A 51,016-nucleotide genomic window follows, 5' to 3' on the forward strand; every position below is an offset into this window, starting at 1 on the left:
CGACTGCTGCGACCCACCGGCGAACCGCACTTGTTGCTGGTCGACGAAGTCGGCGAGGTCGACGGTCGGTTATATCTGCAAATGCCGTTCGTCGACGGCACCGACCTGCAGACCCTGTTAAGTCGCGACGGACCGCTCAGCCCGCCGCGCGCCGTAAAGATTGTCAGCCAGATCGCTGCAGCGCTCGACGCCGTGCACGCGTCAGGGGCGTACTGCCGGGACATCGTCCCGGCCAGAATTCTCGTCACCGCAGACGACTTCGCTTATCTGCTGTACCAGCCGACCCTCCAGGACGACGTCCTCGATGGGCCCCAGCCCGACATCGACCCGCACCGCTACGGCTATTTCGCTCCAGAGCGCTTGGCGACCGCAATCGAGGGAGTTGCGAGTGACTGCTATTCGCTGACCTGTGTCCTGTATGCGTGTCTGACCGGCGGGCCGCCCTTTGCGGGCAGTATCGCCGAACAGATCAATGGGCACCTCACCGTCCACCCGCCCCAGCCCAGTTATGTGAACGTCCTGGTGCCGGCCCCGTTCGATGGCGTCATCGGGCGTGGGATGGCGAAAGACCCGCAACTGCGCTTTCCCAGCGCGGGGGCGTTGGCAGGGGCGGCCGCTGCGGCGTTGGCCTGGCCCCCAACCCCACCGGCGCGGAGCCGCCGACGGCGTCTACCCGGCTTTCGGCGAAGGAGGCCAAGCCGCTGACGCATTGGAAGCTCGAGCTAAATCCGGAAACTGCGGCAACCACCGGCCGAAATGCCGTGCGCGCCTCGCTGTGCAACAGTGTTGGCCGTGCCTTCCTATCTGCTGCGCATCCAGCTGGTCGACCGCCCAGGGAGCCTGGGCTCGTTGGCTGTGGCGCTCGGCTCGGTGGGCGGCGACATCCTGTCGCTTGACGTGGTGGAGCGCAGCTCTGGATACGCGATCGACGATCTGGTGGTCGAGTTGCCGCTGGGCGCGATGCCGGACACGTTGCTCACCGCTGCCGAATCGCTCCCCGGTGTCCGGGTGGATAGCGTCCGTCCGCATACCGGTCTGCTCGAAGCCCACCGCGAACTGGAACTTCTTGACCACATCGCCGCGGGCCGGGACAACCAGTCCAAGCTGCGGGTGCTGGTAAACGAGGCGCCGAAGGTGCTGCGGGTGGCCTGGTGCACCGTGTTGCGCGCCACCGAGGCCGGAGTGCAGCGCCTGGCGGGCAGCCCGGGTGCGCCGGAGACCCGCGCGGATTCGGCGCCGTGGCTGCCGATCGAGCGTGCCGCGGCGCTCGACAGTGGCGCCGACTGGGTGCCGCAGGCCTGGCGCGACATGGACACCACGATGGTCGCGGCGCCCTTGGGCGACCCGCACACCGCGGTGGTGCTGGGCCGGCCGGGCCCGGAGTTCCGGCCCTCGGAGGTGGCCCGGCTGGGCTATCTGGCCGGCATCGTGGCGACTATGCTGCGCTAGACCCGACGCCGCGATCGCCACTAACGCAATTGCGCAGTGACCGCCGGGTCGTCGTCCTCCCAGAGCAGCAGCTGACGCACCGCCGGACGCGGCCCATAGGGCCGAAGCATGGAGCTGGCCGGACGGGGCCGCACCCGCTGCGGCCACCAGAACCAGCGCCCCAGCAGCGCCGCGATGGACGGCGTCATGAAGGAACGCACGATCAGCGTGTCGAACAACAGCCCGAGACCGATGGTGGTCCCGATCTGACCGAGCACTTGGAAACCGCTGAACACGAAGGCGCACATGGTAACTGCGAAAACCAGCCCGGCCGAGGTGACCACCGAACCGGTCCCGGCCATGGCACGGATGATGCCGGTCTTGAGGCCGGCGCCGATCTCCTCTTTGAAGCGAGAGATCAGCAGCAGGTTGTAGTCGGATCCCACGGCCAGCAGCAGGATCACGGCCAGCGCCAGCACCACCCAATACAGCTGGATGCCAAAGATGTACTGCCACACCAGCACCGACAATCCGAATGACGCCCCCAGCGACAGGGCTACCGTGCCCACGATCACCAGGGCGGCAACCAAACTTCGCGTGATGAGCATCATGATCAGCAAGATCAGGGAAATCGCGGCGATCCCCGCGATCATGAGGTCCCAGGTGGCGCCGTCCTGGATGTCCTTGTACGTGGCCGCGGTGCCGCCGAGGTACACCTTTGCTTCGGCCATCGGGGTGCCCTTGACGGCCTCGTGCGCCGCTTTCCTGATCGGTTCGATGTGTGAGATGCCCTCGGGGGTCGCGGGGTCACCTTCATGCGTGACGATCATGCGAGCGGCTTTACCGTCGGGCGAGAGGAACAGCTTCAGACCGCGTTTGAAATCGGGGTTGTTGAACACTTCGGGCGGCAAGTAGAAGGTGTCGTCGTTCTTCGCGACGTCAAACGCTCGGCCCAGCGCAGTCGCGTTTTCGATCGCGGACGCTGTCTGGGCGTAGATGCCCGACAGCGTCGCGTAGTTCGCCATCACCAAGTCGCGATTGGTCTGCTGGCTATCGATCTGCGGCGGTATCAACGCCACCAGCTTCGGCTGCAGAGCGTCGAGCTGGTCCAAGGTGGACGTGAGGTCTTCGAATTTCTGGCTGAGCTGGTCGATGCCGTCGAGCGCGTCGAAGACTGACCTCAACGCCCAGCAGGCAGGGACGTCGAAACAATGCTTCTCCCAGTAGAAGTAGCTTCGGATCGGCCTGAAGAAGTCGTCGAAGTTCGCGATCTTGTTGCGCAGGTCGTTGATCGTGGTGATGGTGTCGCGAAAGTTTTGGGCCTCACTGTGAGTGGTGGTGGCCAGCTGCTGCTGCAGGGTGTACTGCTGCTTCAAAAGGTCGATCGTTTTACCCAGCTCACCGGACTGCTTCAGCAAGTCGTTTGCGCGATCCCGTTGGTACGTCAGGTTTTCGGTCTGATTGGCGCTTTGCGCGCTGATCTGAAACGCAAGCGAGCTGTGCACCAACGGAGTTCCCAGCGGCCTGGTGATCGCCTGAACCTGCGCGATGCCGGGCGTGTGAAAAACCGCCTTGGCCACCCTGTCCAGGATCAGCATGTCGGCCGGGTTGCGCATGTCGTGATCCGTCTCGATCATCAACAACTCGGGCTCCAGCCGAGCTCGGGAAAAGTGCCGCTCGGCGGCGGTAAAACCGACATTGGCCGGCGCATTTGCGGGCATGTACGGGCGCGTGTCGTAACTCGTCTTGTATCCGGCAAGGGAGAGCAGGCCTATCAAGGCAAGCGCGCATGCCACGGACAGAATGGGGGCCGGCCAGCGGACGATGCCGGTGCCGATCCGCCGCCAGCCGCGGGTCCTCATCGCGCGCTTGGGTTCGAATAAGCCCATGGCAGCACCTAGGGTCAGCACGGCCGGAGCCAGGGTCAGCGCGGCGGCGAGCGCGACGAGAATGCCCAAGGCGGCGGGAATGCCAAGGCTTTGGAAATACGGGAGCCGGGTAAATCTCAGACAGGCCACAGCGCCGGCAACGGTCAGGCCCGAGCCCAGCACGATGTGGGCTGTTCCGCGAAACATGTTGTAGAAGGCGGCTTCTCGATCCTCTCCGGCGCTGCGTGCCTCTTGGTAGCGGCCGACGATGAATATTGCGTAGTCCGTTCCCGCGGCGACCACCAGCAACGTGAGCAGGTTGGTCGAGTATGTCGACAGTCCGATGATCCCTGCGTTTCCGAGGAAAGCGACGATCCCGCGGGCGGCCGCCATTTCGATTAGGACCGTCAGCAACACCAGGAACATGGTGACGAACGACCGGTAAACGAATAGCAGCATCAACGCGATCACCCCGATGGTTATCGACGTGACCTTCGCGGTCCCCTTGCTGCCCACTTCGAACTGGTCCGCGATCAGCGGTGCCACGCCGGTGACGTAGGCCTTGACCCCCTCCGGCCGTCGGGTGCTGTCGACGATCCTGCGGACGGCGTCGACGGACTCGTTGGCCAAGGCCGACCCCTGGTTGCCCTTCAGATTGACCTGTACGTACGCGGCCTCACCGTCGGTGCTTTGCGATCCGGCCGCGGTCAGGGTGTCGCCCCAGAAGTCCTGAACGTGCTCGACGTGCTTGCCGTCCGCCTGAAGCTTGCGGATCAGCTTGTCGTAATACTCGTGGGCGTCCGCGCCCAGCGGCTTGTCACCTTCCAGGACGACCATTGCCGAGCTGTCGGTGTCGAACTCGTGGAACGCCTGGCCGATGCGTTTGGTCGCCTTCAGCGCCGGCGCATCCGGTGAGCTCAGCGCCACGTTATGGACCCTGCCGACCTCTTCCAGTTGCGGCACCAAGGCATTCGAGATCGCGGCCAGTGCCACCCACAGCACGAGGATGGGCACCGAAAGCCGGCGGATGGTATGGGGGATGCGAGGTGGTTCAGGTGGCTGTTCGCTCATCCGGACTTGTCCAGGCAGAAGGTGTAGGCGCTTGGTGTGTTGATGGTGCGTTGGTCTTTGACTTCACCGTTGACGGTGATGCGGCAGCCGATGGTGTTGCCGTTGCCTTGTGCCACAACGTTGCCGAGGACCGCCGGCTCGGTTGTGGTGATCGTGAAGGACCAGGGCAAGGGCACGTCCTTGACTTGCTGCGGCTGCGCGTTGACGTCCAGGTAGTTGATGGTTGCCACGGCACCCGGCGCACCGAAGACTTCCAGAACCACATGTTTCGGGTTGAACGGAACGATCTCGTTGGCATTGCCGCTGTTGGCCGACACGTTGCTGTTCGAGCCGAAGATTCCTTGCAAGCGGTAGATGGCAAATGCTGCCAGCGCGACGACGACAACCCCGACTAGCAGCATCCACCCTCGCTTGACCAGGGGCGCAACTGAAATATTTTTCACCCGTTGACCTTTCGATGATCGGGCGATACGGTCACGCTGCTGCGACGCTTCGACCGTGACCGATGGCTATGACAGTACGGTACTGGACCGTACTGCACAAGAGACGCGACCGTACACTTCGCAGCCGGGTCGGTTGCTGGCCGCATTACCCGGTGGACCGGGTGAGGCCAGGGATGATGAACTCGTCGACGAGCGCTTGCACCGTGCGCCGGGTGGGCGGATTGTCCGGGACGATGGACCGGAAGATCAGATAGCCGGGCAACAGGTCCCACAGGTCGTCGGTGATGGCGGTCTTGGCGATTTCACCCCGCTCCACGGCTTTTCGAAGTACCTGCTGCATCAAGGCTTTGCGCTGATCGATGAAATTGTGCTGCATCGCTTCATTGAGTGCGGGGTGGCGCGACACCTCGACAAGTACCGCGCGGATAGTAGTGGCGTGCTGCGTGGCTTGCTGACAGACGATCTCGCCAACCTTCAGCAAGTCGCCCCGCAGTGTGCCGGTATCCGGGGGAACTGCGACCTGACGGACTCCCTCGGTGAACGCGGCCAACACCAGTTCGGCTTTCGAGGGCCAGCGGCGATACACCGTCGCTTTACTGGCGCGGGCGGTGGTGGCCACGGCGTCCACCGTCAGCCCGTCACACCCATGTTCTTGCAGCAGCTGCAAAGTCACCGCAAGCAATTCGGCCTCGCGGGGCGACCAGGGTGATACGTCGGCGGACGCGTCCGCAGTCTGTGTCATAGCGCCCACCATAGAACCGCTGCGGCCATCCGGCGAGATGCCTACTGACTGCCCAGTAGTTCTCCGAGCACCTGTTGGTTGCGCTGTAGCCAGTCCGCCTCTTCGCCCGGAGCGGGCATGATCAGCCCGGCTTCCATGATCGAGGTGGGGTCAATCTCGTTCAGCCCGATCAGCAGCTCCCGGGCGTTTTGGCCGGTGATCAAAACCCACGCCTGCGACAGTTCGGTGAGCAGTCGCGCCCGCGTCTCGCGATCGCGGCCGGCGCGAATCGTGCCGTTGATCGCCGAACACCTGTTGGGCTTGCCGGCGGTGAAGTAGGCGGCGGGGTCGTACTCGACGAACACAACGTGGACGAATCCTCGCGGTGCCCCCGTCACGGTGGAATGAACGTCGGTGATGGCTTCGGCCAGGGCGGAGCGGTGATCGGAGCTGAGCGATCCCGACGGAACGAGGCATTGATAGAAGGGCATCAACAACTATGACACTGAGGATGCCCCGGTGTCTGCCTCGGCGTCGGGAGGCCCGTCTGCCAACAGCTTTCGGAATCCGTCCTCGTCGAGGATGGGCACCTTCAGTTCCACCGCCTTGTCGTACTTGGACCCCGGTGAGTCGCCGGCGACGACGTACGAGGTCTTCTTCGACACCGAGCCGGCGGCCTTGCCCCCGCGCGCCACGATCGCCTCCTTGGCGTCGTCGCGGGAATAGCCCGGCAGTGAGCCGGTGACCACGATGGTCAGCCCGGCCAAGGTGCGCGGGACGCTGTCGTCGCGCTCGTCGGCCATGCGCACTCCGGCAGCTCGCCACTTGTCGACGATCTCGCGATGCCAGTCCACGGTGAACCACTCGGTGACGGCGGCGGCGATGGTTGGTCCCACTCCTTCGACCGCGGCGAGCTGTTCGGTGGACGCATTCCGAATGGCGTCGATATCGCCGAACTCGGTGGCCAACGCGCGGGCAGCCGTCGGCCCGACATGGCGGATCGACAACGCCACCAGCACCCGCCACAGCGGTGCGGCCTTGGCTTTGTCCAGGTTGGCCAGCAGCCGCTTGCCGTTGGCGGACAAATCGCCGGCCTTGGTCCGAAACAGCTCGGTGCGCAGCAAGTGTTCCTCGGTGAGCGCGAACAGGTCACCCTCGCTGCTGATCACCTGTGCCTGCAACAACGCCACCGCCGCCTCGTAGCCCAGCACCTCGATGTCCAGACCGCTTCGGCTGGCGACGTGAAAGACCCGTTCTCGCAGTTGCGCCGGACACCGCGCGGCATTGGGGCAGCGGATGTCCGCGTCGCCCTCCTTCTCCGGCGCCAACGTGGTACCGCACTCGGGACATGTTGTGGGCATGACGAATTCGCGTTCGGATCCGTCCCGCAGGTCGACCACCGGTCCCAGCACCTCGGGGATCACGTCGCCGGCTTTGCGGATCACCACGGCGTCGCCGATCAGCACACCTTTGCGTTTGACCTCCGAGGCATTGTGCAGCGTGGCCTGACTGACCGTCGACCCCGCGACTTTCACCGGCGTCATGAAGGCGAACGGCGTGACCCGTCCGGTGCGTCCGACGTTGACCCGGATGTCGAGCAGCTCGGTCTGCGCTTCCTCGGGCGGGTACTTGTAGGCGATGGCCCAGCGCGGCGCCCGCGACGTGGAACCCAGTCTGCGCTGCAGCGCCACCTCGTCGATTTTGACGACCACGCCGTCGATTTCGTGGTCCACCTCGTGGCGATGCTCGCCCCAGTAGTCGATGCGCTCTTGCACGCCGGACATGTCGTCCACCAGGGTCGTGTGCTCGGAAACCGGTAGCCCCCAAGCCTTTAGCGCCAGATAACCGTCGTGTTGGGTGACCGGGCGGAAGCCTTCGGTGTGCCCCAGCCCATGACAGATCATCCGCAGCTTGCGACGGGCCGTGACCGCCGGATCTTTCTGCCGCAGCGAACCCGCCGCGCTGTTGCGTGGATTGGCGAACGGTGCCTTGCCCGCCTCGACCAGGCTGGCGTTGAGCGCCTGAAAGTCGTCCACCCTGAAGAACACCTCGCCGCGTACCTCGAGAACCTCAGGCACCGGGTAATCGTCTCTGGCCGTGAGTCGTTCGGGAATGTCGTCGATAGTGCGGGCGTTCAGCGTGACGTCTTCGCCGGTGCGGCCGTCGCCCCTGGTCGCCGCTCGGGTCAGGCGTCCGTCCCGGTAGACCAGCGACAGCGCGACACCGTCGATCTTGAGCTCGCACAGGAAATGGGCGTCGTCACCAACCTCGGCGTGGATGCGGCCGGCCCAGGCGCCGAGCTCGTCGCTGCTGAAGGCGTTGTCGAGGCTGAGCATCCGTTCGAGATGGTCGGCCGGCTGGAAGTCGGTGGCGAAGCCGGCGCCGCCGACCAGCTGCGTGGGTGAGCTGGGCGTGCGCAGCTCGGGATGTTCGTCTTCCAGCGCCTCCAGCCTGCGCAGCAGTTTGTCGAACTCCGCGTCGGTGATGATCGGCGCGTCACGCACGTAGTAGCGGAACTGGTGTTCGCGTACCTCCTCGGCCAGGTCCTGCCACTGCCGCAACACCTCCGGGCGCAACGCGTCGGGATCAGCGTGTGGGGAGCTCACCCTGGCAGGCTAGCCGAGGGGGCCGACAATCTCGTGCGAGGATGCAGCGGCAATCGCAGGGGTCACATCTAACACTCTGGCCTCTCATAGAAACCGTGTGCCGGTTTGTCCGTGAAGTGACGGCCTTTTAGTGTGAGCTGACGGCTTCGACTGTGCACTCATGGCTTTCGGAGTGGGCTAGGGGCGGGAATCGGCGATTTGGGCCGCCCAGGCTGCACGATGAAAGCCCAGGCTGCACACTCAAAGCCAGGGATTCACACCCGAAGCCCGGAACAACGAATTCGCCGCCGGCACCTTGGCCGAAGACTTGCTACCAGGGCGTCCGGGGGGTGCCCCTAGCGCGCCAAGCCGATTTGTCGCACGGAGATGGACAACTCGCCACATGCCTCCCCGCAGGGGCCAATGTGACGCATGTGACGGACGTTGGGAATCCTCAATCCTCTTCGACAAAGGCGCGCAGCCGGTCCACCGCGGCGTCCCACCGGCGGGACAACTGGGTGAGGTAGTCGCTGGCCTGGGCCAGCGGCTCAGTCTGCACGGTCCAGACGCGCTCGCGACCGCGCCGACTGCTGGTAACCAATCCCACCGACTCCAGCAGCTGCAAGTGCTTGCTGGCCGCCTGCCTAGTCACTGGAATCACCTGGGTGACTTGGGAAGTCGAGCTCGGGCCATCATCGCAGAGCCGCACGATGATGCGCAGTCGATTCGGGTCGCCGAGTGCGTCGAACAGCGGTGCGCCCACCACAGCAGACGGACTCACTGGACGAGATACCTGCGCACCAGATCGGTCTGGATTGACCAGCCTTCCGAATTGGCCTCGAAGGAGGCGTCGCGCCGTGCCGCCGGGATGGCGTCGAAGCCGGATTCGACGATGGTGAGCCGCACGCCGTCGGAGGTCTCCGCCAGGGTGAATTCGACCAGCGTGGTCGGCTCCTGGTCGTAGTCGACGTCGGGGTCGATCGCAAACAGATGCCAGCGGTAGGCGAACCGCCGCTGCGGCTCAATTGCGACGATCTGCCAGATGCTTTTCACCTCCGCGTGCGCCTCCTGACGTTCGGCAACGCCGGCATCGACGGTGGTCGGGGCGATCGCCGCGGTGACGGTGCCGCCGGCGATGAAGGGCCCATCGAAGCGAACACCGAACCATCGCCCGAATTCCTCGGCATCGCTGATCGCGCGCCATACCCGGTCCAGCGGCGCCCGCAACAAAACTTGCTTCTCAATGCGCAGTCGCTCGTCGCGACCCGCTGCGCCCGGCTCCGCCGCACTGGATGATCGCGACGCAGTACTCATATGCAACCTCCTGGTTGCTTTTCAGTTCACCACGTCCAGAGTTAAAACGCAACCTTTTAGTTGCGTATCAAATCGCCTCCGGGTCCTGGGCGAAAGCTTCGGCAGCCTTACGGGCCAGCCCGATCGCGATACGCGCCCACTGCGGCGTGGCGTTAGCGAGACCACACGCCGGGGTCACCCCGATGCGGTCGCGCAGTGCCGAGCGACTAAAGCCAAGCCGATCGGTCACCGCCACCACCGCACCGGCCACCTCTTCGGCCGACGGCCGCCGCTCCGGGGCGCTTCCGGCCACCACGCCGAGCATGACAGTGCGCCCCGATTCGACGAACGCCGCGATGCCGTCCAGATCCGCGGCCCGCAGCGTGCCGGCATCTACCGAGACCGCACTAACACCACTGCGCTGCAACATGTTCCACGGCAAATCTGGCGCACAGCTGTGCAGCAGCACGTCGCTTCCGGCACTCGCGGCGCAGGTCTCCAGCAGTGCATCGGCCACCGCTTCGTCAAGCGCGGCAACCGGACTCAGCTCGGTCACCCCGGTCAGTTGTCCGCCCAGCGCCGCCGGCAGCGACGGCTCGTCGAACTGCACCACCACTGGCGTGTCGAGCCGGCGGGCCAGCGACGCACGATGCGCGGCAACGCCTTCGGCCAGTGAGGCCGCCAGGTCACGCACGGCGCCCGCGTCGGTGATCGCCCGGTGTCCGTTGGCCAGCTCCAGCCCGGCGGCCAGCGTGACCGGACCCGGTGCCTGCACCTTGACCACACGACCACCACCTCTCAGGCCGGCCGTTTCCCAGGCCTCTTCCAGGGCGTCCATGTCCTCGTCGAGCAGGCTCACGGCCCTGCGTGTCACCGCGCCGGGCCGCGCGACGATCCGGTAGCCGCGCGGCATCGTGTCGATGGCCACGTCGATCAACAGCGCGCCCGCCCGCCCCAGCATGTCGGCACCCACTCCCCTGGCGGGCAACTCGACGATGTGGGCCAGCGCATCGGCCAGCTCACCGACGACGACCTCGGCGGCCGATCGCGCGGCGACGCCGGGCCACGATCCGATACCGCTGGCCTTGACGGCAAGCGTTGCGAAAACACTCACCCGCCAACCGTATTCGACCCTGCGTCGAACGTCGGCAGGCAGGGGTGTTTACCGCGGGTCGGCACGGGTAGGTTCGGGGACAGAAGGGTGTCAGATGGCAGGGTTGGCGCGGTCGCTGTTGTTGTGCGGCGCGGTGTTTCTCATGGCGGGGTGCACGCGCCTGGTCGACGGTACCGCGCTGCCAGGTTTCGGTCCGGCCGCCAAGGGCGTGCACGGCGTGAACGTCGACCAGATCCTGCTGGAACAGCCCCGGATGAGCGCGATCACCGGCTCCGGCGAGCACCTGACGATCATCCCCACCATGGACGGCAGGTCTCCGGTGGACATCGACGAGCTTGCCCAGACCGCACCACAGGCGTGCCGCTTCATCTACGCCGAGACCGCAACGTTCGGGCCCGACATCGAAGAGTTCCACAAGACCACCTTTCAGGATCCGCCGCACGGTGCCCTGATCTCCGAAGGCGCCGCCGCCTACCGGGATGCGGGCACGGCCCGGCACGCCTTCGACGCCCTGGTCGCGACAGTGCGGGACTGCGCAGCAGGCACCGACGGTCGGTTGTACATCGGCGACTGGAAGGCCGGTGCCGACTCGCTGCGTATTCGGCCCGGCGGCTGCGGTCGTGACTATCGCGTCTTGTCGGTGGCGCTGCTCGAAGTCACCTTCTGCGGCTTTCCGCCGTCGGTTTCCGACATCGTGATGACCAACATCGCGGCCAAGATACCGGGTTAGTTCACTCGCCGCGTGCCGGCGATCGTCGCGCTGCCCAGCACCTCGTCACCGTCCGGGTCCGGACGATACAGCACCAGCGTCTGGCCGCGCGCCACCCCGCGCAGCGGGGAACGCAATCTGACGACAAGTTCGTCGCCAACCAATTCGGCTGACGCATCGGCTGTTTCGCCGTGCGCACGGACCTGGACCAGGCAGTCGACCGGACCCGCCGGCAGGACTCCTGCGGTGAAAACCGGCGCGCGTCCGTTCAGCTCATGCACGTCGAGGTCTTGCGCGTCACCGACGTGAACGGTCGCGGTGTCGGCATCGATCGCCGTGACGTACCGAGGGCGGCCATCAGGCCCCGGCCCGGCGACGCCCAGGCCTTTGCGCTGACCGATGGTGAAGCCGTGCACTCCGTCGTGCTCGGCCAGCACGGCGCCATCGGCGCCGACGACGGTGCCGCGCCTGACCCCGATGCGCTCGCCCAGGAAGGCACGGGTGTTCCCGGAGGGAATGAAGCAGATGTCGTGGCTGTCGGGCTTCGCGGCGACGGCCAGACCGCGTCGGGCCGCCTCAGCCCGGATCTGCGGCTTCGGGGTGTCCCCGATCGGGAACGCGGCGTGACGCAACTGCTCGGCGGTCAGGACCGCCAGCACATATGACTGGTCCTTGTCCCGATCGACGGCGCGACGCAACCGCCCCTGCGACAGCCGGGCATAGTGGCCGGTGGCCACCGTGTCGAAACCCAGCGCCAGCGCCCGTACGGACAGGGCGGCGAACTTGATTCGCTGATTGCACCGCACGCACGGGTTGGGGGTTTCCCCGCGGGCATAGGACGAGACGAAATCGTCGATCACGTCCGTCTTGAACTTCTCCGCGAAATCCCAGACATAGAACGGGATTCCGAGCACATCGGCGACGCGGCGGGCATCGGAGGCGTCTTCCTTCGAGCAGCAACCGCGCGAGCCTGTGCGCAGCGTGCCGGGCGCGCTTGACAATGCCAGGTGCACACCGACCACGTCGTGGCCGGCATCGACCATGCGGGCGGCGGCGACCGACGAGTCGACGCCGCCGCTCATCGCGGCGAGAACCTTCACCCCGACGACCCCGCGGCGGCCAGGGCGGCCCGGCGGGCGCGGTCGACCGCCCCGGGCAGCACGCGCAGGGCGGCGTCCACGTCGGCCTCGACACTGGTGTGCCCCAAGGAAAGACGCAGCGAGCCGCGCGCGCTGGCCGGGTCGGCGCCCATCGCCATCAGCACATGCGACGGCTGCGCCACGCCGGCGGTGCAGGCCGATCCCGTCGAGCACTCGATTCCGTTGGCGTCTAACAACATCAACAACGCGTCGCCTTCGCAGCCGCGGAAGGTGAAGTGCGCGTTGCCCGGAAGCCGCAACGCCTCGCCGGCACCGTTGAGACGGACGTCGTCGATCTCGGCCAGCACCCCCTCGACCAGGCGGTCACGCAGTGATCGCATCCGCGCGCTGTTGGCCTCCAGCCCGTCGACAGCGATCTGGGCCGCCGCGGCCATCCCGACCGCGCCCGCGACATCGGGAGTGCCGGAACGGATGTCACGCTCCTGCCCCCCACCGTGCGACAGCGGCACACAGGTGACGTCGCGGCGCAGCAGCAATGCTCCCACGCCCGGTGGACCGCCGAACTTGTGCGCGGCCACACTCATCGCGGACAGCCCGCTGGCGGGAAAGTCCACGGGCAGCTGGCCCACCGCCTGAACGGCATCGCTGTGCATCGGAACGCCGAATTCGGCCGCCACAGCCGCGAGTTCGGCGACCGGCATGATGGTGCCGACCTCGTTGTTGGCCCACATCACCGATACCAGTGCGACGTCGTCGTGGCTCTGCAGCGACTCCCGCAGGGCAGCGGCCGACACCGAGCCGTCGGACGCGGTGGGCAGCCAAGTCACTTGGGCGCCTTCGTGTTCGGCAAGCCAGTTCACCGAGTCCAGCACGGCGTGGTGTTCGACTTCGGTGGTGATGATGCGGCGGTGTCGCGACTCCGCGTCGCGGCGGGCCCAATAGATACCCTTGACGGCCAGGTTGTCGCTTTCGGTGCCGCCGGCCGTGAAGACCACCTCCGACGGACGCGCGCCGAGTTTGTCCGCGATCAGCTCACGGGATTCCTCGATTCGCCGTCGTGCCGTGCGCCCGCTGGTGTGCAGCGACGACGCGTTGCCGACCGTACTGAGCGCAGCCGTCATCGCCTCGACGGCGGCGGGGTGCATCGGGGTGGTGGCGGCGTGATCGAGGTAGACCATGACGCGCCCCAGAATACCGGGCAGCGTCGGGCCTGCTCAGGCCACCAGTACCTGCCCGTGACCCAAGCGTCGCGACGTCCCCACATGCACAGCGGAATGACAGCGGATGGCCAGGGCCCGCCGATCGGTTCCCGGCAGCTGCAGGGCTTCGACGCGCACGGACGCCAGGGTCCGCCGAACGCGGAGCATTCGAACGATCGACTGCAGCAAACTGTCGTCGCCGACATACGCCGGCGCGGTCGATACGGTGCCGTCGACGTGGTGATACGTCAGCCGAAGCGGCTGCACCGGGCGGCCCGCGTCGATCGCGGCCTGGAACATCGCCGGATAGAAGAGCCCGGACCCGCGGTGAGAATGTCGGCCGTCGCCGGGAGAACCGCACCAGGTGGTGCCCTCGGGGAAGACCACCACTGTCTGACCGGCGCGCAACCGGCGGGCGACGGCGTCCACCACCTCGGGCAGTCGTCGCAGACTGGCCCGTTCGATCGGGATGATTTTCAGGATGCGGGCCACGATCCCGGTCGCGGCCCCGGTGAACATGTCGGCACGGGCGACGAACGAGCCGGGCAACACCGCGCCGATGGCGAAGGCGTCCAGCCAGGAGATGTGGTCGCTGACCACCAGCAGGCCGCTCAGGTTGCGAATCGGGTTGCCCGACACCGTGATCCGTACGCCGAAACAGCGCAGCACCAGCCGGCAGTAGCCGCGCTGGACCCGGGTGCGGCCGGGCAGCGGCATCGCCAGCAGCGGCAGGCCCGGCGCCAGCAGCAGCCCGAACATGATGCGACGCGCCACTCGCAGATACGTCAACGACCGCCGCGACCCGGCTGCGTCGCCGACACCCACACAGCTGACGTCGCACGAGGCACGCGGCAGCCAGGCATGCCCGGTGGTGAGGCTGGTCATCGGGATGTTGGCCGGCTTGAGCGGCCCGCACCCTCTGGCGCCACTTTCGAGGCGGCTGATGCCGACCGCAATCGCTTCAGATACCGCGTGTCGGCGTTTTGCTTGCTCAACAGCACGCAGAAGTCGCCGACCCCGAAGTCCGGGTCGTGTGCGGGCTCACCACAGACCTGGGCGCCCAGGCGCAGATAACCGCGCATCAGCGGCGGAACCGTCGGCCGATGCGGCGGTGGAATGTCCTCCAGGGCCCTGCCGTTCACTCGCACCGGCAGGTAGGGGCGCACCCGGTACTGGCGCGGAGCGGCGTGACGGCTCAGCACGAAGTCACGCACACCACGCAGCTCGTTGCCGGCGAGCTTGCCGTTTGGACCGCCGGCGTCGATAGGCACCGACACGCACCCGGTCACGTACTCGTAGCCGCAGCGATCGAGGTAAGCCAGAATTCCCGCCCACATCAGCAGCACCACACCGCCGTTGCGGTGACCTTCGCGCATCGCAGCGCGCCCCATCTCCACCAGCGACGGCCGCAGCGGATCGAGAGCACCGACGTCGAATTCCGTTGCGGTGTAAAGCCCCCCGGCGGCGATGGCGCCCGTCGGGGGCAACATCCGGTAGCACCCCACCAGTTCGCCGGTGTTGTCGTCGCGGACCAGCAAGTGGTCGCAGTATTCGTCGAAGCGGTCGTTATCTTGTTGCGTGTCGCCGGCCAGAGTGAAGCCGGGTGTGCTGCTGAAAACGTCGTAACGGAGCCGCTGCGCGGCCTCGATCAGGCTGGGGTCGGTCGATAGCAACAGGGAGTAGCGCGGCCCGCCAGGCGACCCCGAATCCGGGGAAGACGCCGAGCCGCTGGGTTTGTCGCCGGCTATCAGAACAGAAGCGATGCTCATGGCAACCAACGTGTCGCAACCGAGGAGCTAGTCGGCATCGGCGGGCTGACATGTCGGTGCACGTCAGATGACGAAATGTCGCACGCGAATAGACGCAAAACCCCTCATTTCGGCACGAAATGGGGGTTTCTGCGGCTGGCGGCCGGGCAGGGCCCGGCGAACGCTGACGGAGGACTAGCCTTTGCGGGCCTTGATCGCGTCGGTCAGCTGCGGAGCCACCTTGAACAGATCGCCGACCACGCCGTAGTCGGCGATCTCGAAGATGGGCGCCTCTTCGTCCTTGTTGACCGCGACGATGGTTTTGGAGGTCTGCATGCCCGCGCGGTGCTGGATGGCCCCGGAGATGCCCAGCGCGATGTAGAGCTGCGGCGACACCGTCTTACCGGTCTGGCCCACCTGGAATTGGCCCGGGTAGTAGCCGGAGTCGACCGCGGCCCGTGAGGCGCCGACGGCGGCACCCAGCGAGTCGGCCAGCGCTTCGACCACGCTGAAGTTCTCCGCGCTGCCGACGCCGCGACCACCGGACACCACGACGGTCGCCTCGGTCAGCTCCGGCCGGTCACCGGCGACCGCGGGCTCGCGGGCGGTGACCTTGGTGGCGTTCTCGGCGGGCTCCGGCACGTCCACGCTGACCTGCTCGCCGGCGCCGTCGGCCGGCTCCGCCTCAACGGCACCGGCCCGCACGGTGATCACCGGGGTGTCGCCGTTGGCCTGCGCCTCGACAGTGAACGCGCCACCGAAGATGGAGTGGATGCCCTTGCCGCCCTCTTTGACCTCGACCACGTCGACCAGCAGGCCCGACCCGATCCGCGCGGCCAGCCGGCCCGCGATCTCCTTGCCGTCGGCGGTGGCGGCCAGCAAGACCGCGGCCGGGGCCGACGACTCGGCCAGCCCGGCCAGCACGTCGACCACCGGAAGAAGCAGGTAGTTGTCGACGGCGTCGGACTCGGCGACGTAGATCTTGGCGGCGCCGGCCGCCTTGAGCCCGTCGATCAGCGGTGCAGCGGTTCCCGGCGCACCGAGAACAACGGCCGCCGGCTCGCCCAGTACACGGGCGGCGGTGATCAATTCGGCGCTGACCTTCTTCAGCGCCCCTTCAGCGTGCTCCACGAGCACCAATACTTCAGCCATGAGTTATCTCGCTCTTCTATTTGTCTTGAGGTCCGGTGGAGGTGCTGCGTCTAGATGATCTTCTGCGCGACAAGATACTGGGCGACCTGGTTGCCGCCTTCGCCCTCGTCGGTGACCTTCTCACCGGCGGTCTTGGGCGGTTTCGGGGTGGACGACAGTACGGTCGACCCGGCGTTGCCCAGCCCGACTTCGTCGCCCTCGACCCCGATCTCGGCCAGGGTCAGCACCGTGACCTCCTTCTTTTTGGCGGCCATGATGCCCTTGAAGGACGGGAAGCGCGGTTCGTTGATCTTCTCGTTGACGCTGACCACCGCGGGAAGCGTGGCTTCGAGGGTGAACACGCCGTCGTCGGTCTCGCGCTCACCGGTGACCTTGCCGCCCTCGACCGACAGTTTGCGCAGGTGGGTGAGCTGCGGCAGGCCCAGGTACTCGGCGATGATGGCCGGCACCGCGCCCCCGACGCCGTCGGTGGCTTCGTTACCGGCAATGACCAGCTCGGTGCCCTCGATGGTGCCCAGCGCACGCGCCAGCGCCCATCCGGTCTGGATGACGTCCGAGCCGTGCATGCCGTCGTCCTTGAGGTGAACGGCCTTGTCGGCGCCCATCGAGAGGGCCTTGCGGATGGCCTCGGTGGCGCGCTCCGGGCCCGCCGTCAGCACGGTCACCGACCCCTCGACACCGTCGGAGGCCTCTCGTTCGCGGATCTGCAGCGCCTCTTCCACCGCGCGCTCGTTGATTTCGTCCAGCACGGCGTCGGCGGCTTCGCGGTCCAGCGTGAAATCGCCGTCTGTCAGCTTGCGCTCCGACCAGGTGTCTGGGACCTGCTTGATCAGGACCACGATGTTCGTCATGAGTGTGGTTCGTCCTCCTCGAAGGGCGTCCCGCAGCAATCGACTGCAGGATCTCGGTCAGGCGTTCAACAACCGCGCGGCCCTGTTACTACTGGGTAACTTTGCGCGGTTCGCCCTCACACCATAGCGGGTCGCATCTGCTGAATTGCCCGCTCTCCCCCGTCCCTGGCCACGGACCGCTTGACCGAGTCGGGGTCGCCGGGCGGCTCGTTCTGTTTCCCGGATCCAGTGCCAGGTTCGCTAATCGCCCGGTACGGGTTAGCCTGCCTATGCAATGAGCGCATTCGACGTTCCCCATCGCAGCGCCGACGACACCCCGCTAGCGGCGTCGCCAGCGGACGCTGCGGTGTTGACGCTGACGGGCGAGCGCACCATCCCCGATCTCGACATCGAGAACTACTGGTTTCGTCGCCACCAAGTGGTGTACGAGCGGCTGGCGCCACGCTGTGCCGGCCGTGTGGTGCTGGAAGCCGGCTGTGGCGAAGGTTACGGCGCCGACTTGATCGCCGACGTGGCCGGCCGGGTTGTCGCGGTGGACTACGACGAGGCCGCGGTGGCCCACGTCCGCAACCGCTACCCCCGGGTGGAGGTCACGCAGGCTAACCTGGCCGACCTACCCTTTCCCGACGCGTCGGTGGACGTTGTGGTGAACTTCCAGGTCATCGAGCACCTGTGGGACCAGGGCCAGTTCGTTCGGGAGTGCCTGAGGGTGCTACGTCCGTCGGGATTGCTGATGATGTCCACACCCAACCGGATCACTTTCTCGCCGGGCCGGGACACCCCGATCAACCCGTTTCACACCCGCGAGCTCAACGCCGACGAGCTGACCGAGCTGCTGGTCGACGCCGGCTTTCGTGAGGTGGTCATGTGCGGGTTGTTTCACGGCCCGCGGCTGCGGGAGATGGACGCCCGTCATGGCGGCTCGATCATCGACGCGCAGATCGCCCGCGCGGTGGCCGACGCGCCGTGGCCCGCCGACCTGGTCGCGGACGTCGCGGCGGTGACCACGGCCGACTTCGACCTGGTCGAAGCCGGCGACCCGGGTGGTGACATCCGGGACATAGACGACAGCCTGGATCTGATCGCGATCGCGGTGCGGCCGTGAGCACAGTTTCGGAATCGTCGACCCCGGTACCCGGGTTGTTCACCCTGGTGTTGCACACGCACCTGCCCTGGCTGGCGCACCACGGCCGCTGGCCGGTCGGCGAGGAGTGGCTCTACCAGTCGTGGTCGGCGGCCTACCTGCCGCTGTTTCGCGTGCTGCGCGCGCTGGCCGACGAGGACCGGCACCGGCTTGTCACGCTCGGTGTTACGCCGGTGGTTAACGCGCAACTCGACGACCCGTATTGCCTCGACGGCATGCACCGCTGGCTGGCCAACTGGCGGCTGCGCGCCGCCGAGGCGGCCAGCGTGCGGACAGTTCCCGAGTCGAAGTCGGCGGGCTATTCGGCGTGTACACCGGAAGCGTTGCGGGCCTTCGGTACTCGCGAATGCGCCGAAGCCGACCGGGCACTCGATGACTTCACCACGCTGTGGCGGCACGGCGGCAGCCCGCTGCTGCGCGGGCTGATCGACGCCGGCACCGTGGAGCTGCTGGGCGGCCCCTTGGCGCATCCGTTCCAGCCGCTGCTTGCGCCACGACTGCGCGAGTTCGCGCTGCGCGAAGGCCTGGCCGACGCGGGTTTGCGGCTTGCCCACACCCCGACCGGGATCTGGGCGCCGGAATGCGCCTATGCCCCTGGACTGGAACACGATTACGCCGCCGCGGGAGTCACGCACTTCATGGTCGACGGCCCCTCGCTGCACGGCGACACCGCGCTGGGCCGACCGGTCGGCAGCAGCGACGTGGTCGCTTTCGGGCGTGACCTGCAGGTCAGCTACCGGGTGTGGTCACCGAAGTCCGGCTACCCGGGCCACGCCGCGTACCGCGACTTCCACACCTACGACCACCTCACCGGCCTCAAACCGGCCAGGGTCACCGGCCGCAATGTTCCGTCGGAGGCCAAGGCGCCGTATGACCCGGAGCGCGCAGACCGCGCCGTCGACATCCACGTCGCCGACTTCGTCGACGTGGTCCGCAACCGACTCGTCGCCGAATCCGAGCGCATCGGGCGTCCGGCTCACGTCGTTGCCGCCTTCGACACCGAGCTGTTCGGCCACTGGTGGTACGAGGGACCGACCTGGCTGGCGCGCGTGCTGCGCGCGCTGCCCGCCGCCGGCGTGCGGGTAGGCACCCTCAGCGACGCGATCGCCGGCGGCTTCGTCGGCCAGTCGGTCGAATTACCGCCCAGCTCTTGGGGTTCGGGTAAGGACTGGCAAGTGTGGGCCGGCGAGCAGGTGGCCGATCTGGTTCAGCTGAATACCGAGGTGGTCGATACCGCGCTGACCACCGTCGACAAGGCGCTGACCCAGACGGCGTCCCTGGACGGGCCCATCCCCCGCGATCACGTCGCCGACCAGATCCTGCGTGAGACGCTGTTGACCGTGTCCAGCGACTGGCCGTTCATGGTCAGCAAGGATTCCGCCGCCGACTACGCCCGCTATCGCGCCCACTTGCATGCGCACGCCACCCGGGAGATCGCTGGCGCGCTCGCGTCCGGCCGCCGCGACAGCGCGCAGCGGCTGGCCGACGGCTGGAGCCGCGCCGATGGCCTGTTTGGCGCCCTAGATGCCCGTAGGTTGCCGCGATGAGCTACCGTACGTCGCGCGAGCGTGCGTGTCTGTACGACGACACGCCGCTGGGAGTGGCATTTTGCGCACGCTCGCGGCACGGCTTTCGCGGAGGCCCCGGCTCGTGAAGATCCTCATGGTGTCGTGGGAATACCCGCCGGTGGTGATCGGCGGGCTTGGCCGACATGTGCATCACCTGTCCACCGCGCTGGCCGAGGCCGGCCACGACGTGGTCGTGCTGTCGCGGCGGCCCACTGGCACCGATCCCAGCACCCATCCGTCGTCCGATGAGATCAGCGAGGGCGTCCGGGTGATCGCGGCCGCACAGGATCCGCACGAGTTCACCTTCGGCAAGGACATGATGGCCTGGACTCTGGCCATGGGCCATTCCATGATCCGCGCCGGGCTGTCTTTAAGGGGGCACGGCAGCGACCGTCCGTGGCGCCCCGACGTCGTGCACGCACACGACTGGCTGGTCGCTCATCCGGCCATTGCACTCGCCCAGTTCTACGACGTGCCAATGGTTTCAACGATTCACGCCACAGAAGCCGGACGGCATTCGGGCTGGGTTTCCGGGGCGATGAGCCGTCAGGTGCACGCGGTCGAGTCGTGGTTGGTGCGTGAATCCGATTCGCTGATCACGTGTTCGGCGTCGATGAGTGACGAGATCACCGAGCTGTTCGGTCCCGGCCTGGCCGAGATCACGGTGATCCGCAATGGAATTGACGCGGCACGCTGGCAGTTCGCGGCCCGCCGGCCGCGGTCGGGACCGGCTGAGCTGCTCTATCTCGGGCGGTTGGAGTACGAAAAGGGTGTTCACGACGCCATCGCCGCCCTGCCCCGAATCAGGCGCCATCACCCAGGTACCACGCTGACCATCGCCGGAGAAGGCACTCAGCAGGACTGGCTCGTCGAACAAGCCCGTAAGCACAAGGTGCTCAAGGCAACTCGGTTTGCCGGCCATCTCAACCACGCCGAACTGCTGGCCTTGCTACATCGGGCCGACGCCGCCGTGCTACCCAGCCACTACGAGCCCTTCGGGATCGTCGCCCTGGAGGCGGCCGCGGCCGGTACTCCGCTGGTGACATCGAACATCGGCGGTCTGGGCGAAGCGGTGATCAACGGACAGACAGGGGTGTCCTGCCCACCCCGCGACGTAGCGGCACTGGCCGCCGCCGTGCGCAGCGTCCTCGACGATCCACCCGCCGCGCAGCGGCGCGCGCGTGCCGCCCGCGAACGGCTCACCTCGGACTTCGATTGGCAGACGGTGGCGCAGGAGACCGCGCAGGTGTATCTGGCCGCCAAGCGCGGTGAACGCCAGCCACAGCCACGCTTACCCATCGTCGAGCACGCACTACCCGATCGCTGAGCGTTTGCGGCATCACGGCGGGATTCGCGGACAGCCCGGTAACTTTGTGAGATGGGGATTGAATATTCAAGCGTCGTCGACGCGGCGCGCGACGAGGTATTCGCCTGGCACGCCAGGCCGGGTGCGTTCACCCGACTCTCGCCGCCCTGGTCACCGCTGCGGTTGATCACCGAGACCGACTCGTTGAAGGACGGGCACGCCACCCTCGCGCTGCCCGGTGGCCTGCGCTGGGTCGCCGAACACCAGGCGGACTCCTACGATCCACCACGCCGTTTCGTCGACGATATAGGTAGCGACGGCCTGGCCTCGCTGCCGGCACGAATCGCGGTGCGGTGGCGGCACACCCACGACTTCGAAGATGCGGGCGACAACCAGACCCGGGTCATAGATCGGGTTGACACGCCGGTGCCTGCGTCGGCTTTGCGGGCCATGTTCGTCTACCGGCACCGTCAGTTGGCCGACGACCTGGCCGCGCACCGGCTGGCGGCCGAGCACGGCCTGGGTCCGGCGACCGTCGCGGTCACCGGGTCGTCCGGTCTCGTCGGCTCGGCCTTGACCGCATTTCTCAGCACGGGCGGACATCGCGTAATCCGGCTGGTCCGCCACTCCCCGCGCACCGCAGACGAACGGCAGTGGAACCCCGACGACCCCGACCCGCAATTGCTTGCCGGCGTCGGCGCGGTGATCCATTTGGCGGGTGCCTCGATCGCCGGGCGGTTCACCGATAAGCACCGGAATGCGGTGCACGACAGCAGGATCGGTCCGACGCGCCGCCTGGCCGAGCTGGTAGCGCACTCCGCCGGCGGACCCGGGGTGTTCGTGTCCGCATCGGCGATCGGCTACTACGGATACGATCGCGGAGACGAAGCGCTCACCGAGGACAGCGATCGCGGCGACGGGTTCCTGGCCGACGTCGTCGCCGACTGGGAAGACGCTACCGCGCCGGCGCAGCAGGCCGGGTCGCGAGTGGTACGGGTGCGCACCGGCATCGTCCAATCACCTCGCGGTGGCACACTTCGGCTGATGCGTCCCCTGTTCAGCGCCGGATTGGGTGGCCGACTCGGCAACGGCCGGCAGTGGTTGTCGTGGATAGGGATTGACGACCTGGTTGACATCTATCACCGCGCGCTCTGGGATTCTACCCTGTCCGGAGCGGTGAATGCGGTTGCGCCGCAACCGGTCCGCAATGCCGAATACACCCGGACTCTGGCTCACGTGTTGCGCCGGCCCGCCGTGTTGCCGGTGCCGCCGCTGGGGCCGCGCCTACTGCTCGGTCAGCAGGGTGCCCGCGAACTCGCGTGTGCCAGCCAACGTGTAGTCGCCGATCGCCTCAGCCAAGCGGGACACCGGTTTCGTCAGCCCGACCTCGATCAGGCGCTACGGCACTTGCTGGGCCGCAGCAGGTGAATGCCTTGGCAAACCGCTAACTCGCTTCTCGGCCCTCTCGGCTGCGCTGGTAGGCGCGCGCTCGTAGATCGGCGAGCCATTCCGGATAGAGCTTCAACCCAGGCGCCGTATTGAGGACCGGATCGAACGACACGTCCTCGCCCTGCCGTCCATCGAGGACGCTGGTCAGCGTCAGCCGAGCCAGCCTCTCGAAATCGGATCTGCCGCAGGCTTGGTCGAGTGCGACCTCGACTCCACCGTGTTCGATCCGCTCTTGCACAGCGTCCAGCGATATGCCGAATCCGGCTATTTCGCTGACGATTCTGGCCCGCAGCCACCAGTATTTGCCGCCGTAGTGCAGCGGCATCAGGGTGGTCATGTTTTGGCCAGTCCACGACGTCACCGGTCGCAGTGCCAACGTCCGGCCGAGAACGCCAGAACCGGCCGACACGAGCAGGATGTCCCACGGCGTCGCCCACTCCTGCGGGGACGTGACGCGGAGCGCCAGCCCGATGAGGTCGGGTAACGCTCCGGGCGTCCCGGTGGCTTTCGACACCCGCGCAACGACGTCGGATGACTGGATCGGCAGCCCGTTGCCTGCCGGGGCGATGCGTTCGACGGCGCCTTCGGCAAGCACACCCACCGGATGAAAAAACCGTTTGCGGCGAATGGCGGATCCCCAACCGAAGGGCCATGCAACGAGATCGGAAACGTTCACCGGCGGCGAGTTCCCGTTCTGCGCGGGGCGAAACCAGATCCCACAGCGCCGCCCGATGAATGTAGCCGTTCCGCTACACCCGGCAGGAGGGTGAGTATAGAGTGTTACTTAACTATCAACTTTCTTAACTACAAGTCTGGCGTGAAGTGGTGCGGCGCCTGGCTGGGCACATCTTGGCCAGCGCCAGTGATCTCGTGAAGGGTGGGCGTATGGGCGACAAGAAGTTTCGAAAGGGCGACAAAGTGCAGTGGGAGAGCCATGGCACCACGGTCCACGGAACCGTGGAGAGTGAAATCACTTCCGACACCACGGCGGCCGGACGCACGGTGCGCGCATCCAAAGACAAACCGCAATACAAGGTGCGTAGTGATAAGACCGGGGCGGACGCCGTGCACACGCCCCAAGCACTGCGACGCCGCGACTGATTTGCCCCGATTGAAGGATCACAGGTGTCGACGTCGACAACGAAACAACATGGAAGCAGTTCCGCCAGACGGTCAACATGACCGCGCGTGAACTCCAGACGTGGCTCGACACTGATGAGTCACACAGTGTCGGGCAGAACCGGGATAGCGCGGAGTCGACGGGGCACGCCAGCGGCCGCCGCATCGTCAAGATCCTCAAAACCAAGCGTGCCGAACTCACCTCGGACGACTACGCACACATGCGCAAGGTCGTCAACTACGCAAAGCGCCACCTTGCACAGCGCCCCGCCGGAGTCATCGAAGACACCGCCTGGCGCTACTCGTTGATGAACTGGGGGCACGATCCCGCGAAATCATGAGAACGCCGCCGCGTGAGCGAAACGCCCACCGGGTTCGCTGACCGCTGGTGCGGTCCGCCGATAAGCTAATCGGCGGAACGCTAAGAAGGATGCGTGCAAGTGACCAAGCGAGGCGCCGCTGATCGGCGACCAGACCGAGCCGAACTCGAGAAGTTGATGTCGGCTGACCTGCGGGCTCTCACCGCGCAAGCAGATCGCATAGGCCGCCACTTTGCGCGCGGGCACGACGTCAGCGGCAGCGACTTCCACGCCTTGCTGCACATCATGGTCGCCGACACGGCCGGAACGCCGCTGACGCTGGCTCAGCTGCGACAACGGATGGACATGTCGGCTCCCGCTATCACTTATCTAGTGGACCGGATGATCGATTCCGGCCACATAAGGCGCGAGGCTGACCCAGCCGACCGGCGCAAGTCGCTACTTCGCTATGAGAAGTCCGGAATGGCGTTGGCCCGCGCATACTTCACTCCCCTTGGCGGCGAGGTCCGCTCAGCCATCGCCGATCTACCCGATCGCGATCTGGCCGCTGCACACCGAGTTTTCACTGCAATGATCGCGGCGATGGCAGAGTTCGAAGCCAACGCCACCAACAAAGCCAAGCCGTCGGCAAGTGATGTCAGGCGTCGTACCACCACGCCCCGACGCCGTGCAGTTCGGTGAATGTCTGTACCACAACGTGATTAGCCGGGCAGCGACCCTTCGGCGGGCGCGTCCGGTCCATCGATTGGAACTGTGCCGCCCACGACGGCGTCCAAGTCAGACTTGCGCTGGCCAGAGCGTTGCCAAAGCCTCCACGCCGCAACGACCGCAAGAATCGCGACCGCTATCACGGCCGGCCAGAACGCCAATTGGGCAAGCCACAACCGTCTTTGCAAACGCAGCACTTTGCGCTCTGCACCCAGCACACGTTCGGATGCCGCTCTCACGTCCACACCGACGCACATACCCGGACACCAACCGCTCAAACCGCTGTGCGGGCGGGTACAAGTTCGCCGGACGGATCTCTGGGGGCGCTTTGAACGCAGTTGAGACGACGATCACGATCTTCCGGGATTCCACAGCTCACCGCTCATCCCGGCATGCCCGCCGAGCCGATTACCGGCGCCCCGAGGTTTCCCATCAGCGCTCGGTGGGAATCGATAACTATCGGGCGGGGCAACACCGCCTGTCGAGAGATCAGCGGGAGGCAGATGTGGCACAGCGAAGTGGACCCCTAGAGGCCGTCATGGGCATCGTCGAGGGCGTCAAGGGCAAGGTCAAGGAGGCCATCGGTGTGGTGACCTCAAACGGCCAGCTGGCTCGCGAGGCGCGGGCTCAGCAGGACAAAGGCCAGGCGCAGCGCGACGCCGCCAAGCGGGAAGCCGAAGCCGAGTCAGCCCGTGCGAGCGCCAAAGCCGCAGAAGCACGCCAAAAGGGCAACCAGTAACTTCTTCCTACACGCGATGGGCCCAGCCGGTTAGTCCGGCTGGGCCCATCGCCTTTGTGGTGGCAGCGCCACCAACCTCGTCTTGAACATCCGGCTGGCCAGACTTCACCAATTTCAGTAAGTTAATGATTAAGATGGTGAACTTATGCGGTGTACCACGTCTGGAATCGGCTCCTAGGAGCCGCATCCGAACCGGTTAGCACTGCTTACACGGACCATGACCAGGCGTGTTTGAACAATTAATACGTCGGGCAAGGCCATCCGGAAGGGGGTCCAGCAGCAGATGCGTGCTGCGTCACTCAGGCTAGGCCTAGTCCCCATGCCTGCAGGCTGGTCCTTAGCTGACGACTTCGACGCATGGCGTTCGAATGTGCGGAGGGCGGTGCTTGCCGCACTCGGCGAGTTCGTCGCGACGCGGCGCGTTGCTGAGTTGGACGGGGTATGTGCCGACGCCGCCGGCGGCATTTTGGTGGAGTTCGTCCGTGGCGGCAAATGCCTGCGATCTACGTTTATGTACCTGGCGTGGTTGTGCGGCGCGCCGCCAAGCGACACGGCGCTGCGGGCTGCGGCCAGCTTGGAGTTGCTCCACGCTTTCGCGCTTATGCACGACGATGTGATGGACGATTCGCCACAACGGCGGGGCCGCCCCTCGGCGCACCTCCAATTCGCCAGTTGGCACCGCGAACGCGGCCTGTCGGGCTCGGCGCGGCGCTTCGGCGAATCATCGGCCATCCTGCTGGGCGATCTCTGCCTGATCTGGGCCGAGCAGATGCTGCGGGAGAGCGGGGTTGACCCGCGCTGTCTACAGCGAGCATGGTCACGCTACGACGCGATGCGCACCGAGCTTGCGGTGGGACAGTTTGCCGACTTGACGTCCGATATCCGTCAGATGCCAACATTGCAACAAGTGCTCGACGTGCTACGACGCAAATCGGGCAACTACACGGTGCGCCGCCCGTTGGAACTCGGCGCAGCGATGGCCGGGTGCGACGAGCGGACGTTATTCGGACTTGGCCGCTACGGCACCGCGGTCGGCGAAGCATTCCAGCTGCGCGACGACTTGCTGGGAGTCTTCGGCTCTCCGGCGATCACCGGGAAGCCGTGTGGCGGAGATCTCCTCGAACGCAAGGCGACCAGCGTCATTGTGGCCGCCTACCATATGGCCGAAGCGCCGGCTCGACGAGAACTGGCCGAACTGGCGAACAACGAATATCTCGACGACGCCGCGTTGCAGCGGTGGAAGGCGTTGATTTCCGCGTCCGGGGCTGTGCAACGGATCGAAGACATGATCAGTCGGCGCGTCGTAGCTGCTCGAAAAGCCTTGGGCGACATAGCCGTCGACGAGTCTATACGCGGCGCATTGGCGGACATGGCCATCGCATGCACGGAACGCTGCGAATGACCATGCGGACCATCGACGGACGAGGCCATCACGTAGTGGTGATCGGCGCGGGCTTGGCGGGCTTGTCCGCCGCGTTGCACCTGGCCGGTCGGGGCCGACAGGTCACAGTGGTAGAACGTCAAGCATGGCCGGGCGGACGGGCCGGCCGGCTCGATATCGACGGCTACCAGATTGACACCGGCCCAACGGTGCTCACCATGCCCGAGGTCATCGACGAGGTCTTCGCAGCGGTTGGCGTAACCCGTTCCAGCTGTCTGGACCTGCTGCCCGTTGATCCGGCTTACCACGCCGTATTCGCGGACGGAAGTTCGTTACAGGTCCATGCCGACCGCGACCGGATGACAACAGCCGTCCGGGAACTCGCCGGTCCCCACCAAGCAGCGGGCTACCAGCGGCTGCGCGAATGGCTGACGCGCCTGTACCGCACTGAGTTCGACCGGTTTATCGCCGCCAACTTCGATTCCCCGCTGTCGATGCTTACCCCGCAGTTGGCGCGGCTGGCCGCGATCGGCGGTTTCCGCAGGTGGGACCGAATGGTCAAGCGCTACATCACCGATGCACGGTTGCACCGCGTCTTCACCTTCCAATCGCTATATGCGGGGGTGGCACCGCGCGACGCTCTGGCCGTCTATGCGGTTATCGCCTACATGGACACCATCTCGGGCGTCGTCTTTCCACGTGGCGGCGTACGGGCGCTTCCTGACGCACTGGCCGCAACTGCCGCGGACGCCGGTGTCAGGTTCTGCTACAACACAACGGTCACCGAATTGGAGGCTACCGGTGGGTGTGTCAGCGCCGTGCACACGGGACATCAGCGGATCGCCTGTGATGCAGTGGTGCTCACGACCGAGCTGCCGCAAACCTATGCGTTGCTCGGTAAAGAACCGCGCCGTGCGATTGCGCTGCGGTCCTCGCCCTCGGCAGTTGTGGTCCACGCAGGTTGTCGCAGCATCGCGCCAGAAACGGCGCATCACACCATCTTGTTCGGTCACGCATGGGATGAAACGTTCACGGACATCATCGACGACGGACAGCTCATGCGGGATCCTTCGTTGTTGGTTACCCGCCCAACCGCCAGCGACGCGACGCTGGCTCCGGCCGGTCGCGACCTGTTGTACGTTCTGGCACCTGCGCCGAACCTCACGCGCGGCACCATCGATTGGAAAGACGTCGGTAAGCCCTACGCGGACAAGCTGTTCGAGTGTGTCGAGGAACGGCTGATACCCGGCTTGCGTGAACACGCAACGGTGCTCGACGTCGTTACACCAGAAGACTGGGCCAGTCAGGGCATGGCGGCGGGCAGCCCCTTTGCGCTCGCTCACACATTCGCCCAGACCGGCCCGTTCCGGCCGGCCAACATGGTGCGCGGCATCGACAATGCGGTGTTGGCCGGCTCGTCAACTGTGCCTGGCGTCGGCGTGCCCACCGCATTGATCTCCGGTCGACTGGCCGCCGACCGAATCACCGGCACCCTCACTCGCTCAACGACCTACCTCGATATGAAAGCCCGGCTGTCGTGATCCGCAGCGAATTGGACGCCGCCGGAATCGACGATGCGCGGTTGCGCGACGGATATCGCCACTGCCGGGAAGTCAATGCTGCCCACGGCCGCACCTTCTTTTTGGCCACTCGGCTGCTCGCACCAGATCAACGCCCGCCGGTGCATGCGCTGTATGGCTTTGCACGGTACGCCGACGACATTCTCGATGATCTCGATCCGAACATCGGCGCTGAAGTTCGGTCCCAACGGTTGCAGCAGCTTTCCGACCAATTCTTCAATGGCGGTGATCACCAGGCGAATCCCGTACTCAGGGCGGTTGCCCACACAGCGCGCCGCTATAAGATCAGCACCGATTTGTTCGCCGATTTTCTGGCTTCGATGCGAATGGACCTCACGGTCACCGACTATCCCGACCGCGAGTCCCTCAACCTCTACATGCGTGGATCTGCGGAAGCGATCGGACTACAACTGCTGCCGATACTGGGCACGGCGGGCCCCCGCGAAGAAGCCATACCCTATGCGGCGGCCCTCGGCAGGGCATTTCAACTCACGAACTTCCTGCGTGACGTTGATGAGGATTTGCTGCGACACCGGATCTATTTGCCTGCCGACGAATTGAAAGTTTTCGGTGTCGATCGCGATCTGCTGATGTGGTGTCATACGCGCCGCCGCACCGAACCGCGGGTTCGACAAGCGTTGGCGGCCCAGCATGAAACCGCCTGGAAGACTTACCGGTTCGCGGCAGCAGGCATCGGCCTGCTCGCACCACGATCGCGACCATGCGTGGCAACCGCGACCGCGCTGTACTCGGAAATCCTGGACTGCATCGAAGCAAGCGACTTCGCAGTGTTCAGCCATCGGGCAACCGTCGGCAGAGCTCGACGACTGCAGGTGGCCGGCATCGGACTGATGCGTGCGTGGCGGGCACGTAACGGAGCCGCATGAGCGATCGCTGGCAATACCTACTGGTTCTGGCGGCATGCCTGGTAATCACCGCACCCCTCGAGATATTCGGCGAAGGTGTCTACCGCCGATGGCGGCGGGCCATCCGCGCGGTTCTTCCGGTTGCGGTGTTGTTTCTCATCTGGGACGAATTAGCGGTCGCAGCGCACGTGTGGCGATACGACCGCAACTACATCACCGGCCTGAGCATCCCGTTCGACATACCGATCGAAGAGGTGTTGTTCTTCCTCGTCATTCCGGTGTGTGCCGTACTGACCTACAACGCGGTGAGCACAATCCTCGATCGGATCAAGCGCCGATGACACCACTTGGCTATACCGTGCCGGCCGCTGCGGCTGTCGTAATCGTATGCGTAGCGGAACTGATGCTGTTGCGTACCGGTCTGTTTCGGCGACCGGCCTACTGGCTATCCATGCTGATCGTTCTCGGCTTCCAGATCCCGGTCGACGGGTGGCTGACGAAACTGAGTTCCCCCATCGTCAGTTATGACCAGCGTCAGATCACCGGTCTGCGATTTCCATTCGACATACCGATCGAAGATTTTCTGTTCGGCTTCGCGTTGGCCACCGCTGTGCTGCTGTTGTGGGAACGGCAACATGGGCGTCGGTGAAGTGCGCTTGCGTGCCGGCGAGCTATCGCGCGCGTTCGACGTCGGCGCCGCCGCATACGACCGTTTGGTCGGCGCCAGCCCCGGCTACCATGCGGATTTGCTTCTCTCGGCGCGCCGCATGCGAATCCCGTTATGTGGCAGAGGCTTGCGGCTGCTCGACGCGGGGTGTGGTACTGGCGCCTCGACTGCGGCACTGCTCTCCGTCGCACCCGAAGCCGACATCGTCGCGGTCGACGCTTCGGGTCGAATGCTCGACGTGGCGAGGGCCAAGGACTGGCCCGCATCGGTGCGGTTTGTGCACACACCCGTCGAGCACCTCGCCGAGCACGGCATCTCCGGACCGTTTGACGCCATCCTGGCCGCCTACCTGGTGCGCAACCTGGCCGACCGCGACGACCAACTGTGCCACTTTCGAAGATTGCTACGGCCCGGTGGCACCTTGGCCGTGCACGAGTATTCGGTGCGCGATTCGCCCGCGGCAACCCGAATTTGGCACGCGGTCTGCTGGGGCATCATCATCCCTACCGGGTGGTGGTACACCCACGACACCACTCTCTATCGGTACTTGCGACGCAGCGTGCTTGCGTTCGACGGCGCGGCACAGTTCCGGCGACGACTTGCCGACGCCGGGTTTACCGCGGTGCATAGCGAGACGATGCCCGGCTGGCGGGCCGGCATCGTGCACACGTTCCTGGCGGATGCGCCATCATGATCGATCTCCGCACCGACCCTCGACGCCAAATCTATCCGGCGCCAGCGGGGTTTTTCAGCCCAACCGCGCTGCCATCGCGGCCCCGGGCCGTCGTCGTCGGTGCGGGGATAGCAGGGCTGACCGCCGCGACGGGACTGGCTGAACGCGGCGTCAGCGTGGAGGTCATCGAACGCGAAAGTTACCTCGGGGGGCGCGTCGGCGGTTGGACCGAGCAGCACGACGGTGCGGCCCTCGCGATGAACCGCGGGTTCCACGCATTCTTCCGGCAGTATTACAACTTGCGAGAGCTGCTACGACGGATCGACATGCGGCTGCGCATGCTTACGCCTGTCGAGGACTATCCGCTCGTCGACGGTGCCGGTCGGCGCGACAGCTTCCGTGGGCTTCCCCGCACGCCGCCGTGGAACGCGCTGGCGTTCGCAGCTCGCAGCCCGACATTTCGGCTGCGTGACTTCGCGCAAATCGATGCCCGCGCGGCCGCGCCGCTGGCCGCAGTATCGGTGCCGGACATCTATCAGCGGCTCGATCACATTGACGCTGTCTCTTTTTTGAAGAGTATTCGTTTCCCAGAGGCGGCGAGACATCTAGCATTCGAGGTATTTTCCCGCAGCTTCTTCGCCGACCCGGTCCAGCTGTCGGCCGCGGAGTTGGCGACCATGTTCCATATTTACTTTCTGGGCTCCAGCGAAGGACTGATCTTCGACGTCGTCTCCGCCAACTACGACACCGCTCTTTGGCAACCGCTACAACGCTATCTCGAGGACCGCGGCGTGCAATTCCGGTTCGGCGTCAGCGCGCTCCGCGTCGACGTCCGCGCGGAGAAAGGCTTTCAAGTACATACTGATTCGGAAGAGCACCTTGATGCCGATGCGGTAGTTTTGGCCACCCACGTTCCGGGCTTGCAACAGATCGTCGCGGCGTCTCCAACCTTGGATGACGACACATGGCGCACATCCATAGCAAGGATGCGGACCGCACCGCCGTTCGCAGTGCACCGACTATGGCTCGACCGTCCTGTCGCACACAGCCGCCCGGCGTTTTTGGGCACATCCGGCCACAAGCCGCTCGACAATATCAGCGTGCTGGAGCGTTATGAACGCGAAGCGGCCGAATGGGCCCGAGCGCATCGCGGTTCCGTTGTCGAACTCCACTCGTATGCCCTCGAGTCTGCGCCATCCGCTGCGGCCGCGACACGCCAGTTGCGTCGAATCTATCCGGAAACCTCTGCGGCACAGATTATCTGCGAGCAAGTCCTCCATCGCAGCGACTGCCCGCTATTCGCTCCCGGGACGTACGCGGACCGACCGCGAGTGGCTAGCCCGGTGCCCGGCCTGGTGCTGGCCGGCGACGGGATCCGGGTCGATCTGCCCGTGGCACTCATGGAGCGCGCCGCGACCACCGGTTGGTGTGCTGCCAACCAATTGTTGACGCGATGGAACCTTGCCGGACACCAGCTGCAAACGGTACCCAACCATGGCCGCGTGCCGCTGCTGCGCCGGCTCGCGAAACGCGAAAGATCGAGTCGACGATGAAGCTTCTGCAAGGGCTACGCCAACGATGGCCCACAGAGCTGCCCTTACAAGTGGTCTCGCGAACGACGTGGGCCGATCAGCAGCCGACATATCGGGACGCGCAGCCTTCGATTATCGACGACGCGCTGTTGCGATGCCAGTCAAGGCCCACCGGCAATTGGTACGTCTTCGCAGCAAGTCGCGGTATACGGTCCGGTCAGCCATTCGGCTCCTGCGTCGCCGGAATTGACCTCGTCGCGTGGCGCGATCAACAGAACCACCTATGTGTCGGTCCCCGAAGTTGCCCGCACCTCGGCGCAGATCTGGCCACCGGCAAGGTGCACCGCGGCTCGCTGGTCTGCCGTTGGCACGGACTGGCGCTCACTGGCAGCACATGCGACTTCGGTTGGAAGCCGCTGCCCAGCTACGACGACGGCATCCTGGCCTGGGTGCGCCTTGACCAGGCGGGGGGTGAGACACCGTGGGATGAGCCGGTGATTCCGGCGAGACCCACTGGCGACACGATCGCGGCCGTCACCAAACTGGTTGGTGTGTGTGAACCATCCGACATCATCGCCAATCGACTTGATCCGTGGCACGGCGCATGGCTCCACCCTTACTCGTTCACCCGGCTGGAGGTGCTCGCCACGCCCACCGATCGCGACGACAGATTTCTGGTCGCGGTCACCTTTCGAATGGGTCCGCTGGGCGCACCCGTGATCGCGGAGTTCAGTTGCCCCGATGCGCGGACCATCGTGATGCGGATAGTGGACGGGGAAGGCGCGGGCAGCGTGGTCGAAACCCATGTTGCGCCAATCGGTTCAGGACCCGATGGTCGTCCGCGCACCGCCGTGCTCGAAGCGACCATCGCGCATTCCGACCGTCCGGGTTTCAAAAAGGCATGTCAAGCAGCGCCGCTGATTTCACCGCTGATGCGGTACGCCGCCAGCAGACTCTGGCGCGACGACCTCGCCTATGCGGCGCGCCGCTATTACGTACGCTCCGGTCACTAGTCTGCGTTTAGCCCGGCCCGTGGAAGGTTAGACACAACCATGAACACTCGGATGTTGCGCCTGTAGATGGAACACGTCAACGCATGGAAGAATGGGAAGGCCACGGAGCGAATGTATTTCGCCCTCGTGGTGGCGATTGTCTCCGCACACATCGCCTACCTCATCTACTTGCCAAGCGGGGGATTTCTCGCCCTCCGCTGGCCGCGGACATTCATATTCCATGTACCGGCGGTTGTCTGGGGCGCCGCAGTGGTCGGGCTGCATCTTCCCTGCCCGTTGACATCGCTGGAGAGGTGGGCACGCGTTCACGCGAACATGGATCCATTGCCGCAGTCGGGCTTTATCGACCGCTACCTTGCCGGCCTGCTTGTCCCGCGCGGACGCACCGGTCATGCGCAGGCAATAGCCTTTATCGCGGCTGCAGTGTCATGGTCTCTGCTCGCAGCGCGCGGTTTAGCGATCACAGCCGGGGAGGAGTTAAGTACAAGATGAAGACACCTAAGCGCGCCGCGGTTCAGCAGAGCCTTAAACGCGATGGCGCGCAACAGGATCAAGCAGCTCCGCACGCGAACGTCAGCGATGCCGCTGTGCGGACGGCCGGGAAGATTTCTGAAGCGCTGGAGACGATCGAGCGGGCTCGTGGACACTTGTACTCCTTTCACCAACTAACCGGGCATGCCGACCTTCAACTCGACGAGGCGGTGGGACAGCTTTACGAGCTCGGTCACGCCGACTTGGCCGAGTGCATCAGCCGCGAACTGATCGGTCGCAATGTGCTGCCTGGACGGTGGAGTTTTCAGGTCGTCGACGATTACGACGACGGCTATTACCGGTGCTTTCAGGAAATTGAACGGCTGACACGAACCAGACTCACCGGCGGACGCCGCCACGTCTTCGAAGCCGAGATGAAAGAGCGACGGCGCACTGCAGGCCATCCGGCTCACACCGCCGCGCCGGACGCCGACCCGCAAAAATAAACTCAGCGAACGTCACGCTGGCATTGTTGGCGCAGCAGGCGCTGCTCGATCAGTTCGGCGCCGCGCCTTACCCCGCCGGTCGCAGCGAAACCGGCGGCCACGCGCCGTGCGCCATCTGCCATGGTCGCCGCCTTTCGAACTGCGACGCGCAGCCGTGCGGCGGTGAGCCGTTTCGCAGGTAACCGCACACCGCATCCGGCCATCTGGACGCGGCGTGCGACTTCGGGTTGATCGCGAGCGAAGGGCACCACGCACACCGGAATACCACGGTTAAGGGCCCTGACCGTGGTTCCCATCCCGCCGTGACTGATGACGCAGATCGCGCGATCGAGCACCGCGCCGTGCGGGAGAAACTGACAGACCGTGGCGTTAGGTGTCTGCGGCAGCCCACGCGGTATACCGGACGGAAATGTGGCGACAACATGGAGCGGCTCATCAGCCAACGCGCGCAAGGCGATACGCCCCAGCTTGGCGTCGGCCTGCGCAATTGACGACGTGTTCACCAAGACCATCGGTCGATCACCGGCGGCGGGCCAGTCGGGGATGTCTGTAGGCGTCGGGTCAAATTCACACGCACCGATGAAGTGCACCGCATCACCCCAGTCCGGATGCGGGTACTCGAACGGCTCACCACCGACCGCCAAGAGCAGCTGGGCTCGGCGCATGAGCTCGTCGACGGAGTCAACCAGCGGGACACCCAGCGCCGCACGGATGGCATTGATCGGCGGCAGCACCGGGCGATCGAAGACATGTCTGCAGAACCGGCGCATCGGCGCATCGCGGATACCGCCAAGAACGCCGGATAGCGGCCGCAGTCCCGGCCCGAATGGCGGTGTTGCGCATGACCGCAAGTAGGGTGTAAAAGGTGAAAATACCAGCCAGGGAACGTGACTGGCGTCGGCCACCGAAATTGCACCCCAACAATTGGCGTCGACGACAACCGCGTCGGGTTGTAGTCGCGTGATCGCCCGCCACATGTCGTCGACCTCGATCACCGCGCGGCGGCACAGCACGTCGATGGACGTCTCCAAGACGCCTAAAGCATTGCGCGCCGAACGATCGTCTCCGACGATGGCCTCGATCTGCGGGTCCACAGCCTGGGCATGCAGGCCAATCTCGCGCATGGCCGCGACTTCGCTGGCCATTGTGAACACGTGAACCGCGTGGCCGCGGCGGGCCAACTCGCTCAGCAGGGCGGCCAACGGGTACAGATGTCCCAGTGCGGGCGACCCGTAAGCCAGAATCACTGCCATGCGCTGTCTAGTCGGTAGGTACAGCGAGGCCCTGCAGTGTGCGCACAGCGGGCGCACCGCATCCATGCAGACAGATACGAAGCTCGTCGATGAATCGGTGCAGCCAAGTCGTTGCGGCGGCGCTTGACTCGATTGCCGCGCCAAGCAATGGACGTGCGATTGCTACTACGTCGGCGCCCAGGGCGATAGCTTTGGCCGCGTCCATACCGGTACGGATTCCGCCGGAGGCCACGAGCGGAATGGTCGGCAGCGCGGCACGCACCTCCAATATCGCTTGGGCAGTGGGTATCCCCCAATCAGCCAGGTCCGGATAGCGCAGTTCGCCGTAGCGCACCAGTTGCTCAACCCGCGACCACGACGTGCCCCCAGCGCCGGCCACGTCGATGGCGGCCACTGGCGAGTCGCCCGTGAACCGGAGCAAGCCAGCGACAGCGGCGGCGCCGATCCCGTGACCTACCTCCTTGAGCAGCACCGGATAACCCAGCATGGCAGTCACGTCGTGCAGCCGGTCCAACGAACCGCCGAAGTCCGTGTCGCCATTGTGCTGTACCGCCTCTTGCAACGGATTAGTGTGCACAGCAAGGGCATTCGCGCCAACTCGGTTGAGCGCGCGGACGATGTCTGGCACCGCATCTTTTGTCAACTGGGATAATCCGATGTTTCCGAACAACAACACATCGGGTGCGACATCGCGGACGGCGAAGCTTTCGGCGGCCCGCTCTCCCAATGCACTGTCCAGCATTATCCTTTGCGACCCGAGCATCATTCCGATGCCCAGCCGTTGAGCGGCGATGGCCAGATTCCGGTTGATAGCTCCCGACAGTTCCGCGCCGCCAGTCATGGCGCCGACCAAAATCGGCGCGCGCAACTGTGCGCCGAGGAATTCGACGGAGAGGTCGATGTCGTCCAGGCTGGTTTGAGTTAGTGCGTTGTAGGACAGGCGATAACGTTCCAGCCCCGTCGTCACGCCGTGGTAACCCACGTCGCCGTCGAGGCAGACGTCGATGTGGCGGCGCTTGCGAGTTGTCATCTCACCGCGGTTATCCGCCATTTTTCTCCGGTTTCCGATGTGTCAGCCGCCGACTTTCCGAGGTCGCCACCATCGCTGCGAGCGGGCCATCCCCGAGCGTCGCGCCCGGTTAAGCCTGGTGGATACACTCCGGCTGCGGCCGGAATCAGTCATCTCCGTGGCATCCCATCATAGCTCAGTCGACGGTGTAGATGCTTAAGTATCTTAAATAGTAGTGGCGGACCCGACAAACACCGCGCGACTATCGTCGGTCACGGTGCGTCCGGTCTACAGGTATCGCTTCCGTCGCTGGCTTCCGGGGCGCCATCAGCGTTCTGCGCAGAGTGTATTCACTTCCTTAACAATTAAGAAACCGAAACAATCCGGCTGGCTTTCTGGTAGGAATGGTGAGAGAGGCCGTGGCTTTGGCTGCGCGTCTCTCGAGCCAACGCAGCCGCATCCAGCGCGCAGCGCGGTAGCGCGATGATGACAGTGCCTGTTCTCTTGTCGAGACGGCTCAGCGACAGGGGCGATGAAACCCCGCGATGCCGAGTTTGCCCTTGCCTACGATTTTTCCGCGGCCGATCGTTGCATGGGCCTGACACGGTTGGTTTGAGTCGGCGGCGCCCGGTCCCGCCTGCGCAAGTTGGACATAGACGGGACTCATGATGTTGACGGCAATCGCCCGACTTGCCCTCGCCGCAAGCGATGGCAGAACTTCAGCCGCGCGGGGCTTTGAGCCATGGTTTGACGCAGCCGGATGACTCGAATTTCGGCTCCGTCGAGGCAAGCGGCCAACCGATCGCAGCGCACGATTCTCTTGGTGGCCAGTCAGGCCGTGCGAGAGTGGATTCGCTTGAAGCGTCTATGCTGCGGACGCCCGCACCGGTATGCCCTGCTGGGTGACATGGGTTGCTGAATCGGGGTTCGTTTGCCGTCCGGCTATTCGCACCGGGGGGCCCTTGCCGGGCGACTGACCGTCGAGGTAGAGCTGCTGCATAACCGCCTGCCAGGACTCCGCCGTCGGTCCCGAACCCGCTGTGCCCTCGTACAACCCGACGATCACGGCGTGATGATCGTCAGTCAGGCTGTACACCGGTCCACCGACATCACGTGCGTCTGATGCCACGCCGGTGATGACATAACGGCTGTTGTTGACCGGGCCGACGCGGCCACAGGTTTCGCCAGTCGATATCCCGAAGTGGCAAACCCAATCCCCTTGCTGTGCCTGCACTCCCGGCACGGATTGCAATTGGCGTCCAGTCGGCAGCACATCCGTTGCTTTCACGTCGTCGGCCAACCTGATGACTTCGTACTCGACGTCTGACGCGGAGCCTTCTCCCGCCGGCGCGGCCGTGTTGTGGCGGGCGGTGAACACCCCGCCGAGTACATTCCCGTGACTGTCGGTCACTGTCGATCCGCCATCGCATTGACCGGTGGCCAATGCAATCCGCAGCGTCATCTCGACCATTCCCAACGTGCACACAGTGCTGCCCTGGCGAATTTCCATGCCGGGAAACACGCTGACCCGGGGATCGGCGCTGGCCGGGACGGCGACACTGAGCAAAGTGGCCGCGAATGCGCTTGCCAAACAGCAGGCACCCCGGTGCACTGCTTTCATTGATCCGCACCGTCCCTCGCGTCTGAAAGGATGAACTCCAACCTAGTCAATCGGGCCGCACATGCCAGCCGGTTCAGGCCGAATACCCGGTACTTACTGGGCCAAACCGCAACGGGTATCCGAATTCCACACCGGTCCACTAAGGGTAGCGCCAGTCGGCCATTTGCTCACGCCTTTTCACACGCATGCCACGCGTGTCAGGATGCCTGGCGTACCGACGATCGGAGCCCGCAAGGTGAAACCTCAAGACGAGCACGGCCGCTACTTTCCCTATCGCTACGATCCCCGGCTGGCTCCGATCTGGCTGCCTTTTCGGTGGCCCGGCCGGCAAGGCGTGACCCTGACCGACGACGGCCGTTTCCTCGCCCGCTACGGCCCATTCCGTGTCGACGCTCCGCTGGCTTCGGTGGCCGACGCTCACGTGACCGGCCCGTATCGATGGTGGACGGCCGTCGGCCCCCGGCTGTCGATGGTCGACGACGGACTCACCTTCGGAACCAATGCAACTGCGGGGGTGTGCGTCCACTTCGACCCGCGTATTCGCCGGGTCATCGGGTTGCGCGACCACTCAGCATTGACCGTCACGGTCGCGGACGCCGAAGGCCTGGCCGCTGCCCTGAAACGGCCTAAGTAGCGGGCCCGTCCGGCCTGGTAGCGCCCAGATCGGTCTGGAACCGGCGCATGGCGGCGATAAGCGCGGTGAAGACCCGATGGGCGGCCGCCAAATCGGCGTCGGGCAGGTCATCAAGCGCTGCATGGGTATGGGTCCCCAGCGGATTGAAGAACAACCGCGCTGTCTCCAGACCCGATTCGGCATAGCGCAGGATGACTTTTCGCCGATCGTTGGGATGTGAGTCACGCCTGACGTGGCCGGACTCGATCAGCCGGTCCACCAAGTAGGTGATCGCGGCACCGGACAGGCCCATCCGCTGGCTGAGATCCCCTGAGGTCATCGGCCGCCCGGCGGTTTCGGCGACCATGATGTGCAGCAGGGCACGAAAATCGCCAGGCCGCACCTGATGCGACACCGCGAACAGCCGACCGATCTGGTCCGACTCGGCGGACATCTCGCGAAGGTCGGCCGAGATCATCGACTCCAGGGAGTCGCGCGGGTCCCGTTGGTTCATAGCGTTGAGCAGCATATCCGCATCAGCGGGCACATTTCAGTTGATTAATGTTTTAGTTATTGAAATGCTTAGCTGCGTGGTGTGGGACCGTCCCGCAGCGGCCGTAACCGGCCGGCGCTCGTGGGCGTTGGCGTTAGGCGTTGTGCTGCTGGCTACCGTTTTGATGGTGCTGGTCGGCGGGAACACCGCGGCAGGTCAGTCACCGCTGCAGCTGCCGTCGAGTTCCGACACCGCCAAGGTCGACGCGTTGGTCCGCCAGTTCCCGGACGGAGACCGGCTTCCGCTGATTCTGGTGGTGACCCGGACCGACGGTGCGAGCCTGGACGCCGCCGACGTGACGGCCGCCGAACGGGCTCGCAACCGGATGCAGGCTCTGGCACAACGCAATCCCACCCCCGGTCCGCCGATCGTGTCCGCCGACGGCAAGGCCGCAATCGGGGTCATGACGATCAGCGCCGACTTGACGGGCCTGGCCCTCAACAGCAGGGTGTTAGAGCTGCGCAACGCCGCACACGACGGCCTTCCGGCCGGCCTGGAGGCGCACATCACCGGCGGACCCGCATTCGGTGCGGACATCGCCAACGCGTTCGCTCACGCCAACATCACCTTGCTGGCGGTAACGGCCTCGGTGGTCGCGCTGCTGCTGATCGCCACCTACCGATCCCCGGTGCTGTGGCTGGTACCGCTGCTGGTGATCGGCTTCGCCGACCGGACCGCGGCCGCGGTGGGCACCGCGGTGGCGTCGGCAACCGGTCTCAGCTTCGACGGCGCCACCTCCGGGATCACCAGCGTGTTGGTGTTCGGCGCGGGCACCAACTATGCGCTGCTGCTGATTTCCCGCTACCGCCAAGAACTTCGGCGTCTTGCCGACCACCGCGACGCGCTGCGCCATGCGGTGCGAATGGCCGGACCGGCCATCGTCGCCAGTAACGCCACCGTGGTGCTGGCACTGCTGACGCTGATCCTGGCCGCGAGTCCCAGCACCCGCAGCCTGGGTGCGCTGGCCGCGTGCGCCCTGGTCGTCGCCGCGGTGTCGGTTCTGGTGGTACTGCCGCCATTGCTGGCGCTGTTCGGCCGCCGGCTGTTCTGGCCGTTCGTGCCGCATCCTGACACTGAAGCGGCCACCGTGGAGTCGGGGCCCTGGCACCGCGTCGCCGAACGGGTGGCCCACCGTCCCGCCCTGGTTGCGGGGATTGCGATCGCGCTACTGGGCACGCTGGCGACCGGCCTGCTGGGCACCAAAATCGGTCTGTCCCAGACCCAGCAATTTCGGGTGGCAGCGGATTCGGTGTCCGGATTCGACATTGTCTCAAGGCATTTCCCCGCCGGCCTGACCAACCCGACGGTGGTCGTCGCGGCTACCGCCCGGGCGCCGCAGGTCCAGGAAGCCATCAGCGCCACCCCCGGGGTGGTCTCGGCGACCGAGACCGGCCGGTCGACTTTCGGGTTGACAAAGTGGTCGGTGGTCATTGACGCCCCGCCGTCATCCGATCGAGCATTCAAAACCGTTGCGACGTTGCGTCATTCGACCAGCTCCGCATCCCCCGACGCACTGGTGGGCGGACCCGACGCGCTTGCCCTCGATGTCCGCGACGCCGCACGACACGACCGACTGATGCTGATTCCGGCGATTTTGGCCGTCATCTTGGTCGTCCTCTATGCGTTGCTGCGCTCCGTGTTGGCGCCGCCGACTCTGCTGGCCGCAACGATTCTGGGTGCGCTGGCCGCGCTCGGGATGGGCGGCTGGGCCAGCATGCATGTGTTCGGTTTTCCGGCTCTGGACGAGGGCACACCGCTGTTCGCGTTCCTGTTCCTGGCCGCCCTTGGCGTGGACTACACCATCTTCCTGGTCACCCGTGCCCGCGAGGAAGCGGCGGACCACGGCGCCGCCCAGGGGATGATCCGCGCAGTGTCGGCCACCGGGGGCGTCATCACCAGCGCGGGAATCGTTCTGGCGGCAGTCTTCTGCGTGCTGGGTGTGTTGCCCCTGATCGTGCTGACCCAGTTGGGCATCATCGTCGGGCTGGGCATCCTGCTTGACACCTTCGTCGTGCGCACACTGGTGATTCCCGCGCTGTTCGCCCTGATCGGTGACCACATCTGGTGGCCGAACGACCCCGCCAAATCCGTTGAGCAGCAAGCGGACTTAACCCGAGCACACCCCATCGGAGGCCCTGATGAATAAGTCCACACTGACCGGCACCTCGCTGGCTGTCGCCGCGGCGGCAGGCATCGCAAGCATCGCCAGCCCGGGCCGCACAGCCGGCTGGTATGCGCGGGTGCGCAAGCCGTCGTATCAGCCGCCCAGCGTCGCCTTTCCGATCGTCTGGACCACGCTGTACGGCGACATCGCGGCCACTTCCGCGGTGGCCATCGACCGATTCCGTGCGACGGGCCGGCACGATAAGGCGCGCCGCTACATCACCGCGCTGAGCGTCAATCTCGCGCTCAACGCCGGCTGGAGCTGGCTGTTCTTCCGCTACCACAAACTCGGTGCGTCCGCACTTGGCGCCGCGGCGCTGACGGTGAGCAGCGCCAACCTCGCCAGACGAGCCGCCGAGGCCGATCCACGGGCCGGAGCAGCGCTGTCGCCCTACCCGCTGTGGTGTGCCTTCGCCACCGTGCTGTCCACCCACATCTGGGGATTGAATCGCTGAATCATGCCTGCGCTGTTGTGGTTTCGACGCGACCTGCGGCTGCACGACCACCCGGCACTGGCCGCTCCGGCCGAAAGCGACGAGGTGCTCGCCTGCTTCGTGCTAGATCCGCGGCTGGTGGCTTCGTCGGGTCAGCGGCGCCTGCAGTTTCTGGGCGACTCGCTGCGCCAACTGCGTGACGCGCTGGATGGCCGGCTGTTGGTGACCAGCGGACGGCCCGAAGAGCGAATCCCTGTCATTGCCAGGGAGATCAGCGCTTCCTCGGTGCATATATCACAGGATTTCGCGCCGTTCGGGCGACGTCGCGATGACCGGGTGCGCGCGGCGCTGGGTTCGGTGCCGCTGGTCGCGACCGGCTCGCCGTATCTGGTTTCCCCGGGCCGCGTCACCAAACAGGACGGCACCCCCTACAAAGTGTTCACACCGTTTCTTCGCGCCTGGCAAGATGCCGGATGGCGTCAGCCGGCGGCATCGGAAGCCGATTCCGCACGCTGGCTGAACCCGGCCGAGCTGAGCATCGAGAAGTGCGAAATCCCCGACCCCGGGGCCACTCTGGGATTTGCGGCCGGTGAAGAGGCGGCGCGCTCGCAATGGGCGGCGTTTGTCGTCGACGGACTGGACCGCTACGCCCAAGATCGTGACCGGCCCGACCTCGAGGGCACCAGCGGCATGTCGGCGCATCTGAAATTCGGCACCGTCCACCCACGCACCCTGGTCGCCGACTTGGACCTGCGCCAGACGGGCTCGCAGAAATACCTGCGTGAGTTGGCCTTTCGCGACTTCTACGCCGCAGTGCTGTATCACTGGCCGGACAGTGCGTGGCGCAACTGGAACAGCGACTTCGACGACATCCAGACCGACACCGGTGCAGAGGCGAAGCGGCGCTTCGAGGCTTGGAAGGTCGGCGAAACCGGATTCCCGATCGTCGACGCCGGGATGCGGCAACTGCGCGCGACCGGATTCATGCACAACCGGGTACGGATGATCGTCGCGTCGTTCTTGGTGAAAGACCTGCATCTGCCCTGGCAGTGGGGTGCCGGCTGGTTCATGGATCAGCTCACCGACGGCGACTTGGCCAGCAATCAGCACGGGTGGCAGTGGTGCGCGGGATGCGGCACCGACGCCGCGCCGTACTTCCGGGTGTTCAACCCGTCGACGCAGGGCGAAAAGTTTGACCCGTCCGGCGACTACATTCGGCGCTGGGTGCCAGAGCTGAGCGCCGCCGGCGACGTGTCGCTGCGTAAAGGTGAACGGCCGCAAGGATATCCGGCGCCGATCGTCGAGCATCGGGCCGAGCGCGCCGAGGCGCTGCGCCGCTATCACAGCCTGGGCTGAGACGGGCCGCTATCGGGATGCCTTTTTGCGTTCGATGTCGGCCAGTGCCGCAGCCAGTTCGGCGCGCTGTGCGGCCGAGCTCTCCCAGGCCAGCTGCCGGTTCTTGACGACCTTGGCCGGTGCGCCGACGGCGATCGAATAATCAGGGACGACACCGCGAACGACGGCGTGCGACCCCAACACGCAGCCCCGCCCGATGGAGGTGCCGCGCAGGACCGTCACCTTGGTGGCAATCCAGGTGTCCGGCCCGATCCGCACCGGGGATTTGACGATGCCCTGGTCCTTGATCGGGACGTGAATGTCGTCCATCCGGTGGTCGAAGTCGCAGACATAAACCCAGTCGGCCATCAGGGCCGAGTCGCCGAGCTCGATGTCGAGATAGCAGTTAATGACGTTGTCGCGGCCCAGCACCACCTTGTCGCCGAACCGTAGCGAGCCCTCATGGGCGCGGATCGTGTTCTTGTCCCCGATGTGCACCCAGCGGCCGATTTCCAGCTGCGCCAGTTCGGGTGTGCAGTGGATTTCGACGCCCTTGCCGAGGAACACCATGCCGCGGGTGATGATGTGCGGATTCCGCAGTTTGAACTTCAGCAGCCGCCAATAGCGGACCAGGTACCAGGGGGTGTAGGCACGGTTCCTCAGCACCCACTTCAGCGAGGCCAGCGTAAGGAACTTGGCCTGACGCGGGTCCCGCAGCCGCGAGCCGACCCAGCGGCGGCGCAGCGGTGCACCCCACATGCTCGTCATGGCCGGAAAGCTTAGCCCGGTGACGATGCGCGCCGGCACGGCGGGCGGTGGCAAGCGGGCAATCAGCTTGACACGAAGCGCCACGGGTTACCCTCACCTGTACTCGATTGCTGCTCATGGCGAAGCGTGTATCGGAGCCCATACGAAAGGAATTTCGGAACCCTGCGAAAGCAAGAGGTGCTTGCGCGACGTCTTATGGCGGCCGGTGCCGCGGTCGTGCTCACGGCCGGACTCGGCGGGTGCGGTAATACCGACGCATGGGTGGATGCGGCGCCGGCGCCGGGCTGGCCCGCCCAGTACGGCGATGCCGCCAACAGCAGCTACACCCCGACGAGCGGCGCCACCAAGCTGGCGCTGCGGTGGACGCGCTCAGTCAAAGGCAGCCTGGCCGCCGGGCCGGCGCTGAGCGGCCGCGGCTATCTGGCGCTCAACGCGCAGACCCCCGCCGGATGTTCGCTGATGGAGTGGGAGAACAACGAAAACGGCCGGCAACGCTGGTGTGTCCGGCTGGTCCAGGGCGGTGGCGTGGGCGGCCCCTTGTTCGACCGTTTCGACAACCTCTACGTCGGTCAGCCGGGAGCGATGGACTCGTTCCCGCCGACCCAGTGGACCCGCTGGCGTCAGCCGGTGATTGGGATGCCGTCCACCCCGCGGTTCCTGGGCGGCGGTCAGCTGCTCGTCACGACGCACCTGGGCCAGGTGCTGGTCTTCGACTCGCACCGCGGCATAGTGGTCGGCCCGCCGCTGGATCTGGTGGATGGCGTCGATCCCACCGATGCAACCCGCGGGTTGGCCGATTGCGGGCCGGCGAAGCAGGGCTGCCCGGTCGCGGCGGCTCCGGCCTTCTCGGCGGTCAGCGCGACGGTGGTGCTGGGCGTCTGGCAGCCGGGTGCGCCGGCCGCTGGTCTGGTGGGGCTGAAGTACCACCCCGGGCAGACGCCGCTGCTGACTCGCGACTGGACCAGCGACGCCGTCAGCGCCGGCGTCTTGGCCAGTCCGGTGTTGTCCGCCGACGGGTCGACCGTCTACGTCAACGGCCGCGACAAACGCCTGTGGGCCTTCCACGCGGCCGACGGGAAGACGAAGTGGTCGGTGCCGCTGGAGTTCCTGGCACAGACGCCGCCCGCGGTCACTCCGCAGGGGCTGATCGTGTCCGGCGGCGGTCCGGACACCCGGCTGGCGGCTTTCCGCGACGTCGGTGACCATGCCGACCCGGCCTGGCGCCGCGATGACGTCACTCCCCTGTCGACTTCGAGCCTGGCCGGCAGCGGCGCCGGTTACACGGTAGTCAGCGGCCCACCGCGGGACAACGCACCCGGTATGTCGTTGCTGGTGTTCGACCCGGCCAATGGGCACACCATCAACAGCTATCCGCTGCCTGCGGCCACCGGATATCCCATCGGGGTGTCGGTGGCCAAAGATAGCTGGGTGGTGACCACCACCAGCGACGGCCAGGTCTACAGCTTCGCGCCGGCTTAACTATGCCGAGCAGACGCAAAAGCGCCTGATTTCGGCACGAAACAGGGGCTTTTGCGTCTGCTCGCCGCGGTAAGGCTAGATAGCCAGCGGCGGGATGGAGCTGCGCGGCACCTGCGCCTGGGTGGCGCCGGCGAACGACGGCAGCAGCTCACCCGGCGTGAAGTAGAAGATCAGCGCATCGTCGGTGATGGCGAAGTTCTGGTAGTGCGACGAGTCGAGACCGGACGACGGCAATATCGCGGCACCCAACGCGTTCTCACGCTCCAGCTCGCGCTGAACGATCGGAAAGATGCTGTCCAGCGGCGAAGTGCCGGGGGCGAACAGCGTGTCGAAGGTGATGGGCTGCTTGGTCCCGAGGTTGTAGTTGTATGCCTTGTACCAGGTGGACGGCCGCGTGCCGCCCAGGTCCTGGAAGAACTTGAGCACGACGCTGCGGGTGTTGTGCGGCGGCTGGCCGGAGCTGTGCTCCTCGCTGGTGGCGTCCATTTGGTAAGGGTGATCGCGCGGCCCGGACCCCTGCGCGACGTTGACGAACCCGTCGCGGTTCTGCGTGATGTAGTCGGTCAGCGCCTGCTCGTCCGGGTAGTCCGCCGGGAACGTCATGGTGAGTGTGTATGTCGGGCCAGAGGCATGCACGCGGCACGTCTGGTCAGCCACGATGGTCCCGCCCAGGTTTGCGCAGGACGACGGCGCGGCGGCCGCAGGCCAGCCCAACACGACCGCGGAGACCAGCAGCGCGGCCGCTATCGAATAACGCATTGTCGAGTTGTCCTCGCAGACTCAAGGGGCGCCTGGACGAGCGGTCGCCGCCAGCTTACCGGTCGCTATCGAGAGGGTCGGCAGACGAAGGCCATCGCGTGACTTGCGGAACCGGGACCGATGCGGGTGATCACCACGGACAGCGACCGGTCGCCGCGCAACCGCAGCCTGCGCCGCAGCGCGTCCGGATCCACCTGCACACCGCGGACCAGGATCTCGAGCGCGCCGCAGTCCAGCGCTGCCAGTGCCTGCCGTAGCCGGCGCTCGTCGAACGCCATCTGCTCGAGCACCTCGAAGCCTCGCTCCCCCGGCGGCAGCCGGTCCCCGGACAGGTACGCGATGTCAGGGTCGAGCTGCCACAGCCCGTGTCGCACGCTGTAGTGGCGGACCAGCCCGGCGCGGACCACGGCGCCGTCCGGGTCGACGATCCATCGCCCGGCGGGCCCCACCGGGCAGTCGTCCGGCTCGATGTCGGTGAGCTGCTCGTCGCGGTCCAGGATGCTGGCCCGACGACGCACACCCGCCCCGGCCAGCCCCGCTGACCACAGACACGCCTCTCGGACCGAACCGCGGTACGACGTCACCTCGATTTCGCCATCGAATCCCAGCCGGGTCAGCTGACCGAAATCAATTCCAGGAGAACACTTTACGACCAGATCGCGCCCACGGTAGCTGTCCATCAACTGGCCCAGGCCAGGCTGATAGTCGTCCGGGCTGAAGCGCCGCCGCCCGCCGGTGCGACGCCCCGGATCGACGACGACCACCGCGTCGCGGGTCACCGGCGCCAGCGCGTCGGCGCGACACAGGCTGGCGGCCGGTCCCAGGTTGTGGCGTGCCATCGCCAGCCGCACCGGGTCGATATCGCTACCGACGGCGCGGATTCCCGCCATCTGTAGCGCGGCCAGTTCGGTGCCGATCGAACAGGTCGCGTCGTGCACCGGACGGCCGGTTCGGGCCAACCGCCCGGCCCGGTGCAGCGCCACCGGCGCGGCGGTGGCCTGCTGCAGCGCCTCGTCGGTGAAGAGCCAGTCCGACACGTCAAAAAGCTCGCCCAGTTTGGCCGTGGCCCGGCGGCGCAGCAGCGCCGTCTCCACCAGTACCGGCGTCCGGTCGCCGAACCGGGCCCGAGCGGCGGCGGTATCGGCAATCCGGGTGGCCTCCGTCAGCGGGAATTCAGCGACCGCCTTCAGGGCCGCGGCACCCGGTTCGGATCGCAGGTATCTGACGTCGTCCGCGCTGAACCGCAGGCCGACAGTCAGGACGGCTTGACCCCGGTGATCATCACGTTGTAGAACCAGCCCTTCGGCACCAGATGACGCCATACGTTGGCGTCCACCCAGCTCAGCGTCTTCCAGCTGGTGAACGCGAACCTTGCCCAGCCCCAGCCCAGCCGCTCGGGCGGTACCGCGCATTCCAACGTACGCAGCGGCCAGCCCAGCATGGCGGCGGTGAACTCCACGGTGGCGGTCCGAACATCGACCGCGCCGGCGTTGGCTGCCATCCGCTCCAGGTCACTTGGTGTGAAGGTGTGCAGATCGACCAGAGCTTCCAACGCCGCCGCCCGCGAGGACTCGTCGAGTTCAGCCTGCGGCCGCCGCCACTCGGTGAGACCGGGCAACTTGGTGGCGTTGGTGATGATCCGCCAGGTCAGCGTGGACAGCGTGCGGGCGTAGCCGTCGCCGACGGAGGTTGGTTCGCCGGCGAATACGAACCGTCCGCCCGGCTTCAGGACCCGGATCGCCTCACGCAGCGACAGCTCGACGTCGGGAATGTGGTGCAGCACCGCATGCCCGACCACCAAGTCGAAGGTGTTGTCGTCGTACGGGATGCCCTCGGCGTCGGCGACCCGGCCGTCAATGTCCAGCCCGAGTGATTGCCCGTTGCGGGTGGCAACCTTGACCATGCCAGGCGAGAGGTCGGTGACCGACCCGCGCCGCGCCACCCCGGCCTGGATCAGGTTCAGCAGGAAAAACCCGGTCCCACAGCCCAATTCCAGCGCACGGTCGTAGGGAAGCTGGCTCAGAACGTCTTCGGGCACGGCGCCGTCGAAGCAGTCCCGGGCGTAGTCGACGCAGCGCTGATCGTAGGAAATCGACCATTTTTCGTCGTACGTCTCGGCTTCCCAGTCGTGGTAGAGCACCTGGGCCAGCTTGCTGTCGTGCCGTGCGGCTTCCACCTGTTCCGCTGTGGCATGCGGGTTGGGAGCCGCGTCGGTCGAACTCGTCGTCATGGATGGCAAGCCTAACCGCCGGGTCTTTCGGTCCCGTCAGCCACCGCCCTGACCAGCGCCGAACACCTCGACATACCGGTCACGTTCGGCGGCTAGCCGCTCGGGCGGTCCCAGCTCGAACAGATCGTTGATGCCCGCCTTGGCCGCGGCCAGCGCGTGCGGCGGTCCGTCCAGGAAGCGGCGCGCCCAGGCCGCGGCACCGTCGTACACGTCGTCGGGGGCCACCATCTCGTCGATCAGGCCCAGCGCCAGGGCCTCCTTGGCGTCGAAGAAGCGTCCGCTGAATACCAGCTCCTTGGCCCGGCTGGCCCCGGCAGCGCGGGTCAGGCGGGCCATGCCGTCACCGCCTGGGACCAGTCCGGCCAGGATCTCGGTAGCGCCGAACTTCACGTTGTCGCCGCTCACGCGCCAGTCGGCGGCCAGCGCCAGGGTGAGGCCAGCGCCCAGTGAGTATCCGGTGATCGCGGCGACAGTCGGTTTCGGAATCGCTGCGACGGCGTGGATGGCCGAGCGTCGGACCTGGTCCGCGATGTCGGCTTCGGCAGGGTTCAGCGTCCGCAGTTCGGTCATTTCGTCGCCGGCCGAGAAAATTTCGTGGCCGCCGAACAGGATCACCGCGGCGACGTCGTCGCGACGGCCCAATTCGTCTGCGACGGCAGCGATTTCCCGGTAGACCTGGCGGGTCAGCGCGTTGGTGGGAGGCCGCGACAGAAGCAGCATGGCCAGGCCGGCGTCCTGCGAGCCGTCACTGACTACGACGCTGACGAACTCGCGCACTGAAGCGGTCACAACGGCCACTCCATGGTTCCGCCTTTTTTGCGCGCCGCGTGGTAGCGGTCGGAGTCGAAGAACTCGAAAACCCAGTTGTCGCCCCGCTTCTCTAGCAGGGGTTGTACGGTCACGATCTGGCGTTCGACGGCCAATACGTCGGCCACGCTACGACCGGCCAGCGAGTCCAACTGGGTCCAGGTCGGCGGCAGCAGGATGTTGCGACCGGCCTCGAAGTCGTCGATGGCGTCCTGCGGGAACGTCCAACCGGAACGATCGGATTCGGTGTTCTCACCGTCGGCGCGTTGCCCTTCCGGCAGCGCTCCCACGAAGAAGTAGGTGTCGTAGCGGCGGGTGCGCTCGGCTTCAGGGGTGACCCAGTTGGCCCAGGGCCGTAACAGGTCGGACCGCAGCTCCAGGCTTTCCCGGCGCAGGAAATCCGCGAAAGACAACGTTCCCTGCGCCAGCTCGCGACGGGCGTCGCCATAGACCGAGGCATCGCCGACGATACTGTTCGGTGCCGAATGGGACTGGCCGGCCGGTCCGGCAAAAAGCACGCCCGACTCCTCGAAGGTCTCGCGGGCCGCGGCGCAGACCAGCGCCTCGGCCAGGCCGGACTCGATGCCGAACCGCTGCGCCCACCAATCCGGAGGCGGCCCTGCCCAAGCGATGTCGGCGTTGCGGTCGCGGTCATCGACGCCGCCGCCGGGAAACACCATCGTGCCCGGCGCGAATTCCATCTTCGAGTGGCGGCGCATCAGGAAGACCGCGATGCCATTCGGGGTGTCGCGAACCAGCATCACCGTTGCCGCGGGACGAGGTGTCAGCGGCTCCTGCGGCGGCTGCGGCGTCGTCATAGTTGTCTCCGGTGGGCCGCGCGGGTACGAACCCGCCTGGCGAAGTAGCGGCCGTCGACGACGTCCAGGGCGATCGACTGGCCGAACGCGGTGGACAGGTTCTCGGCGGTCAGCACGTCGGGCAGCAGACCGGCGGCAACGACCTGAGCCTCCGACAGCAGCATGCAGTGGCTGAAGCCGGGCGGCACCTCCTCCACATGGTGGGTGACCAGCACCAGCGCGGGTGCGTCCGGGTCAGCGGCCAGGTCGGTCAATCGCGCCACCAGCTCTTCGCGGCCGCCGAGGTCCAGGCCCGCGGCCGGCTCGTCGAGCAGCAGCAGTTCGGGGTCGGTCATCAGGGCCCGGGCGATAAGCACCCGTTTGCGCTCGCCTTCCGACAGGGTCCCGTAGGTACGGTCGGCCAGGTGCTCGGCGCCCAGGCTCTCCAGCATGTCGACCGCCCGGCGGTAGTCGACGTCGTCGTAGCGCTCCCGCCACCGGCCCAGCACCGCGTAGCCGGCCGAGACGACCAGGTCGCGGACCAGCTCGTGATCGGGCACCCGTTGCGCCAGCGCCGACGAGCTGAGCCCGATCCGGGCGCGCAGCTCGGAGACGTCGACGCGGCCAAGGCGCTCACCGAGCACGTAGGCCACACCCGACGACGGGTGTTCGGTGGCCGCGGCGATGCGCAGCAGCGACGTTTTTCCCGCCCCGTTGGGGCCGATGATCACCCACCGTTCGTCGAGTTCGACGCTCCAGTCGACGGGCCCGACCAGAACGCGGCCACCGCGGCGCAGCGCAACGTCTCTGAAGTCGATCAGCAGATCCGGGTTGACGGTTTCGGGGCCGGTTTCGGGCACCCGATCATCGT

General features: G+C 66.0%; 52 protein-coding genes. 26 read left to right on the forward strand and 26 right to left on the reverse strand.

Annotated elements, in window-relative coordinates:
* Both AC5Y21_RS22440 and AC5Y21_RS22445 read left to right on the forward strand, forming a co-directional pair.
* The coding region (locus AC5Y21_RS22440) for a serine/threonine-protein kinase (RefSeq protein WP_499915639.1) at positions 1–705 on the forward strand (705 nt) is incomplete at its 5' end.
* Positions 706–792: 87 nt separating this feature from the next.
* Complete coding sequence (locus AC5Y21_RS22445) at positions 793–1,449, forward strand: ACT domain-containing protein (protein WP_499915641.1); 657 nt, start codon at positions 793–795, stop codon at positions 1,447–1,449.
* Positions 1,450–1,469: 20 nt separating this feature from the next.
* Here AC5Y21_RS22445 and AC5Y21_RS22450 read toward each other — a convergent pair whose 3' ends face one another.
* The 8 genes from AC5Y21_RS22450 to AC5Y21_RS22485 form a co-directional block, all read right to left on the reverse strand.
* Positions 1,470–4,367 carry an MMPL/RND family transporter gene (locus AC5Y21_RS22450; RefSeq protein WP_499915643.1) on the reverse strand — a complete coding sequence of 966 codons (2,898 nt, stop codon included), beginning with the start codon at positions 4,365–4,367 and terminating at the stop codon, positions 1,470–1,472.
* Positions 4,364–4,810 (reverse strand): MmpS family transport accessory protein, encoded by a 447-nt coding sequence (locus AC5Y21_RS22455; RefSeq protein ID WP_499915645.1) that lies wholly within the window; start codon positions 4,808–4,810, stop codon positions 4,364–4,366. Before AC5Y21_RS22455 ends, AC5Y21_RS22450 begins: the two co-directional genes overlap by 4 nt.
* A 145-nt stretch (positions 4,811–4,955) precedes the next feature.
* Positions 4,956–5,564 (reverse strand): TetR/AcrR family transcriptional regulator, encoded by a 609-nt coding sequence (locus AC5Y21_RS22460; protein WP_499915647.1) that lies wholly within the window; start codon positions 5,562–5,564, stop codon positions 4,956–4,958.
* A 29-nt stretch (positions 5,565–5,593) separates the two neighbouring features.
* Positions 5,594–6,022, reverse strand: a complete 429-nt coding sequence (locus AC5Y21_RS22465; RefSeq protein WP_499915649.1) for a tautomerase family protein — start codon at positions 6,020–6,022, stop codon at positions 5,594–5,596.
* A 6-nt stretch (positions 6,023–6,028) separates the two neighbouring features.
* The gene (gene ligA, locus AC5Y21_RS22470; protein WP_499915651.1) at positions 6,029–8,137 is read right to left on the reverse strand and encodes an NAD-dependent DNA ligase LigA; all 2,109 of its coding nucleotides are present in this window, start codon (positions 8,135–8,137) and stop codon (positions 6,029–6,031) included.
* A 433-nt stretch (positions 8,138–8,570) separates the two neighbouring features.
* Complete coding sequence (locus AC5Y21_RS22475; RefSeq protein ID WP_499915653.1) at positions 8,571–8,897, reverse strand: ArsR/SmtB family transcription factor; 327 nt, start codon at positions 8,895–8,897, stop codon at positions 8,571–8,573.
* On the reverse strand, positions 8,894–9,367 hold the full coding sequence (locus AC5Y21_RS22480; RefSeq protein ID WP_499915737.1) for an SRPBCC family protein: 474 nt from the start codon (positions 9,365–9,367) through the stop codon (positions 8,894–8,896). The genes AC5Y21_RS22475 and AC5Y21_RS22480 overlap by 4 nt, the downstream gene beginning before the upstream one ends.
* Before the next feature lie 130 nt (positions 9,368–9,497).
* On the reverse strand, positions 9,498–10,523 hold the full coding sequence (locus AC5Y21_RS22485) for a uroporphyrinogen decarboxylase/cobalamine-independent methonine synthase family protein (protein WP_499915655.1): 1,026 nt from the start codon (positions 10,521–10,523) through the stop codon (positions 9,498–9,500).
* 94 nt (positions 10,524–10,617) lie between these two features.
* Here AC5Y21_RS22485 and AC5Y21_RS22490 point away from each other — a divergent pair, with 94 nt between their 5' ends.
* The gene (locus tag AC5Y21_RS22490; protein ID WP_499915657.1) at positions 10,618–11,253 is read left to right on the forward strand and encodes a sensor domain-containing protein; all 636 of its coding nucleotides are present in this window, start codon (positions 10,618–10,620) and stop codon (positions 11,251–11,253) included.
* On the opposite strand, the gene mnmA is transcribed toward AC5Y21_RS22490, so the two are convergent.
* The 6 genes from mnmA to AC5Y21_RS22520 form a co-directional block, all read right to left on the reverse strand.
* On the reverse strand, positions 11,250–12,332 hold the full coding sequence (gene mnmA, locus AC5Y21_RS22495) for a tRNA 2-thiouridine(34) synthase MnmA (RefSeq protein ID WP_499915659.1): 1,083 nt from the start codon (positions 12,330–12,332) through the stop codon (positions 11,250–11,252). The genes AC5Y21_RS22490 and mnmA overlap by 4 nt on opposite strands.
* Entirely contained in the window at positions 12,329–13,510 is a 1,182-nt protein-coding gene (locus AC5Y21_RS22500; protein WP_499915662.1) for a cysteine desulfurase family protein, read from the reverse strand. The genes mnmA and AC5Y21_RS22500 overlap by 4 nt, the downstream gene beginning before the upstream one ends.
* Positions 13,511–13,546: 36 nt before the next feature.
* Positions 13,547–14,416 carry a lysophospholipid acyltransferase family protein gene (locus AC5Y21_RS22505; protein WP_499915664.1) on the reverse strand — a complete coding sequence of 290 codons (870 nt, stop codon included), beginning with the start codon at positions 14,414–14,416 and terminating at the stop codon, positions 13,547–13,549.
* A complete protein-coding gene (locus AC5Y21_RS22510) occupies positions 14,413–15,300 on the reverse strand; it encodes a GNAT family N-acetyltransferase (RefSeq protein ID WP_499915666.1) in 888 nt (295 codons plus the stop codon). The genes AC5Y21_RS22505 and AC5Y21_RS22510 overlap by 4 nt, the downstream gene beginning before the upstream one ends.
* 174 nt (positions 15,301–15,474) lie before the next feature.
* The gene (locus tag AC5Y21_RS22515) at positions 15,475–16,431 is read right to left on the reverse strand and encodes an electron transfer flavoprotein subunit alpha/FixB family protein (RefSeq protein ID WP_499915669.1); all 957 of its coding nucleotides are present in this window, start codon (positions 16,429–16,431) and stop codon (positions 15,475–15,477) included.
* Between the two features lie 50 nt (positions 16,432–16,481).
* The gene (locus tag AC5Y21_RS22520; protein WP_499915671.1) at positions 16,482–17,282 is read right to left on the reverse strand and encodes an electron transfer flavoprotein subunit beta/FixA family protein; all 801 of its coding nucleotides are present in this window, start codon (positions 17,280–17,282) and stop codon (positions 16,482–16,484) included.
* Between the two features lie 274 nt (positions 17,283–17,556).
* On the opposite strand from AC5Y21_RS22520, the gene AC5Y21_RS22525 reads away from it, so the two are divergent.
* From AC5Y21_RS22525 to AC5Y21_RS22540, 4 genes are all read left to right on the forward strand, one after another.
* Positions 17,557–18,387 (forward strand): class I SAM-dependent methyltransferase, encoded by an 831-nt coding sequence (locus AC5Y21_RS22525; protein ID WP_499915673.1) that lies wholly within the window; start codon positions 17,557–17,559, stop codon positions 18,385–18,387.
* On the forward strand, positions 18,384–19,973 hold the full coding sequence (locus tag AC5Y21_RS22530; RefSeq protein WP_499915675.1) for a 1,4-alpha-glucan branching protein domain-containing protein: 1,590 nt from the start codon (positions 18,384–18,386) through the stop codon (positions 19,971–19,973). Before AC5Y21_RS22525 ends, AC5Y21_RS22530 begins: the two co-directional genes overlap by 4 nt.
* Before the next feature lie 103 nt (positions 19,974–20,076).
* The gene (locus tag AC5Y21_RS22535; RefSeq protein ID WP_499915677.1) at positions 20,077–21,321 is read left to right on the forward strand and encodes a glycosyltransferase family 4 protein; all 1,245 of its coding nucleotides are present in this window, start codon (positions 20,077–20,079) and stop codon (positions 21,319–21,321) included.
* 51 nt (positions 21,322–21,372) lie between these two features.
* Positions 21,373–22,728 carry a TIGR01777 family oxidoreductase gene (locus AC5Y21_RS22540; protein WP_499915679.1) on the forward strand — a complete coding sequence of 452 codons (1,356 nt, stop codon included), beginning with the start codon at positions 21,373–21,375 and terminating at the stop codon, positions 22,726–22,728.
* Positions 22,729–22,744: 16 nt separating this feature from the next.
* On the opposite strand, the gene AC5Y21_RS22545 is transcribed toward AC5Y21_RS22540, so the two are convergent.
* Positions 22,745–23,425 carry a phosphodiesterase gene (locus tag AC5Y21_RS22545; protein ID WP_499915681.1) on the reverse strand — a complete coding sequence of 227 codons (681 nt, stop codon included), beginning with the start codon at positions 23,423–23,425 and terminating at the stop codon, positions 22,745–22,747.
* Positions 23,426–23,634: 209 nt separating this feature from the next.
* Here AC5Y21_RS22545 and AC5Y21_RS22550 point away from each other — a divergent pair, with 209 nt between their 5' ends.
* From AC5Y21_RS22550 to AC5Y21_RS22615, 14 genes are all read left to right on the forward strand, one after another.
* Positions 23,635–23,850, forward strand: a complete 216-nt coding sequence (locus AC5Y21_RS22550; protein WP_499915683.1) for a hypervirulence associated TUDOR domain-containing protein — start codon at positions 23,635–23,637, stop codon at positions 23,848–23,850.
* 17 nt (positions 23,851–23,867) lie between these two features.
* Entirely contained in the window at positions 23,868–24,209 is a 342-nt protein-coding gene (locus AC5Y21_RS22555; RefSeq protein WP_499915739.1) for a DUF3140 domain-containing protein, read from the forward strand.
* A gap of 99 nt (positions 24,210–24,308) precedes the next feature.
* Positions 24,309–24,869 (forward strand): MarR family winged helix-turn-helix transcriptional regulator, encoded by a 561-nt coding sequence (locus tag AC5Y21_RS22560; RefSeq protein WP_499915685.1) that lies wholly within the window; start codon positions 24,309–24,311, stop codon positions 24,867–24,869.
* A 532-nt stretch (positions 24,870–25,401) separates the two neighbouring features.
* Positions 25,402–25,635, forward strand: a complete 234-nt coding sequence (mbp1, locus tag AC5Y21_RS22565) for a microaggregate-binding protein 1 (protein WP_499915687.1) — start codon at positions 25,402–25,404, stop codon at positions 25,633–25,635.
* A gap of 283 nt (positions 25,636–25,918) precedes the next feature.
* On the forward strand, positions 25,919–27,037 hold the full coding sequence (locus tag AC5Y21_RS22570; protein ID WP_499915689.1) for a polyprenyl synthetase family protein: 1,119 nt from the start codon (positions 25,919–25,921) through the stop codon (positions 27,035–27,037).
* Positions 27,034–28,557 (forward strand): phytoene desaturase family protein, encoded by a 1,524-nt coding sequence (gene crtI, locus AC5Y21_RS22575; protein ID WP_499915691.1) that lies wholly within the window; start codon positions 27,034–27,036, stop codon positions 28,555–28,557. The genes AC5Y21_RS22570 and crtI overlap by 4 nt, the downstream gene beginning before the upstream one ends.
* Complete coding sequence (locus AC5Y21_RS22580) at positions 28,554–29,483, forward strand: phytoene/squalene synthase family protein (protein ID WP_499915693.1); 930 nt, start codon at positions 28,554–28,556, stop codon at positions 29,481–29,483. The genes crtI and AC5Y21_RS22580 overlap by 4 nt, the downstream gene beginning before the upstream one ends.
* Entirely contained in the window at positions 29,480–29,803 is a 324-nt protein-coding gene (locus AC5Y21_RS22585) for a lycopene cyclase domain-containing protein (protein WP_499915695.1), read from the forward strand. Before AC5Y21_RS22580 ends, AC5Y21_RS22585 begins: the two co-directional genes overlap by 4 nt.
* Positions 29,800–30,111 (forward strand): lycopene cyclase domain-containing protein, encoded by a 312-nt coding sequence (locus tag AC5Y21_RS22590; protein ID WP_499915697.1) that lies wholly within the window; start codon positions 29,800–29,802, stop codon positions 30,109–30,111. Before AC5Y21_RS22585 ends, AC5Y21_RS22590 begins: the two co-directional genes overlap by 4 nt.
* Complete coding sequence (locus AC5Y21_RS22595; RefSeq protein WP_499915699.1) at positions 30,098–30,823, forward strand: class I SAM-dependent methyltransferase; 726 nt, start codon at positions 30,098–30,100, stop codon at positions 30,821–30,823. Before AC5Y21_RS22590 ends, AC5Y21_RS22595 begins: the two co-directional genes overlap by 14 nt.
* On the forward strand, positions 30,820–32,355 hold the full coding sequence (locus AC5Y21_RS22600) for an FAD-dependent oxidoreductase (RefSeq protein WP_499915701.1): 1,536 nt from the start codon (positions 30,820–30,822) through the stop codon (positions 32,353–32,355). The genes AC5Y21_RS22595 and AC5Y21_RS22600 overlap by 4 nt, the downstream gene beginning before the upstream one ends.
* Positions 32,352–33,347: a DUF5914 domain-containing protein gene (locus AC5Y21_RS22605; RefSeq protein WP_499915703.1), complete on the forward strand. Its 996-nt coding sequence runs from the start codon at positions 32,352–32,354 to the stop codon at positions 33,345–33,347. Before AC5Y21_RS22600 ends, AC5Y21_RS22605 begins: the two co-directional genes overlap by 4 nt.
* A gap of 111 nt (positions 33,348–33,458) precedes the next feature.
* The gene (locus AC5Y21_RS22610; protein WP_499915741.1) at positions 33,459–33,839 is read left to right on the forward strand and encodes a DUF2784 domain-containing protein; all 381 of its coding nucleotides are present in this window, start codon (positions 33,459–33,461) and stop codon (positions 33,837–33,839) included.
* The gene (locus AC5Y21_RS22615; protein WP_499915706.1) at positions 33,836–34,324 is read left to right on the forward strand and encodes a hypothetical protein; all 489 of its coding nucleotides are present in this window, start codon (positions 33,836–33,838) and stop codon (positions 34,322–34,324) included. Before AC5Y21_RS22610 ends, AC5Y21_RS22615 begins: the two co-directional genes overlap by 4 nt.
* A gap of 2 nt (positions 34,325–34,326) precedes the next feature.
* Here AC5Y21_RS22615 and AC5Y21_RS22620 read toward each other — a convergent pair whose 3' ends face one another.
* From AC5Y21_RS22620 to AC5Y21_RS22630, 3 genes are all read right to left on the reverse strand, one after another.
* Positions 34,327–35,577 (reverse strand): glycosyltransferase, encoded by a 1,251-nt coding sequence (locus tag AC5Y21_RS22620; protein WP_499915710.1) that lies wholly within the window; start codon positions 35,575–35,577, stop codon positions 34,327–34,329.
* Positions 35,578–35,584: 7 nt separating this feature from the next.
* On the reverse strand, positions 35,585–36,628 hold the full coding sequence (fni, locus tag AC5Y21_RS22625; RefSeq protein WP_499915712.1) for a type 2 isopentenyl-diphosphate Delta-isomerase: 1,044 nt from the start codon (positions 36,626–36,628) through the stop codon (positions 35,585–35,587).
* An 823-nt stretch (positions 36,629–37,451) separates the two neighbouring features.
* The gene (locus AC5Y21_RS22630; RefSeq protein WP_499915714.1) at positions 37,452–38,177 is read right to left on the reverse strand and encodes an Rv1815 family serine proteinase; all 726 of its coding nucleotides are present in this window, start codon (positions 38,175–38,177) and stop codon (positions 37,452–37,454) included.
* A 265-nt stretch (positions 38,178–38,442) separates the two neighbouring features.
* Between AC5Y21_RS22630 and AC5Y21_RS22635 the strand changes: the two genes are divergently transcribed.
* Positions 38,443–38,841, forward strand: coding sequence for a hypothetical protein (locus tag AC5Y21_RS22635; RefSeq protein WP_499915716.1), 399 nt, complete (start codon positions 38,443–38,445; stop codon positions 38,839–38,841).
* On the opposite strand, the gene AC5Y21_RS22640 is transcribed toward AC5Y21_RS22635, so the two are convergent.
* Positions 38,834–39,334: a MarR family winged helix-turn-helix transcriptional regulator gene (locus AC5Y21_RS22640; RefSeq protein ID WP_499915718.1), complete on the reverse strand. Its 501-nt coding sequence runs from the start codon at positions 39,332–39,334 to the stop codon at positions 38,834–38,836. The two genes, AC5Y21_RS22635 and AC5Y21_RS22640, sit on opposite strands and share 8 nt — an antisense overlap.
* A gap of 76 nt (positions 39,335–39,410) precedes the next feature.
* Here AC5Y21_RS22640 and AC5Y21_RS22645 point away from each other — a divergent pair, with 76 nt between their 5' ends.
* Genes AC5Y21_RS22645 through AC5Y21_RS22655 form a run of 3 tightly spaced genes read left to right on the forward strand, consistent with a single transcriptional unit; the run spans position 39,411 to position 43,326 of the window.
* Positions 39,411–41,519 carry an MMPL family transporter gene (locus AC5Y21_RS22645; RefSeq protein ID WP_499915720.1) on the forward strand — a complete coding sequence of 703 codons (2,109 nt, stop codon included), beginning with the start codon at positions 39,411–39,413 and terminating at the stop codon, positions 41,517–41,519.
* The gene (locus tag AC5Y21_RS22650; protein ID WP_499915722.1) at positions 41,512–41,991 is read left to right on the forward strand and encodes a TspO/MBR family protein; all 480 of its coding nucleotides are present in this window, start codon (positions 41,512–41,514) and stop codon (positions 41,989–41,991) included. Before AC5Y21_RS22645 ends, AC5Y21_RS22650 begins: the two co-directional genes overlap by 8 nt.
* A gap of 3 nt (positions 41,992–41,994) precedes the next feature.
* The gene (locus tag AC5Y21_RS22655; RefSeq protein WP_499915724.1) at positions 41,995–43,326 is read left to right on the forward strand and encodes a cryptochrome/photolyase family protein; all 1,332 of its coding nucleotides are present in this window, start codon (positions 41,995–41,997) and stop codon (positions 43,324–43,326) included.
* A 9-nt stretch (positions 43,327–43,335) separates the two neighbouring features.
* On the opposite strand, the gene AC5Y21_RS22660 is transcribed toward AC5Y21_RS22655, so the two are convergent.
* Positions 43,336–44,073 carry an acyltransferase gene (locus AC5Y21_RS22660; protein ID WP_499915744.1) on the reverse strand — a complete coding sequence of 246 codons (738 nt, stop codon included), beginning with the start codon at positions 44,071–44,073 and terminating at the stop codon, positions 43,336–43,338.
* 195 nt (positions 44,074–44,268) lie between these two features.
* Between AC5Y21_RS22660 and AC5Y21_RS22665 the strand changes: the two genes are divergently transcribed.
* Positions 44,269–45,552: an outer membrane protein assembly factor BamB family protein gene (locus AC5Y21_RS22665; RefSeq protein ID WP_499915726.1), complete on the forward strand. Its 1,284-nt coding sequence runs from the start codon at positions 44,269–44,271 to the stop codon at positions 45,550–45,552.
* Positions 45,553–45,627: 75 nt separating this feature from the next.
* Here the strand turns inward: AC5Y21_RS22665 and AC5Y21_RS22670 are convergent, their stop codons facing one another.
* The 6 genes from AC5Y21_RS22670 to AC5Y21_RS22695 form a co-directional block, all read right to left on the reverse strand.
* Positions 45,628–46,311, reverse strand: a complete 684-nt coding sequence (locus tag AC5Y21_RS22670) for an esterase (RefSeq protein WP_499915728.1) — start codon at positions 46,309–46,311, stop codon at positions 45,628–45,630.
* Between the two features lie 65 nt (positions 46,312–46,376).
* Positions 46,377–47,633, reverse strand: coding sequence for a class I SAM-dependent methyltransferase (locus AC5Y21_RS22675; protein WP_499915730.1), 1,257 nt, complete (start codon positions 47,631–47,633; stop codon positions 46,377–46,379).
* Positions 47,567–48,541, reverse strand: coding sequence for a class I SAM-dependent methyltransferase (locus tag AC5Y21_RS22680; RefSeq protein ID WP_499915732.1), 975 nt, complete (start codon positions 48,539–48,541; stop codon positions 47,567–47,569). Before AC5Y21_RS22680 ends, AC5Y21_RS22675 begins: the two co-directional genes overlap by 67 nt.
* A 36-nt stretch (positions 48,542–48,577) precedes the next feature.
* The gene (locus AC5Y21_RS22685; protein WP_499915746.1) at positions 48,578–49,318 is read right to left on the reverse strand and encodes an enoyl-CoA hydratase; all 741 of its coding nucleotides are present in this window, start codon (positions 49,316–49,318) and stop codon (positions 48,578–48,580) included.
* An 8-nt stretch (positions 49,319–49,326) separates the two neighbouring features.
* A complete protein-coding gene (locus tag AC5Y21_RS22690) occupies positions 49,327–50,166 on the reverse strand; it encodes an NUDIX hydrolase (protein ID WP_499915734.1) in 840 nt (279 codons plus the stop codon).
* A complete protein-coding gene (locus tag AC5Y21_RS22695) occupies positions 50,163–51,005 on the reverse strand; it encodes an ABC transporter ATP-binding protein (protein WP_499915748.1) in 843 nt (280 codons plus the stop codon). The genes AC5Y21_RS22690 and AC5Y21_RS22695 overlap by 4 nt, the downstream gene beginning before the upstream one ends.
* Between the last annotated feature and the right edge of the window lie 11 nt (positions 51,006–51,016).

Source organism: Mycobacterium sp. NGS41 (genome assembly GCF_059812725.1).

Excerpts from the sequence above, each read along its gene's own strand:
- AC5Y21_RS22450 (WP_499915643.1), bottom strand. The coding sequence starts at position 4,367 with ATGAGCGAACAGCCACCTGAACCACCTCGCATCCCCCATACCATCCGC.
- AC5Y21_RS22460 (WP_499915647.1), bottom strand. The coding sequence starts at position 5,564 with ATGGTGGGCGCTATGACACAGACTGCGGACGCGTCCGCCGACGTATCA.
- AC5Y21_RS22465 (WP_499915649.1), bottom strand. The coding sequence starts at position 6,022 with ATGCCCTTCTATCAATGCCTCGTTCCGTCGGGATCGCTCAGCTCCGAT.
- AC5Y21_RS22490 (WP_499915657.1), top strand. The coding sequence starts at position 10,618 with ATGGCAGGGTTGGCGCGGTCGCTGTTGTTGTGCGGCGCGGTGTTTCTC.
- AC5Y21_RS22500 (WP_499915662.1), bottom strand. The coding sequence starts at position 13,510 with ATGGTCTACCTCGATCACGCCGCCACCACCCCGATGCACCCCGCCGCC.
- AC5Y21_RS22505 (WP_499915664.1), bottom strand. The coding sequence starts at position 14,416 with ATGACCAGCCTCACCACCGGGCATGCCTGGCTGCCGCGTGCCTCGTGC.
- AC5Y21_RS22510 (WP_499915666.1), bottom strand. The coding sequence starts at position 15,300 with ATGAGCATCGCTTCTGTTCTGATAGCCGGCGACAAACCCAGCGGCTCG.
- AC5Y21_RS22515 (WP_499915669.1), bottom strand. The coding sequence starts at position 16,431 with ATGGCTGAAGTATTGGTGCTCGTGGAGCACGCTGAAGGGGCGCTGAAG.
- AC5Y21_RS22520 (WP_499915671.1), bottom strand. The coding sequence starts at position 17,282 with ATGACGAACATCGTGGTCCTGATCAAGCAGGTCCCAGACACCTGGTCG.
- AC5Y21_RS22525 (WP_499915673.1), top strand. The coding sequence starts at position 17,557 with ATGAGCGCATTCGACGTTCCCCATCGCAGCGCCGACGACACCCCGCTA.
- AC5Y21_RS22540 (WP_499915679.1), top strand. The coding sequence starts at position 21,373 with ATGGGGATTGAATATTCAAGCGTCGTCGACGCGGCGCGCGACGAGGTA.
- AC5Y21_RS22550 (WP_499915683.1), top strand. The coding sequence starts at position 23,635 with ATGGGCGACAAGAAGTTTCGAAAGGGCGACAAAGTGCAGTGGGAGAGC.
- AC5Y21_RS22570 (WP_499915689.1), top strand. The coding sequence starts at position 25,919 with ATGCGTGCTGCGTCACTCAGGCTAGGCCTAGTCCCCATGCCTGCAGGC.
- crtI (WP_499915691.1), top strand. The coding sequence starts at position 27,034 with ATGACCATGCGGACCATCGACGGACGAGGCCATCACGTAGTGGTGATC.
- AC5Y21_RS22585 (WP_499915695.1), top strand. The coding sequence starts at position 29,480 with ATGAGCGATCGCTGGCAATACCTACTGGTTCTGGCGGCATGCCTGGTA.
- AC5Y21_RS22590 (WP_499915697.1), top strand. The coding sequence starts at position 29,800 with ATGACACCACTTGGCTATACCGTGCCGGCCGCTGCGGCTGTCGTAATC.
- AC5Y21_RS22595 (WP_499915699.1), top strand. The coding sequence starts at position 30,098 with ATGGGCGTCGGTGAAGTGCGCTTGCGTGCCGGCGAGCTATCGCGCGCG.
- AC5Y21_RS22600 (WP_499915701.1), top strand. The coding sequence starts at position 30,820 with ATGATCGATCTCCGCACCGACCCTCGACGCCAAATCTATCCGGCGCCA.
- AC5Y21_RS22605 (WP_499915703.1), top strand. The coding sequence starts at position 32,352 with ATGAAGCTTCTGCAAGGGCTACGCCAACGATGGCCCACAGAGCTGCCC.
- AC5Y21_RS22610 (WP_499915741.1), top strand. The coding sequence starts at position 33,459 with ATGTATTTCGCCCTCGTGGTGGCGATTGTCTCCGCACACATCGCCTAC.
- AC5Y21_RS22615 (WP_499915706.1), top strand. The coding sequence starts at position 33,836 with ATGAAGACACCTAAGCGCGCCGCGGTTCAGCAGAGCCTTAAACGCGAT.
- AC5Y21_RS22620 (WP_499915710.1), bottom strand. The coding sequence starts at position 35,577 with ATGGCAGTGATTCTGGCTTACGGGTCGCCCGCACTGGGACATCTGTAC.
- fni (WP_499915712.1), bottom strand. The coding sequence starts at position 36,628 with ATGGCGGATAACCGCGGTGAGATGACAACTCGCAAGCGCCGCCACATC.
- AC5Y21_RS22640 (WP_499915718.1), bottom strand. The coding sequence starts at position 39,334 with ATGAACCAACGGGACCCGCGCGACTCCCTGGAGTCGATGATCTCGGCC.
- AC5Y21_RS22650 (WP_499915722.1), top strand. The coding sequence starts at position 41,512 with ATGAATAAGTCCACACTGACCGGCACCTCGCTGGCTGTCGCCGCGGCG.
- AC5Y21_RS22655 (WP_499915724.1), top strand. The coding sequence starts at position 41,995 with ATGCCTGCGCTGTTGTGGTTTCGACGCGACCTGCGGCTGCACGACCAC.
- AC5Y21_RS22660 (WP_499915744.1), bottom strand. The coding sequence starts at position 44,073 with ATGACGAGCATGTGGGGTGCACCGCTGCGCCGCCGCTGGGTCGGCTCG.
- AC5Y21_RS22665 (WP_499915726.1), top strand. The coding sequence starts at position 44,269 with ATGGCGGCCGGTGCCGCGGTCGTGCTCACGGCCGGACTCGGCGGGTGC.
- AC5Y21_RS22670 (WP_499915728.1), bottom strand. The coding sequence starts at position 46,311 with ATGCGTTATTCGATAGCGGCCGCGCTGCTGGTCTCCGCGGTCGTGTTG.
- AC5Y21_RS22675 (WP_499915730.1), bottom strand. The coding sequence starts at position 47,633 with ATGGCGTCATCTGGTGCCGAAGGGCTGGTTCTACAACGTGATGATCAC.
- AC5Y21_RS22680 (WP_499915732.1), bottom strand. The coding sequence starts at position 48,541 with ATGACGACGAGTTCGACCGACGCGGCTCCCAACCCGCATGCCACAGCG.
- AC5Y21_RS22690 (WP_499915734.1), bottom strand. The coding sequence starts at position 50,166 with ATGACGACGCCGCAGCCGCCGCAGGAGCCGCTGACACCTCGTCCCGCG.